This window comes from Segatella copri, from assembly GCF_009495355.1.
Classification (GTDB): domain Bacteria; phylum Bacteroidota; class Bacteroidia; order Bacteroidales; family Bacteroidaceae; genus Prevotella.
Window position 1 is genome coordinate 1 of the sequence record NZ_VZAD01000052.1, and the last position, 54,067, is coordinate 54,067.

A 54,067-nucleotide genomic window follows, 5' to 3' on the forward strand; every position below is an offset into this window, starting at 1 on the left:
TTGAAAGTATCTCTGATGGCAGTATCAACTGTGCCAATGATAATAGTCCTTGATTGTTCATGGTGCAAAGGTATAAATTTTTCTGTAGAATCAAAAAAATTTCCCCTAGATATATCGGGTGAGCCAAAATTTAGTGTAAGTATACTAAAAATAAAATAAAAAAATAAGGTGCTAAAAATCATATAACAAACTGATTTCTAACACCTTATTCTTTGAGCGAGATACGGGAGTCGAACCCGCCTCCCGGGCTTGGGAAGCCTGTGCACTACCGATGTGCTAATCTCGCACAACAGGAATGAGCCACGAGCGGGACTCGAACCCGCGACCCACGCATTACGAATGCGTTGCTCTACCAACTGAGCCATCATGGCTTGCTTTTTTTAAAACAACTGCAAAGGTAATGAAATAATTTCAACCGATGAAATTGTTTTTGCGTATTAACCTATATTAACTTTGTGGATTGAAGGTCAACTCTTCCTTGTTGGGGCTCTTGCCAATGACGATAGTTTCACCCGCAGTCAGCGAATCGCCCAGCAACAGTTCACAAACGCCATCTTCGATGTAGGTTTGGATGGCACGCTTCAAAGGACGGGCACCAAACTGCACGTCGTAACCCTTGACGGCAACAAACTCCTTCGCTTTGTCAGTGATGCGGATGTGGTATCCCATGTCCTCCACACGCTTGAAGAGCGACTTCAGTTCAATATCGATGATCTGCTTGATGGCATCGAGGCCCAACTGGTCAAAGGTGATGATCTCGTCGAGACGATTCAAGAACTCAGGCGAGAACTGCTTGCTCAGGCTCTTCTGTATAATGCTGCGTGCATACTCCTTGTCCTTTTCATCGAGCAGGTTGCCATGAGCACTGCCCGCATTGAAACCCACGCCACGGCCAAACTCCTTGAGTTGGCGCGTTCCCGCATTGGAGGTCATGATGATGACTGTGTTGCGGAAGTCGATGAGACGGCCGTTGCCATCAGTGAGTCTGCCTTCGTCCAAGACCTGCAACAGGAGGTTGAACACCTTGTCGTTGGCCTTCTCTATCTCGTCGAGCAGCACGATGGAATAGGGTTTGCGTCTTACCTTCTCGGTGAGCTGTCCGCCCTCCTCATAGCCTACGTATCCCGGAGGCGCACCTACAAGACGGGAGGTATTGAAACTCTCAGAGTACTCGCTCATATCAACGCGTATCAGGGCGTCGGCAGAGCCAAACATCTGTTCTGCCAACTTCTTGGCGAGATAAGTTTTTCCCACACCAGTAGGTCCCAGGAACATAAAGGCCCCAATGGGATGGTTGGGTTCTTTCAGCCCAACACGGTTGCGCTGTATGGCCTTCACCATAGTGTCGATGGCCTTATCCTGGGCGATGACAGCACTCTTGAGGGTGGCGCCCATCTTGCGCAGACGACTGCTCTCTGCTTCCTCCATGCGTTCAACGGGTACGCCCGTCATACGGCTCACCACCTGCGCCACGTCGATTTCGTCTACAGGCAGGACCTCCTCGCCTTCGCCACGTTCCCACATCAGCTTCATGCTCTCCAGACGATTCTCCATCTGCGCCTGTTGGTCGCGGTAGCTGGCAGCCAATTCAAAATTCTGGTTCGCAACTGCTTTCTGCTTGCATCCCTTCACCTTCACAATATCTTCCTGCAGGTCGAGGATGGGTTGTGGAACAGAGGAATGGCTGTGATGAATGTGTGAACCTACCTCATCGATGATGTCGATAGCTTTGTCGGGGAAGAAACGGTCGGTGACGTAGCGGTCTGCCAATTTGACGCAAGCCTGCAGGGCATCATCGCTGTAGACGACATGATGGTGCTCCTCGTAGCGTTCCTTTACATTGTTGAGTATCTGGAGTGTCTCCTCGGCAGTGGTAGGTTCTACTATGACTTTCTGGAAACGGCGCTCCAAGGCACCGTCCTTCTCTATCGAGTTGCGGTATTCATTGAGGGTAGTGGCGCCGATACACTGTATTACGCCTCTTGCCAAGGCTGGTTTCAGAATGTTGGCTGCATCCATGCTTCCCTGCGCATTCCCTGCTCCCACAATGGTGTGGATCTCGTCGATGAAGACGATGATGTCGGGCGATTCCTCCAACTCACGGATGAGCCCCTTGATACGGTCTTCGAACTGCCCACGAAACTTGGTTCCTGCCACCATGGCAGTCATATCGAGCTCTACTACGCGCTTGTTGAAGAGCAGTCCGGACACCTGTTGTTTGTCAATGAGCTGTGCCAGTCCTTCCACGATGGCGCTCTTGCCCACACCAGGCTCACCTATTAATATAGGGTTGTTCTTCTTGCGTCGTCCCAAGATCTCGATCACGCGCTCTATCTCCTTGCTGCGTCCCACTACAGGGTCGAGCTTACCTTCGGAAGCTGCCTGGGTTAGGTCGTGACTGAAATGGTCGATGATGGGGGTCTTTGACTTCTTCTTGGTATTTACCTGACGTCGATTGGCTGAGGAAGTGTTCTTGCTTGCATTGTCGCGAACATCATCGTCATCGTCGTTGTCGGCGAAGAGACCGTCCTCGTCTTCATCGGGGAAAGAGAATCCGTCATCGTTGCGCAGGGTCTCTGTGCCCTGACGCATGAGGTCTAAGTCTATCTTATAGTTAAAGTCTTCTTCTTTCTTTGTCATATTCGTTTGTATTGATGATGAGTAATGCATAGCAAAGGCTGTGCCACACTTAGCAAGATGTGGATTTTGCTACCCATTTCGTTGCAAAAGTACAAAAAATATTGTAAATAGCAATTATTTTGAGAAAAGTTCTTTACTTTAACATTCAAAAGTAAAAGAGTATCTATCCGTCACCCATAAAGTCATGAGTTGCTTTAATACTATACAAATTGTTTCAGTTAGTTATGAAATACAGAAGACAGCGATATAGTTGCATGAATAAAGGGTGTTTCATCAGCCATGCTTAATGAATGGCAGGACGAAACACCCTTATTCTTAGTTTGCTATATTAATCAGCATCCTCGGCCTTCTTCTTGCGAATGGAACGCTTGCGCTTTGGCTTCTCCTCTTCTGGAGCGCTGATCTTAATACCAGCCAACTCTGGGTCGATGAGAATACGGCCACAATACTCACAAGGAATGATCTTCTTGTGCATCTTGATGTCAAGCTGGCGCTGAGGAGGAATCTTGTTGAAGCAACCACCACAGGCATCACGCTGTACATATACGATACCCAGACCGTTGCGGGCACCCTTGCGGATACGCTTGAAGCTGGCAAGCAGACGAGGTTCGATCTTCTTCTCCAAGTCGAGTGCCTTCTCCTTCAGACGCTCTTCCTCATCACGTGTCTCCGACATGATGTCGTCGAGCTCAGAACGCTTCTCTACCAAACCTTTCTCGCGGTCGGCCTTGTGCTCTTGTGTGTAAGCCAAGTCAGCCTGTCTCTCCTGGATCTTCTGCTGACCCTCCCGAATCTTCTTCTCGCAAAGTTCGATTTCCAACTGCTGGAACTCGATTTCCTTGCTCAAAGTATCATATTCACGGTTGTTGCTTACAGTGTCGAGCTGTGACTGATAGCGCTTCAAGCTTTCCTGTGCCTCCTGGATCTCGCCGTTCTTCTGGCTTACAGCCTTCTGGAACTGCTCAATCTCGTGCTGTATCTTCTCGATACGAGTGTTAAGACCAGCAATCTCGTCTTCCAAGTCCTGAACTTCGAGAGGAAGCTCACCTCTCAATGCGCGGTTCTCGTCGATACCCGACAAGGTAGTCTGCAGCTGGAAGAGGGTTTTCAATTTCTCTTCTACTGTCAAATCTGTAGGATCTTTCTTTGCCATTATATTATAAATTATATGTGTTTAATGTATATTGCTTTCCTGTAACTTCTATAGACAGAGTCCGTATTGTTGTTCAACTTTCTAAAGATAAATGATCGGGTTGGTGTTGATTTCAGAGATCAAGCATTTTACTCCCGGACATTTCTCCTCGATGATACTCTTGAAGATTTCGCTGGTGTACTGCTCGCTCTGGTAATGACCAATGACGCAGATCTGAATCTCCTGCTCATGACCGAAGTATTCATGATAGTGCATTTCGCCTGTGATAAAGGCATCAGCACCAGCCTGTATGGCAGCGTCAAGAAGAAACGAGCCTGCACCACCGCAGAGAGCCACGCGCCTGATAGGACGACGAAGCAACTGATTACATTGCACACTCTCTACTGCGAACTTGTCGCGCAGCAAGAGCACCAGGTCATCGGCAGCCCACCCTTCTGTTTCGGGCACTTCGCCTATCATTCCTTCGCCACCTTTCACGCCATCCACTTCTTTCTCGCCTGCAAAGAACTTCAGGTTCTTCAGCCCCAATTTCTCTGCTATCTTAAAGTTGACTCCACCTGTAGCCACATCCATATTGGTATGCATGCTCACGATGGCAATGTCGTTCTTGATGGCTTTACGCACAGTGCGCTGCACATAGTTCTCGTCCGATATTCTTGCCAGTTTGCGAAATATCAGCGGATGGTGGCTAACGATAAGGTTGCACCCCTTTTCTATCGCTTCTTCCACCACTTGCTCAGTAACGTCAAGACACAATAATGCCCCTGATACTTCCACCGTCTCTGTCAATCCAACTTGCAGGCCGGCATTATCATATCCTTCCTGCAAGGGCAGAGGCGCGTACTGTTCAAGGGCATCTACTACCTTATTTATTTTCATTTGGTTGCAAAGTTAACGATTTCTTCGCAAATATGAAGCGCTCCCCCTTAGAGTTTAACTAATTTTATGAATATCCATAGAAGAATTCATATAAAACCTCGCATTTTAGTAAAAAAAAGGAGGAAAAGAGAGTCTTATTATAGAATTTTTCGTAATTTTGCAAATGATTGTCGATTATCGGCAACACCTGATCATAAAAATAGTAAGAACAAAATAAATCTAAAGCCTATGTATCAGTCATACCCTTGCGATTATTCGCTACCGGCAGAATGGTCACCTCAGAGCGGAATCATGCTTACATGGCCTCATGGAGGTACCGACTGGAAACCTTATCTGCGTCAGATTACCGACACCTATCTGGAACTGTCAGAAATCATCACACGCTATGAGCAGTTGCTTATTGCCACGCCCATTGTTGAGAGTACCCGGCGAATGCTGGCAAGCCGTCTGTCGAAAGAACAGATGGATCGAGTACATCTTTATGATATTGATTCCAATGATACCTGGGCACGTGATCATGGCCCTATCACCTTGGTTTCCAAGAACAGTCACAACGGCCTAATCGTTCCTATTCATCTGCTCGACTTCCGATTCAACGGATGGGGCGAGAAGTTTGCCTGGCAAAAGGACAATGCCATCAACCTGCAGCTCTACTATCAAGGAGCCTTTCAGGCTGCCCTTGAGAACCATACAGGTTTTGTCCTCGAAGGTGGAAGCATAGAGAGCGATGGAAAGGGAACCATCTTTACCACAAGCCAATGCCTGCTGGCGCCTCACCGCAACCAGCCTTTCACCCGGGTGGATATAGAGAAACAGTTGCTCAACTTTTTTCATGCCAAGCGCATAGTTTGGCTCGATCATGGCAATTTGGTTGGCGACGACACCGATGGACACATCGACACCATTGTGCGAGTAGCGCCTCACGACACCTTGCTTTATGTGGGTTGCGATGATGCCTCAGATGAGCAGTATGCTGACTTCCAGGCTTTGGAGAAGCAACTTAAGAGTGTTCTTACCTACGAGGGTTACCCCTATCGCCTGCTTCGCCTGCCTATGCCCGACCCTATCTACGACGATGGCGACAGACTGCCTGCTACTTACGCCAACTTCCTGATTATCAATGGTGCTGTGATTTACCCCACATACAATCAGCCAGAGAAGGATGAGGAAGCACGCCGACAGATACAGTTAGCCTTCCCTGACAGGGAGATTATAGGAGTCGACTCGCGCACCATTATCCGTCAGCATGGCAGCATCCATTGTCTCACCATGCAACTGCCAGAAGGTACCATCAGGGAGACAAAATACAATAATATTCAATACAGATGAAAATAGGAATACTACAGCAGCACAATACAGCCGATGTGGCTGACAACAAAACACGCCTGGCACAGGGCATCATAGACTTGGCTCACCGTGGAGCTGAACTGATAGTTCTGCAAGAACTACACAACTCGCTCTATTTCTGCCAGATAGAGACAGTAGACAACTTCGATTTGGCAGAGCCTGTTCCTGGTCCATCCACCGACTTCTACGGAAAGTTGGCTAGGGACTTGAATGTCGTCATCGTGACATCTCTCTTTGAGCGTCGTGCTCCCGGACTCTATCACAACACTGCAGTTGTCATAGAGCGTGATGGCAGCATCGCCGGCAAATACCGCAAGATGCACATTCCCGATGATCCAGCCTACTATGAGAAGTTCTATTTCACTCCAGGCGACCTGGGGTTCCAGCCCATACAGACTTCAGTGGGTAAGTTGGGTGTATTGGTGTGCTGGGACCAGTGGTACCCGGAAGCAGCCCGCCTGATGGCTCTTCAGGGTGCCGAACTCCTGATCTATCCTACAGCCATCGGCTATGCCAAGTATGATACAGAGGACGAACAGCAGCGCCAGCGCGAGGCTTGGACCACCGTGATGCGAGGTCATGCCGTGGCCAATGGTCTGCCGGTAGTAGCTGTCAACCGCGTAGGCTTCGAGCCCGACCCGAGTGAGCAGACAGGAGGCATTCAGTTCTGGGGCAGCAGTTTCGTGGCTGGTCCGCAGGGCGAGCTCTATTACAGGGCAAGCGACAACGAGGAAGAAAGCCTTGTGGTTGATGTAGACCTCAAGCACAGCGAGGACGTAAGGCGCTGGTGGCCTTTCCTCCGCGACCGTCGCATCGATCATTACGGCAATATCACTCGCCGTTTCATCGACTAAAACACAATCATTAATTTTCAGGATAATGCAGAATTTAGAAGTAATGGTGATGCTTTTCACCATGGTTACATTGGGTTACACCGCCTGTAAGTTGGGGTATATGGGCGACAAGTTCGACAAAAAGCTGTCTTCCATTGTAGTAGACATCACTTGTCCGCTCTTGGTGCTCTCGTCGGTTATGGGCGACGAGATGCCCGACCGCTCGTTGATTCTTCCGCTTGTAGGTGTGGGATTCCTCACCTACATCATTTTGTTGGTGTTTGGTTTTTGGGTTCCCCGATTCATATCCAAGAATCATGACGACCAGGGCATGATAGGTTTTTCCCTGATGTTTGCCAACGTGGGGTTCATCGGTTATCCTATAGTGGCGAGCATCTTCGGTCCGAAGGCTGTCTTCTATGCAGCCTTGCTCAATGTGCCCAATACCTTCTTTATCTTTACTGCGGGTGTGATGCTTGTCAAGGGCGAATACAGCATCCGTCAGTTCAATCCGAAAGTATTGCTCAGTCCGGCTCTCATAGGCGCCTTCATCGCAGCCTTATTGGTAGCTTTTGGCGTGCATACTCCCGAGATGATAGCCCGTCCGATTACGATGGTGGGCAACATTACTGTGCCCGCAGCACTGATGATTATAGGCAGTTCGATGGCACGTCTTCCACTTCGCGAGATTATAGGTTCCGGCAAGGTTTATGCCACCTCCTTCCTCCGACTGGTGATAGTGCCTCTGTCCGTGTATTTTCTGTTCCGTCTATGCGGAGTCAACACGCTCATCAACAACATCAACACGGTAGTAATAGCCATGCCAGTGGCGTCTTTCGGCACAATGTTCTGTATGAAGTACGGCAGAAATCCCTCACTCATGACCGAAGCGACATTCATCACGACCCTGTTCTCCATCATTACCATTCCTCTCATCACCCTGCTTTTTGGAGCATAGAATGAGAGGTTTCCTCCTTCTCTCCTGCCCTTCGCTTGACCGTTTGTCTATGTTTCGGTTACAGAAAATTCTGATTCGCTTATAGAAAGTTCTGTTTCGGTTAGAGAAAGTTTTGCTTCGGTTATAGAAAGTTCTGTTTCGGTTATAGGCTGACTATATAAAAAAAGGTGTGTCATAATCTTATGACACACCTTTTGGGGGTTATCGTTCGTCAAGCGGAGTGTATTCCAACTCACCCAAAATGTTCTTATAAGCAGGACGGATGATGCGACGGCCTTCAAAGTTGAGCTCCTCGATACGGTGGGCTGTCCAACCCACAATACGGGCCATGGCGAATATTGGTGTATAGATCTCCTGTGGCAAACCTATCATCTCATAGATGAATCCACTGTAGAAGTCGAGGTTGGCACAAGCAGGTTTGCTGCCTCCACGATGCTCCTGCAGGCACTTGATACCCTCCTGCTCTATGAGTTTCAGGAATTCATACTCGTCCTCTCTTCCCTTCTCCTTGGCCAATTCGCCAGCCAAACGTTTCAGCTCTACGGCACGAGGATCGCTCAATGTGTAGACCGCATGACCGATACCATAGATAAGACCAGTCTTGTCGTAAGCCTCCTTGTTGAGCATACGGGTGAGATAAACATCCAGTTCCTTCACGTTCTTCCAGTCTCTGATCTGCTCTTTCAGGTGATGGAACATATTGATTACCTTGATGTTGGCACCACCATGAAGCGGACCTTTCAAGCTGCCGATACCGGCGGCAATAGAGCTGTAAGTATCTGTGCGAGTGGAAGAAGTGACACGCACGGTAAAGGTAGAGTTGTTACCACCACCATGCTCTGCCTGGATGATGAGCAGCAGGTCGAGCATTCGTGCATCGAGCTCCGAATAGTTCTCGTGCTTCATCATATAGAGAAAGTTCTCTGCGATGGAGAGGTTCTCGCGAGGATGACGGATATGCAGACTGCGGCCCTGTACCGAGTGGCGGTAGATGTTGTAGGCATAGGCGATAATGGTTGGGAACTTGGCTATCAACTCTATGCTCTGACGCATCAGGTTGTCGCGGCTGATGTCATCAGGATTAGGATCGAATGTGTACATCTCAAGCACGCATCGCGCCAGTATGTTCATGATGTTGCTGCCCTCCAATTCGATAATATGCGTGATGGTGCGGTGGTCGAGCGGCATGTTGTCGTTGAGCAGTTCCTTAAAAGCTTCCAACTCCTCCTTGTCAGGCAACTGACCTGAAAGCAACAGGAAAGCCACTTCCTCGAAACCGAAGCGTTTCTCCTTCAGCAGAGGACTCACCAGGTCGTCGAGCTCATAGCCACGGTAATAGAGTTTACCCTCTGTAGGTGTCAGCTTTCCGTTTGCATCTCGCTCGTAACCCACTACATTACCAATATTGGTCAAACCGACGAGAACACCCGAGCCATCGTCATTTCGAAGACCACGCTTCACATTGAACTTAGTGAAAGCCTCCTTGTCAATCTTGCATGAGTTTTTTACCTCATCGCTCAGTTTATATATTAAATATTCCTTGTTCATTTTTATTGATGTTTAATGGGTAATGTTTAGTGTAATCGCAAAACACTATTTCTTGGCCGCAAAATTCAAAGCCGAACCTGCCTTGAACCAAGCTATCTGCGTATCGTTGTAGGTATGTTCTACCTGGAAACTGTCCTCGCTGCCATCCTGATGCTTCAGAGTTACCGTCAGCTTGCTGCCTGGGGCAAACTCCTTCAGACCGGTGAGCGAAATACGGTCGTCTTCCTGTACCTTATTATAATCATCCTTGTTGCAGAATGTAAGCGCCAGCATACCCTGCTTCTTCAGGTTGGTTTCGTGAATGCGGGCGAAGCTCTTGGCGAGGATCACCTTCACATTGAGGAAACGAGGCTCCATGGCTGCATGCTCACGCGAAGAACCCTCGCCATAGTTGTCTTCTGCCACCACGATACTGCTGATACCCTGAGCCTTATAAGCCTTGGCTGCGGTGGAAACCTCCACGTACTTGCCGTCCAACTGGTTTTTCACCTTGTTGCTCTCACCGTTGAAGGCGTTGACGGCTCCCATCAGGAGGTTGTCGGAGATGTTCTGCAGATGACCGCGGAACTTCAGCCAGGGACCAGCCATAGAGATATGGTCGGTGGTACACTTACCTTCAGTCTTGATGAGCAACGGCATATCGGTCAGATCCTTTCCGTCCCAGGCTGCAAATGGAGCCAGCTTCTGCAAGCGGTTGCTGTCTGGTGAGATCACTACCTCCACATTAGCGTTGTCTTCGCTTGGTGCGATGAATCCCTTGTCCTCTACGGCAAATCCCTTAGGAGGGAATGTGTAGCCTGTTGGGGCATCCAATTTCACGCTGTTGCCTTCCTTGTCCAACAAGGTGTCTGTGGCAGGATTGAAGTCCAGTCTGCCGGCAATGGTCAGCGCCACTGTCAGCTCTGGGCTGCCGATGAAGGCGTAAGTATTGGGGTTGCCGTCAGCACGGCGGCGGAAGTTTCTGTTGAATGAAGTGACGATGGCGTTCTTACGTGTATTGTCGTCAGTATGACGCTTCCATTGTCCGATGCAAGGACCGCAGGCGTTGGTCATAATCAAGGCACCGATCTTCTTGAAGTCGTCGAGGATGCCGTCGCGCTCTGCCGTGTAACGAATCTGCTCCGAACCTGGATTGATAATCAGCTGTCCCTTCACTTCGATGCCTTTCTCGTAAGCCTGGCGTGCCACACTGGCTGCACGTGCAAGATCCTGATAGGATGAGTTGGTGCAACTGCCTACCAGTCCAACCTCTACCACCATAGGATAATCGTTGGCAGGACCCTTCGCCTTCATGTGCGAGATAGGTGTAGCAGCATCGGGAGTAAACGGACCATTGAGGTGTGGCTCCACCTTGGAAAGGTCGATCTCTACTATCTGGTCGTAGAAAGCCGAAGGATTAGCCATCACCTCATCATCGGCGCGGAGTTCTGCCGCATTCTGCTGGGCGAGAACAGCAATCTCCTCACGGCCCGTCTTGCGCAGGTATTCGTCGGCGTTCTCGTCGAAGGGGAAGATGGAGCAAGTGGCTCCCAGTTCTGCTCCCATATTACAGATGGTGGCCTTGCCTGTAGTCGAGATGCTGTCGAGACCTTCGCCGAAGTATTCAAGGATAGCATTTGTGCCGCCCTTGACGGTCAGAATGCCGAGAATTTCGAGGATCACGTCTTTAGGAGTTGCCCATCCAGAGAGTTTGCCCTTAAGATGAACACCAATAAGACGAGGCATCTTGAGTTCCCATGGCTGTCCGGTCAGCACGTCTACCGCATCTGCACCGCCCACACCTACTGCTACCATACCGAGACCTCCGGCATTGGGCGTATGCGAGTCGGTTCCTACCATCATACCACCAGGGAAAGCATAATTCTCGAGCACCACCTGATGGATGATTCCAGCTCCTGGACCCCAGAATCCAATATGATATTTCTGTGAGACTGACTTCAGAAAGTCGTACACCTCCTTGTTGGTCTTGCAAGCCTCAGGGAGGTCGGCAGTAGCGCCTACATCGGCACGAATCAAGTGGTCACAATGAACCGAAGCGGGTACGGCCACTTTGTCCTTACCGGCATTCATGAACTGCAAGAGAGCCATCTGGGCTGTAGCGTCCTGCATCGCCACACGATTGGGACGGAAGTCTACATACTCTATACCTCTTTTATATGGTCGCAACTGAGTGGGATCATATAGGTGAGCAAAGAGCACCTTCTCAGCATAAGTGAGAGGTCGTTTGACTGTAGCCTTGGCTTGTTTTACACTATCTGAATACGAAGCATAAAAGCTTCTCAGCATTTCAATGTCCAGTATCATCGTTATTCACTTTTAAATAAAAAATTCACTACTTTTAGAAATCTGTTTGCAAATATACTAATTAATTTGCAATTAGTCGTACAAAATGCAGAAAAATTATCATTTTGATATTATTTTTCTGCATTTATTATGATTTAGCTGTATATTTATGCTGTTTTAGCGTTCTGTTACGCGACAAACTCTGATTCCTGTCTGTACCGGATGCTTGCTCATATAAGTGCGGAGCAGCATGGGTTCGTCGATCACACGATTATGTATGCTGCTGGCATTGAGCAGATGCAGACCGTCTGCATGCCACGACGCCAGTCCGATGTGAGTGGTGTCAAGTCCTTTCTTGTTGGTGATGATGACAATGATGTCGCCGTCGTGAATCACCGACCTGAAGAGTTGGTTGTTCGCAATCTTGCTTTTCGGGATGTATCTGTAGCTTTTACCTGTAATGCTTCGTTCCATGGCCTTGATGCCTGCCATCCACTCGGGATGAGCAGTGAGCATCTTGTAGTTGGAGGAATGTGTGCTCATCCAGTTGACAGCCACTTTCTGAACAGCTGTGAAGGGAGGATTGGGATGTATGTCGGTAACGATGCCATCCTTCTCGTTGTCGTTGATCCACACCGTGAAATAATGCTGACGTTTGGTGTACTCCACCTTTCCGCCAATATACCTCACGTGTTTTAGATGCTCGCAATATTGCGCAAAGGAGGTTTGTCCCTTCTGGGCGCATAGGGTCAGTGCTGTCACCATCTCCACATAGGTGGTGCAGTCGAGCTGGCGAGTATTGATAACCAACTGCTCTTCCTTTGTGCGGTCGAGGGTTCCTGCCACATAAGGCACACCGACAAACTTCTTGCCAAACCAAAGCATCCAGCTCTTGGGCTTCTGTTTGAGCGACTTCGCCTCCTGCAGCAGGCTCACTATCTTCATACTGTCCTGACGGTTGTAAGCCGAAACGTGACATACCAACAGGCAAGCCAACAAAAGAATCATCGTTTTTTTCATAATGCTATTCATTTTATGTATCAAAAGACGAACCTAACGTTTTCTGCCAAAGTTGACTCCCACATAGAGGTTGAGCTCTCCGAAGGAGTTGTTGGTTGAGAAACGGTCCTTCTTATAATTATAGGTATGCAGGATGGCGCTTGCACCGGCATACCAGTGGGTGTTGTTCCATACCAAGGCAAAACGGCCAATGCCGTCGAGGTTGAAGTTGCGGAAACTGAACTCACGGGTTTTCTTGTTCTCCTCGCGCTCCACATCTGCCATCGACTGGTTGTAGGCCAAAGCCAGGGAAAGGGAAGCATTGAAGAGAAAGTCCTTGGCGAAGACCCAGTTGTATGCATAGCCACAACTGCCCGATACGTCGGTATACTTCACCGTACCAAAACGCAGTTTGTTGTCGATGTCGCCACCGTACTCTTCACCCATCTTGTCGACCACCACATCTTCCAGTTTCTCCCAGTCAACCTCCAGCGTATGGCGGGTGTAACCTATGCCTGCCAACCAGCTACCGGCGCTTCTTCGCTGAACGGTACTCTGCGCATAAGCTGCTGGATAAGAGAATTTTCTGTGGTTGAAGATATAGTAAAGATTAAAACCTTTTACACTCGATTTCACGCCGTCGAAGTCTACTCCCTTGACGGGCGATGTGTCTATCCCGTCGCCTAAATAGAAGCTCTTGATGTGATAGTCGTTTCCTGTCTGTCGCCAGAACAGGTCGATGCCCAGCAGGCTGCTGTAAAGGCTCATAGAGAACCCCTTCTTGGGTGAGTGGGAAGAACCAAAGCCGATATTCTTCAGATCGATGGCGTAGCCTAAGAACACCCATCTCCAGCCAATATAAGGACCTAAGCGGTAGGTGATGTCGGGAGCAAACGAGATGCTCTGTCCTTCCTTGCTCGAGAGTGTGTAGCGTTCGTAGGTGTTGGTGTTCTGCAGCATCACCGTATAGTTATAATGCTGCGACTCGATATAGTTCTCGTCGGTGTTGTTGAACTCACGGAACAGTTTGGTGAAGATATCGCCCACTCTGTGGAAAAAAGTCTTCTTGTGGCGGGCATAAGTAAGACTGTCCGAGGAATGCGGCTTGAACATCGTAGCATTGAACAAGGTTCCCAGCAAAGTGGAATCTGCCGTCTCCTCGGCACCCCAGGCAGGAGAGCCGAAGCCAAGGCAGAAAACGATGAGGGTGTAAACAAACTTGTTCTTCATTGCTTTATATTTTACAGGTCATGCTGATGCAGCAGTCTGCCGGAACTCTCAGTCGTGGGGCCTGGGCTGACTGCAGGCGACATGGTTTAGTTCTTCCACAATATGCGGTCGAGCACCCAGTTGGTAGGAGTGGCTGCCACACAAGTGCTTTCGCAGGTGCCGATTCCCTGAAGGTCTTCTATCACTGTCTTGATGATAGGCAACTGTACATACGAAGGGTTGGGCACTACGATGCTTGTCTTGCCTGCACTCGTAACAAGCAGGATGGGATCGTAGTCGAAAACCGAGAACGACAGCGACCCCTTGTCGCCAACGATCTCTATGCGGTCTTCCTTGGCACTCTCGTGTCCCACAAAGCACCAGCTTCCACTGCCGGGAATACCGCTCTCGAAGTAGAAACAAGCCGAGATGGTGTCCTCTGCTTCATACAGATGGGCACGGTTGGCGGGATAGCCGTGGGCACGGGTGATGACTCCGAAGATATCCTGCAGGAGGTCTATCTGATGTGGAGCCAGGTCGTAGAAATAGCCACCTCCCGAAATGTCGGGCTGCAGTCGCCAGGGCATTTCCTTGCCCGAAGTATAGTCGAGGTCGCGTGGCGGCACCGAGAATCTCACCTGTACGTTGAGCACATTGCCTATGCCTCCCTGCTCCACTATCTGTTTCACCTTGCGGAAGTATGGCAGATAGCGACGATAGTAAGCCACAAAGCAGGGCACTCCCGTCTGTTCGCTCACTCGGTTGATGCGGATGCAGTCGTTATAGCTGGCAGCCAGAGGTTTCTCCACATACACCGGCTTGCCTGCCCTCATCGCCATGATGGCAAAGGTGGCGTGCGACGATGGTGGCGTGGCGATGTAAATGGCATTCACGTCGGGATCGTCTATCAACTCCTGGGCATCCGTGTACCATTTACGTATATGGTGGCGCTCGGCATAACTGCGGGCTTTGTCCTCACTACGGCTCATGACAGCCACTACCTTCGAGCCCTCCACCTCGTTGAAGGCTGGACCCGATTTCTTCTCGGTCACTTCTCCGCAACCGATAAATCCCCAATTTATCTGTTTGATGCTACCCATAATATCTTTGACTACTCTGTCTTCTCGCAACTTCATCGCTTACGAGAGTTCTATACTTTATTATATATTACTCACCTTTCGCTGGATTCTGAAGTTTCTGAAGTAGAACTCTTTAGTTTTACAGACTTATTCAGCTTCCTCTAAACTCTTGTTGATTTGGTCGATGTAGTCGAGCACGTCGTCGCGACCCAACTTCTTCTCGCTGCTGGTGATGAAGTAAGGAGGCAGTTCCACCCAACGGTCTTCCAGCGCGTGCATCCACTTCTCGGCATTCATGCGGGCCTTTACTGGGCCCAACTTGTCGGCCTTGGTGAAGACGATGCAGAAGGGCACGCCACTCTCGCCCAACCAGTCTACGAACTCACGGTCAATCTTCTGCTGGTCGTGGCGCACGTCGATAAGTACAAAGACGTTAGCCAACTGTGGACGCTGCAGAATATAGCTGGAAATCATCTGCTCCAACTGTTTCTGTACGGTCTTCGAACGCTTGGCGAAGCCATAGCCCGGCAGGTCGACCAGATACCACTCGTTGTTGATGATGAAATGGTTGATAAGCAGGGTTTTTCCCGGTGTGGCCGATGTCTTGGCGAGTCCCTTGTGGTTGCAGAGCATGTTGATGAGGCTCGACTTTCCCACGTTACTTCTGCCGATGAAGGCATACTCCGTCTTGTTGTCCTTAGGACACATGCTCACACGTGGAGCAGATATGGTGAATTCTGATTTCTTTATTTCCATATTGTTGTTATTTCTATTTTTTATTCTGTTCTTTCGTTCTCCACTTTCGCTTACTCTCCCGCTACCCTTCTATCTCGGCGAGTTCGAGCCAGCGCATTTCCTTCTCGTCGATCTCGTCCTTGATTTCTGGCAGACGCTTGCTCTTCTCCGTCAGTTCTTCCACCGAGAGTTGTCCGCTGCAGAGAGCTTCCTCCAGGGTTTTCTGCTCGTTTTCGAGCTGTTCCAGTTCCTTGGTCAGCTGCTCGTACTCGCGCTTCTCCTTATAGGTCATCTTTCTTTTGCCCTCTTTCTTCTGGGTTGCCGAAGGCTGTTCTTTGGCTGTAGGCTTGGTGGCTTTCTTCTCGGCTCCCTCGCCCTCGGTCTTGGGTTGAAGTCGGCACCATTCACGATACTGGGTATAGTTGCCAGGGAAATCCTGTATCTCGCCTTCGCCCTTGAAGACCAGCAGATGATCCACCACCTTATCCATGAAATATCGGTCGTGGCTCACCACAATCACGCATCCGGCAAAGTCTTGCAGATATTCCTCCAGCACCTGCAGCGTCTGTATGTCGAGGTCGTTGGTAGGCTCGTCGAGCACCAAGAAGTTGGGGTTGCGCATCAGCACGGTACAGAGGTAGAGCTTGCGTTTCTCGCCTCCGCTCAACTTGTACACGTAGTTGTGCTGTTCCTCGGGCGTGAAGAGGAAGAACTGCAGAAACTGCGAGGCGGTCATGTGTCGGCCGCCGCCCAGGTCGATGTAGTCCGCTATCTCTGTGATGACGTCTATCACCTTCTGGTCTTCCCTGAACTTCAGACCTTCCTGCGAGAAGTAGCCGAAGCGCACCGTCTCGCCGATGTCAAACTGTCCGCTGTCAGGTTTCACCTCGCCCAGCAGCATCTTGATGAAGGTGGACTTTCCCGTTCCGTTATTACCCACGATGCCCATCTTTTCGAAGCGGGCAAAGTTGTAATAGAAGTCGCGCAAAATGACTTTCTTCTCGCCGCGGTCGTCGAAGGCCTTGCTGACATACTGGCATTCGAAAATCTTCGAGCCGATGTAAACGGTAGAAGCTTTCAACCTTACCTGTCGGTCCTCAATGCGCTGTTTTGCCACTTTCTCAAGCTCGTAAAAGGCATCCTCTCTGTATTTCGCCTTATGTCCACGGGCTTGTGGCTGACGGCGCATCCATTCCAGCTCCCGGCGATAAAGGTTCTTCGAGTGCTGAATCTCAGCCCGAAGGTTGTCCATGCGCTCCTGTCGTTTCTCCAAGTAGTAGGCGTAGTTGCCGCGATAGGTATAGATGCCCTGATCGTCGAGCTCCAGTATCACGTTGCACACCTTGTCGAGGAAGAATCGGTCGTGGGTCACCATAAAGATGGTCTTGTTGCCCCTGTTCAGATAGCCTTCCAGCCATTCTATCATTTCCAGGTCGAGATGGTTGGTAGGCTCGTCGAGCATCAGGAAGTCGGGCTCGGTAATCAGCACGTTGGCAAGCGCCACACGCTTCTGCTGTCCACCGCTCAACTGTCCCAAGGGCTGCTCCAGGTTGGTGATGTGCAACTGTGTGAGTATCTGTCGCGCTTTGAGCACCTTCTCGGGATCGCCCTCGTGGTTGAAACAGGCATCGAGTACACTCTCCTCGGGATCAAACTGGGGCGACTGTTCCAGAAAGCCCAGTTTCAAGTCACGCCGGTAGATGATAGATCCTGACTCATAGCCTTCCTTGTCCATCAGTACCGACATAAGAGTTGACTTTCCCGTGCCGTTGCGTGCAACGAGTCCCACCTTTTGTCCTTCAGCGATGGAAAACGAAATATTCTCGAAAAGAACCTGAGCACCAAATCGTTTGGTGAGGTTCTGAACATCCAAATAGGGTATCTGCGTAGCCATTTATTAATTTTTTGTGCAAAGATAAGGAAAAAATTTGGCAGAAACGAATTTTTTAATTATCTTTGCACTCGATTTCAATTCTTATAGGCGTTTCCCCACTCTTCGAAACGCTTATCATCAATCAAAACATCATATACTATTTTTATAATATAATGTATAGCATAGACGAATTAAATGCAAAAAATGTCGCTCAACTGAAAGACATTGCAAAAGAGATAGGTGCTAAAATCAAGTCTAATGACAACAAAAAGACGATTGTTTACGCCATTCTCGACACCCAGGCCGAGCAGCCCGTCCAGAATGCTGCAGCTCCCAAGAGAAAGAGAGTGAGGATAGCAAAGACGGAAGACAAGGTGTACTCCGTGAAGGGCAAGGACGGTGAAAACTACGACGTGATGAAGAACCAGGTGAAAGGACCTGTGTCCACCGATACTCCTTTGTTCAAGGAACCCTTACAGCAGGATGAGCCCATAGCCGAAACCGAAGCAACTCAGACCGCTGCCGGTCAGGATGCTCCAGAAGCCGAAGTGCCAGCCGTTACTTCTGTCGAAACAGCGCAGAGCGATGTAGAGCCAGCCATGCTGAAACCTATAGCCAAGCACAGAGGACGTAAGAGCAAGGCTGAACTTGAGGCCATTGCAGCTGCCAAGGTGGCTGCCTTGAAGGAAAGAAACAAGATGCAGAGTGAACAGGAAGCCAACAGCCCTTCTGAAGACACAACCTCGGAGGATAATACGGAAAAACAAAACTCGGTTGACGATACCAACCTCATTCCCGAACAGGATTTTTCTAATGCTGCCGACAACGGCGAGAGTGACGCTGCAGCCCTGGCTGCACAGTTGCAGGCCAAGTTGAATGCACAAAACGAGAAGGCTGGCGAACAGACTGTTGCACAGGATGCCACAGGCATTTGGGAGGGCGACCCTGGCGACGGCACCGACTTTATCCCTGTAGTCGACCTTCCTATCGAAGACCAGGCTGCCATGCCCACCTTCGACATCTTCGATCGTCCTACCACTCCTGCAGCCACTGCAGCTCCTGTCCCTCAGCCAGTACAACAGAAAAAAGCAGAATCAACATTCGACTTTACCAACATCATCACATCCAATGGTGTACTCGAGGTCATGCCCGACGGCTATGGTTTCCTGCGCAGCAGCGACTACAACTACCTCTCTTCACCCGACGATGTGTATGTGCCCAACAATGTCATCAAGCGCTATGGTCTGAAGACCGGTGACGTGGTACAATGCCGTGTGCGTCCTCCTCACGAGGGCGAGAAGTACTTCCCTATCACCGACATCGAGATGATCAACGGTAGAAAGCCATCCGAGGTGCGCGACCGCATACCTTTCGAGCATCTCACACCTCTCTTCCCCGACGAGAAGTTCACACTCTGTGGCGACCGTGCCACCACTAACCTCAGCACTCGTGTTGTCGATCTCTTCTCGCCTATCGGTAAGGGTCAGCGTGCACTCATCGTGGCTCAGCCAAAGACGGGTAAGACCATCCTGATGAAGGATATCGCCAACGCCATCGCTGCCAATCATCCCGAGGCCTACCTCATGATGTTGCTCATCGACGAGCGCCCTGAGGAGGTTACCGACATGGCTCGCACCGTCAACGCAGAGGTCATCGCCTCTACCTTCGACGAGCCTGCCGAGCGTCATGTCAAGATAGCCGGAATCGTATTGGAGAAAGCCAAGCGCATGGTGGAGTGCGGTCACGACGTCGTCATCTTCCTCGACTCCATCACCCGTCTGGCTCGTGCCTACAACACCGTGGCGCCAGCCTCAGGCAAGGTTCTTACAGGTGGTGTCGACGCCAATGCCCTGCAGAAACCTAAGCGTTTCTTCGGAGCTGCCCGTAACATCGAGGGAGGCGGCTCGCTCACCATCATCGCCACTGCCCTCATCGATACAGGCAGCAAGATGGACGAGGTGATCTTCGAGGAGTTCAAGGGAACGGGCAACATGGAGCTTCAGCTCGACCGTTCTCTCAGCAACAAGCGCATCTTCCCTGCTGTCAACCTCGTGGCTTCTTCTACTCGTCGCGACGACCTGTTGCAGGACAAGACCACCCTCGACCGTATGTGGATTCTGCGTAAGTATATTTCCGACATGAATCCTGTGGAGGCGATGAACACCATCCACAAGAGCATGGAGCATACCCGCAACAACGACGAGTTCCTGCTCTCCATGAATTCGTAAGCAGAAAGACTTTTTGCAAATAACAATTATAATAAAAGGAGTTGTCCCCATCAGGACGACTCCTTTTTTGTTGAAGATCCTTTTTATGCTCAGGAGAATGGCCTATATGCCAACCATGAAGCATAAGACTTTTTTTTTGACATTTCGGAAGTTGTGTTCAAAACTTAAAACTGCTTTAAAGATAATAATTGCGTTCGATTTTCGTATAATTCAAATAATAATAGTAAATTTGCAGATGAAAATATAAATATCGAAGATAATGATTCTTGATTTAGATCTATTAAGCATACTGACTTTAGAGCGAACCCGTAAGGAAAATAAAACTATATATCGATAAAGCAGCATTCTTATACATCTAAAAGTGTAACAAAAGAAACATATATATGTAATAAATGGGATGACTAAAAACTACTATTGTTATCTTTTCCTTCTTCATAGCCATCATAAAGAAAAAGTGTCCGCGATGTCAGACGTGTGACATTACGGACACTTTTTCCATCGGGTTACATTATATCTTTATCAATAGACGATACAATTGGAAATAAAAGAATGTTTTTCGGTAGCGAAACCGTAAATTTTGTGTTATTATATTAGAAGTATCACAAAAGTACAATGGAAATAAATGAGTTTATATATAATGTTAGGCACTTGCGAAAGGATTTGCTTCTACAGGCAAGGCGTTATTTCGACAACACCGAAGATGCAGAAGATGCTGTTCAGGAAACTCTTGCGAAACTATGGGTGGCAAAGAACAATATTTTCGATGCAGGAAAAATGAGAAATATGGCTTCTGTTGTCTGTAGAAATGTTTCGCTGAATATGTTGCGGAAAGCCAAATGCACGTTATCCTTAGAAGACGCAGGGGTAATAGCTGTGCATGACAATCCACAAATAAAAATGGAGGAGTCAGAAGACTTATGCAAACTGGAGAGGAGCATTCATGCGCTAAGTGATAAACAGCGGGCGATACTCAGAATGAGAAATGTGGAAAATATTTCATACGCTGATATAGCAAAGATAATAGGGACATCGGAGTCTTCCGTCCGTGGCATGATAAGTAAAGCAAGGAAGGAACTATTAAGAAATATGAAAGGAATAGAATTATGAAACAGACAAGGGAATATATAAAAGAACTGCTTGACAAGTTTTTGGAAGGACAAACAACTGAAGCAGAAGAACAGATACTGTCCAAGTATTTCTGTGAAGCCAATAACATTTCGCCAGCGTGGCAGAAATATAAACAGTTGTTTATGAGCTTCAAGACAGACGCTTATGATTTCAGTAAAGAAGAAATTGATGCTCTGTTGGTTCCCAACCAGTTGAAGAAGCCATCTGTCATACCTCTGTGGACTTTGGTCTCTGCAGTAAGTGCGGCAGTAGTACTGCTACTGCTTGTCTGGCATCCTTGGATAGGCGATAAAGTCAATGAGATATCGCCGATTGCCAAAAACAATTCGGTAGATGTAGCAGAAACAAAAAAACGTGTTGATGAAGTGAAGACACATGGAGAACCAGACGTGCAGATAACACAAAAAACGTATCTTCTTTCTGAAACGAAATCACCTGTTAGCAAAACGCCCAAGGAGAAATGCCGTAAGCATTTAGTATCAGAGCCTTTAAAGGTACAAGAAACATCAGCCTCAGAAATGATAGACATCGTTTATACTTTGGCAGATTTAAGTCCTGATGATGTAAACATCAATGTATCTCCAGTTTGCAATGGTTTTGCAGTAAATGCCACGGACGGAAATTCGTATATAATGAAACTTAGCGCCGAGGGGACACTTTCGTTAGAACAAACATCTCAATTAATAAATATATAAATTACAAAGTAAAAATGAAAAAGACAATTTTATTTCTGCTCGTTGCACTGCTGAACTTTGCAACAATGAGCGCACAGGAAGTCAAAAAGACAATCTATGTGATTGATGGTAAGAAGGTGGAGAACTTCGATGGTTCACAACTCAAAGGCAAGACTATCGCAAACTATACGATAGACTCTGAACATAACATTCACGCCATTTTCACCTCTGACTATAATACAAATGGTCGCAAAATCGGCAATGTGAAAATAATCTCTAACTCAATAAAGGAAGAGGTCAAAGAGAGTGAACCTGGCAAATCAACCTCTGAGTCTATCCATGTTGATTCAAAAGATGAAGTGGTATTTGTGTTGAATGGTAATGTCGTACCTTATTCAAGTGTAAAGGAAGTTCCGTCTTCTAAAATTGTTTCGATGAATGTCATCAAGAACAAGAAAGATCCGGATTATATCAAATATGCGAAGAATGCAAAACTGCCACCCAAGTGCATTATCCTGGTAACAACAAAGTAATCTCAGTTTTGTGTGAATTATCACGAAACTATAGGTGTGAAGGCGAATTATACTACAATGGAAAGAACTGTAGTATATATTTGCCTTCTTTTACTTGTTGAATAAGCGCATTGAAAGTGTTACCGTATCATTTTTAGCTATCATACATAACAATAATAATATTGTCTCGCCGTTATATAAGAAAAACACAAGTAATGACCAAGCATAAGATAAAAAATGCTTTTATCTTATTTATCCCCTATCACCAAACGCTATTTATCCTTTCTTTTTATACACAAAAGTGTAATTCTTAAGCCGCACTCTTGAGAAATACACTTTTGTGTCAAAGGCTTTTTCCTTTAAAGCAATACTTTTGCAGCAGAAAAATAAAAAAACAAGCAAAACTGTAGCAATATGAAGGAAAAAGTAATTTTGACCACAGCGTTGTGCCTCTCGGCTATGACTCCGATGATGGCGCAGAATATCACCGGTAAGGTGATGGATATGAAGGGCGAGCCTTTGGCGTTTGCCAATGTAGTTTTATTGAATAGAACAGACTCGGCTTTCATCAAGGGCGCTGTGAGTGGAGAGGATGGCAGCTTTGTCATCGACTCTTCCTGCAACGGCGGAATCATCAAGGTGACATCCGTAGGCTATAAGACCGTCTGCAAGGATTGCACTGGTGAGAATGTGGGCATTATCAAGATGGAAGAAGACAGCAAGATGCTCGGCGAAGTTGTCGTGAAGTCATCCCTGCCTAAGACAATCCTGAAGAATGGCGGAATGACGACAACCGTTGTCGGCTCCGTACTTGAGAAGGCAGGAACCATGGAGAACCTGCTCGACCGCATCCCTAACGTGTCTGCCCAGAATGGCAGCATCAAGGTATTCGGTCGCGGTGAGCCTGTTATCTATATCAATGGACGACAGATGAGAGACAAGAGCGAACTGGACCGTTTGCATTCCGACAACATCAAGTCGGTGGAAGTCATCACTAACCCTGGTGCCCGTTATGCAGCCAGCACCAAGGCTGTCATCCGTATTACAACGAAGAAGATACAAGGCGAGGGATTCGGATTTGACGCTACAACAGAAGGATCGTACGACGAGAAAAAGAACATTGGAGGATATGGCAGGCTGAATATGTATTACCGTAAGAACGGATTAGAGCTGGGCGCATACGCCTTTGGGGCAAAGCAATACCAGCCAAACAATCAAGACTTACAGCAGAAGACTTATCTTGACAAGACCTGGAACCAGAAGAGTGAAAACAGACAAGTAAGTATAGTAGAAGCCATGAACTTCCGTCTGGATGCCAGCTACCAGTTGGATGCCAACAACTCTATAGGTGCCAACTTTGGCTTTCTGAGAAATCCGAAACAGACCTGCGAAGCCAATATGATTACTGCTATATGGCAAGACGATGAACAAACGGAAAGCTCTGACAGCCACGGTAGTTTCTTCGAGCAGAAGAGCACTCTTTCAAGCAATGTTTACTATGTAGGAAAGATTGGCAAACTCGGCATCGACTTCAATACCGACTGGCTTTGGTCGAAGAATAACGAGGACGTTGTTACAAAAGAGCAATATCAGGAAGTGGGGATGGACGCGCAGAGCCAGACGGTTCATAGCCTTACTGACAAGAAATATCGTTTGTTGGCTTCCAAGTTGGTGCTTTCCTATCCTTTGTTGGGCGGTGAGTTATCTTTGGGTGGTGAATATTCCAACACGCATCGCACATCCAAGTATCAGGTTGTGCCAACCAACTTCGTGTCGGATGATGACAGCCGTATAACAGAAAGCATGGCTTCTTCATTCTTGGCATATTCAAGGGATTTCGGAAACGTGAGCATGGAGGCAGGACTGAGATACGAGTACATCGACTTCAACTACTATGAATACGGCAAGTATGTGCCTGGGCAAAGCAAGTCGTATGGCAATTGGTTCCCATCGCTCAGCTTGTCGATGCCTGTAGGCAAGGTACAGATGCAGTTGAGCTATGCTACCGACATCGACCGCCCTCCCTATCATGACTTGCGCAGCGGCATACAGTATGACAACCGCTACACGTATGAAACGGGAAATCCATTCTTAGTGTCTGAGATAAGCAAAAATCTTAACTATGAATTGGCTTACAAGTGGTTGACTTTCAATATGACCTACAGCCATACTTCGCATACGATGATGTCGAATATGGAGACTTACAAAGACAATCCTGCAATAGGACTGCTTAAGCCTGTGAATGGAAAGGCATATAATCATGTAGAAGCATCCGTCAACTTATGCCCTTCGTTTGGCATTTGGCATCCTACATTTACGGCATCTGTGGCAAAGCAGTGGCTTGATATGGATGCACATGATGGCAAAATATCCAACAATCCGATGGCAGTATTCAACTTTAATAACACCTTCGACACCAAGTTGGCAATGTTAACGTGGATGATGTCGTATACCACTAAAGGATATGATAGAAATATATGTTTGTATAAACCAAGATTTTGTACCAATGTATCTGTATATAAGTCTTTCTTGAAAGACCGTTTGTCGTTCCAGCTCTTTGTCTATGATTTGTTTAGAACTGACATGAGCCACATGATTGCTCATTTTGGCAAAATGAAGGACATGATTGTTGATATACAGTCAAAAAGCAAAGTGTCGCTTACTGTACGGTATAAGTTCAACACTACAAGAAGCAAGTATAAGGGTACGGGTGCAGGAGAAAGCCAGAAGAACAGAATGTAATCTGTCTGCAGCATCCGATAATGGTGTAATGACAATAAATCTCTCTATAAATGAACAACCCAATAAAATTGTTGATTAGTGGTGCAGACTTGGGAGGCTTGATAGCCTCCTGTGCCTTGCGCCATGACTTCCATAAAAGCTCTCGGCAGGAAGCTAGATTTCAAATCTATCGCATAGAAAATGATACGCTGACGATGAAAGATGTGGATGCATGCGACTTGTCGGGCATCCGATATGCGGTGAATGCAACCTTGCATGACAACGAAGCCTCGTTTGCTTTCGATGAGAAATGCAAGGAGCAGGGCATCCCCGTTATCCATGCCGTCAATCTTGGCAAGGCTGCCTTTCTCGCTGTAGAGAAACCGAAAGGCTATCCATTCAGCGAAGTAGTGAAAAAAGGAACGGATGATTTCCGTTGCTCACTGGGCAAGTATATCTCGCAGTACGGTATGTTCTGGCAGATGCCTGTGCCTTGGGTGGATGAAGCCATCAGGCATTATTCTGAGGAGTCTTTCCCGCTACTGGGCATCGGGGCATATATTGCCGCCGGCTATTGTGCCAACATTCTCGCAAACCTTGCGGAAGGCAAGGAGGTGAAATACTTCCCCAAGTTCTATCTCTCGCCATTGTTGGAAGAGATATGATTGCGATTATATCATCTGATAGTTCGTGGCATGAAACAGCGCCTCGGCAATGTTCTTCACGCCAAGCTTAGCGAAAAGGTTGCGCTTGCAAGCCTTTATCGTATCCACCGACTTGCATAGTCGATCGGCAATATCATTCATCGTGTAACCTTGGGCAGACAATCTCAAAACATCTCTCTCAGTCTCGCTCAAGGTTATGCCTTCTTTCTTTTCCCACTTGTGGCGCAATGTGGAATATTCATAATAGCCGCGCTCACCATTCTTCTGCATGATGATATGTCCCGGTTCATCGGTTGCCGCCAACGATACGGTGCAGAGGGCAAGCCAGATTCTTCCATCATCAGAAAGAAGTATCGGAGTGAGGTGATGATGAATCAATCGGCTATGCCTGCCATTGGTAAGATGAAAGTCGCACGAGATGGTATAGTCCAGACGGTCGCCCACAGGCAATTCATTGAAAAGATCAAAACCTTTCTTGTTCACTTCGAGCAGCATCTGCAGGTCGGCATCCGGAACATGGTCTATATACATCTGATAGCCTGCGTCCATCAACTGCTCCGGTTTCAATCCGCAGAGATAAGCGAGGTTATCTGACGCATAGATGAAGTCCTGATGAAAATAGTCGATGATATAGACACACTGGTAGGTGCTGCGGGCAAAAGCTTTTGCCGCATTCACCAATAATTCTATCTTGTCGTAATCTTCTCTGTTGATATGATTCACCTCATTGGAATGGAGAAAGAAATCGTCTTTTTCTTTATTCATAAGCTATTCTGAATATTCGTCCGCAAAAGTACAAGATTTTATTTGATTACAACTCTATGGTATTGTTTTATTACAGATAATTAACTCAACTTTCGTACACGCGAAAGTTGAGTGACCATACTTTCAGAAATTGAATCTTCCAGGAATAAAATTTTCCTAATACTTTTTGTCATTTCAAATAAAAGCCGTAACTTTGCGATGTGCTTGAAAGAAAAGGCAAAGAATTGCCATTCTTCATATATGGTACAAACAAAAAGTCTAACCCTTTAAATTTAGAAAACCATGCTAAATAAGAAAGTAGAAGAGGCGCTCAACGCCCAGATTAATGCAGAGATGTGGTCAGCTTACCTATATTTGTCTATGGCGGCATATTGCCATGCCAACGGCAACCCTGGTATGGGTAACTGGTTCCAGGTTCAGTTTCAGGAGGAGCAAGACCATGCCAAGATTATGTTCAATTACATCATCCAGCGTGGCGGTCACGTGGAATTGAAGGCTATTGATGCCGTTCCTACCACATGGGAGAATCCATTGGATGTCTTTGAGTCAACCTTGGCACACGAGCAGAAGGTTACCTCCCTCATCAACAACCTCTTCGCTCTCACTACCCAGGAGAATGACTATGCCACACAGAGCATGCTCAAGTGGTTTGTAGATGAGCAGGTGGAGGAAGAAGAGAACGCCCAGAACATCATCGACAACCTTCGCATGATTAAGGACAACGGCTATGGTCTATACATGCTCGACAAGGAGCTTGGCGCAAGAGTCTATACCCAGGCAGCGCCATTGGCCAACAAGGCGTAAAATGAGAATATAATCAAGATCCTTTTAGAACTGATAGTTAGATAGTGTAACTCGCTCTAAATAGGACTTTGATTGAATATCAAGAAGTTGGGCGTTTGCCTATATTTATAGGTAACAATATGGAAACGAGCGGACTACTGCTCGTTTCTGTATTTTGCAATATGCAAAGAACGCCTTAATTCGAGGACAAAGATTCGATAATTTTCTAAATATCCAATGAATTACGATGAGAATTTTATGGCAATTGCACAAACACCTGCATTGCATGGAGTCATGTTGATGTATAATTGTTATTTATCTCATTTTAAAGAACATCGTAGAATTACATTCTATCCTTCTGGCTTTGACCTGCTCCTGTACCCTTATACTTGCTTCTCGTAGTATTGAACTTATAGCGGACTGTCAGTGAGATTTTACTTGTTGAGAACTCATCGAAGATGGTTTCCTTCAGTTTGCCGTATTTACCTATGATGTGACTGTCGTTCGTGCCAAACACGTCGTTGACATAAAGCTGGAAAGTCAGGCAGTCCTTCAGAAAGCTTTTGTATATTGACACGTCGGTGTTGAACATCGGCTTGTAGATATAAAGGTTCTCCTCATATCCCTTTGTGATGTAAGTCATCATAACGGAGAACATCGCCCATTTCGTATCGAAGGTGTTGTTGAGCTTTAGCTCAGCTACAGGTTTGTTAAGATTATGTCCGTCCCTTGTCTCCAACTTGAACCATTGCTTCTCAACCATAGCTGACAGCATAGGATGCCAGATGCCAAAGGCAGGCTGCAAGTTGAGCATAGAAGACACATTGTTGTAAGATTTGCCATTTATCATCCTCATCAATCCGATGGTGGCATTGTCCTTATACATCTCTACTGTCTGATATATCGGATCGGATACATGTTCATAAGTCAAGTTGAAAGTCAACCATTTATAGGCGAGGTCGTAACTGATATCTCTTGAAATCTCTGAGACAAGAAACGGATTACCGGTTTCGTATGTATAATGATTGCTATATTGCACACCGCTTCTTAATACCCAGTAGTTAGGACGATCGATGTCGGCTGCATAGCTCAGCTGCATCTGTACATTGCCGATTGGCATAGAAAGGCTGAGAGATGGAAACCAATTGCCGTAATTCTTGCTTTGCTCCGCCATATACTTACCATCGTCATAATACTTGAAGTCTACATTCTCGTATCGCAATCCAGCTTCCATGTTCAGCTTGCCAAAGTCACGACTATAGATAACGAACGCAGAAGATATGCCTTCTTTAATGCGGTCTCTTACATTGTCGGAAAGAGTGTTTGGTATGATGGCGTAGTTGGTGTTACGATTGGTGAACGAATACTCGCCTCCTACCGACAAGTCACCACCCAAAAGCGGATAAGAGAGCACCATTTTGGAAGCTATCAGGCGGTTGTACTTTGAAGTGGTACTGTTTACAAGTTGGTTTTGTATTTCAGAGTTTACCTCCTGATAATGCTCATCTATATTGTTTTTATTGTTTCCTTTAGACCAAAACCAGTCGGTATTGAAGTCAATACCCAATTTCCCTACCTTGCCTACATAATATATATTGCTTGACAAGTTGCTATTCTGTCCAAACTCCGATCTAATAGAAGTGTTGGTCTCCGTCAATACTTCATCTCTCAGCACAGAGCCTTCCGTCTTTCCGTCTGTTATCAGCTTTGGATTGCGCAAGAAACTAAAGTTTGCTCCCAACGAATTGTTGTCGTCAAACTGATAACTGACATTCAAGCGAGAACTAAAAGTTTCGGTTTTGTTCTTCCAACGTGTTTTATCCTGCTGATTCCATATCTTGTCGAGATATGTCATTTGCTGTAAGTCTTTCTCGTCTGGCGATGATTGTTTTGCGCCATAGGCATAAGCGCCAAGCTCCAATCCGTTCTTTCGGTAATACATATTCAGCCTGCCATATCCTCCCATGTTCTTTTTCTCGTCATACGATCCTTCTGTTGTAGCGTCAAATCCGAATCCATCGCCTTGTATCTTCTTTGTGGTGATACGTATAACAGCCTTAGTGCTTGCAGCATAACGAGCACCTGGGTTGGATATTACTTCAACCGACCTGATGTTGTCCGAACTTAAACGGTCGAGTTCGCTTCTGTCTCTCATCTGTCGTCCGTTGATATAGATGATAGGCTCGCCACGTCCAAACACCTTGATATTGCCATTTTGTGCAGATACGTTAGGTATGCGGTCGAGTAGATGCTCCATTGTTCCTGCCTTTTCAAGGACAGAACCAACAATAGTAGTCATCATTCCCCCATTCTTCAAAATGGTCTTTGGCAAAGATGATTTTATCACGACTTCATCGAGCATCTTGCTGTCTTCTTCCATCTTGATAACTCCCACATTCACACCTTTGCAGTCCTTGAAGATAGTCTTATAGCCTACAGAAGTTACCTTGAGGATTCCACCGCTACAAGATGAGTCGATAGAAAAACACCCATTCTCTCCACTCACAGCCCCATTGACGAATGTTGAATCTTGACGGTTTAGTAGCACTACATTTGCAAATGCCAAAGGCTCTCCCTTGGCATCTACAATCTTTCCTGAAATGTTTTGCGCCATCATCTGGGACATTGTTGAGAGACACACAACTATTGTAAAGAAAAACTTTCTCATAATACTACTTTTTAATCAAACATACTTTTTCGTAAATGTGGTCAAACATTTATACTAACGTAAGTAAACTGCAATTATTTGCCTCATTTTGTATTCCTGGTGCAAAGATATAAAGACTTTTTTTTACCGAGTAATTTTTCGGAAATATTTAAATTGCATTAAACTACGTTGTACGTGATTATACTTTGCATAATAACGCTAAAACGACATTTTCACTTACTTTTTTTTACGGTTTACCTGCATCTTTATTCTATTTGATTCATTAATAAGTTGTCTTGCTACACTATCTTTATAGAATGCAATCTCAATCATTTTGTGGTAGTGATAGACGGAATCTTCATACACATCAACTTGGGTTCTTAATTTATCAATTATGTCTTCGTCTCGTTGGACATCGAAAAGCATTTTTCTGTTTGCCAAGATGAGAAAGTTATAGATGATGTAAGAAATCGTGTTGCTGCCTACGAGGATTCTATACGCCATCATCATGAAATGGTTGAAATGGCTACTTATAAAATTTCAAAGATTATAAGCCCCGAATTTTCTACCACTGCTTCATTTTCTGTTTTTTGGAATTAGCGTTATTGATTCAAGTTTGGCAACATTGGCCGAGATAGGTTTGATAGTCAGCCTTACATCGTACTGTTCAGGGAGTAGCTTTACATTTGGGTATTGGTTGAGATTGTAACTTCTCCTAAATGGAGTTTCGTTATAACGGAAACATACCTCAACTATTCTACTTGTTGAATATCCCCTCAGCTGAGTTGTCAATGTTGTCGGTTTGATAGACCCCGCTTTTACATTCCAATAGACAAAAAGCACAAGAAAAGTAGAAAGACCGCCAACAGTAGCAAATTTCAAATACTTGCCATATTGGGATTTTCGGGAAATGATAAAACAACCGACAGCAACAAGCCATACGACAATCATCAAGAAATCATATACACGGTTGGAGATAAGGAACCCTCTTGAAAGCCATAAAACTGCACCCATAAGCGCGATAATCGCCAATAAAAAATAGTCAATCGACCGTGAACGTATCGACTGATATATCCATTTGCCTATGCCATAAGCAATAGCGATTCCGACTATATAGCGCAGCATGATTTCCATACTCATTTTCCATATTTCTTTTTCAGATATTCACGCAGTTTGGGAGAATCCTTGCCTTCATATATTCGGTTGCGGTCGAACACCGTCCAACTGTCGCCGTCCGGGAATGTCATCTTCTCAAAACTTCCAGGGTCAGCACCTTGAATGATGGAGTCGTTCCAAAACACATGTTTGTCATCTTTCCCATAGTTGAAATCTCCCCCGAAACCTCCCTCGGACACAGGCTGGAAAGTTTTGGGATTTGCCCCGACAACTAATTGGGAACTCCACCAGACATGCGATTTATCCTTGTACCAGTTGTCGGAAATATGCTCGAAAGTCGCGACATCGGCTTTAGGAAGGATATTAAAATGGGAATCGTAGATATTCGTTCCGTCGGAATACATCAAACGGCCTACTTCGGTGAGTTTGGAATAATCTTTTATTTGGGTTGGAATCCCTTTATTGTAAGCCCTGTGCTTGTCTTGCCCTATATAGAAGTCCACTTCCTTGAACGTCGCAGGGTCAGCACCGGGAACCTCCTTGTCCATGAAAAACACTTTGTGCTTGTCAGCGGCATAGTCTCCTGATTGGTCCGGAGTCTTTGCTTCAATCGGGTGGAAAGTCTCGTAATCGATATCTGTAATCACACCTCCTGCAAGGTAGTATCCATTGTATTTGTCTTTTGCCCAATGAGTTTCCCAAGAATCTGAACTGCCTAAGATTTTGAATGTCGATTTATCTCTTACGTTCAGTGCTTTCCCATCCCAATAAAAATCGTTGGCATCTTCTGCAAAATAGTAGGAATGCACTTTGAATGTTGCCGGATGCGCCTTTTCTATCAATTTACCGGAAACATATACATGCGTATTGTCTGCTGCATACGATTTGGTAAGCACACGGAACGAGCCGCCATCGGCACCATTGATAATATCGCCCTCGTAGAATGCGTGTTTCTTGTCTCGACCATAATCATCATTCAGTATTTCAAAAGTCTTTGGGTCTGCATCAACATGACTTGAAGTATAACCGCTTCCTTCATTCCACGTATTCCATGTTACCTCCTTACCATCGTTTTTATATCCGACAGAACATGAAACTAGGGTCATCAATACCAAAAGTATTGATGTAATGAATATAGATTTCTTAGGAGTTTGCGAACCTAACTTACTTTGTGCTGTTGCTCCGAATGCTATAAGCAGGGAGCAAAATATTAACATAAATCCCTTCATAGCTACATTATAATTTGCAAATATTATATGAAACCTTTGTCCCGAAGTCGAAGATTATTTTCAAACCAGAAGAAAGGTCTTTCTCAATACCCTTTACCTCGCAATAATAACGATGTTGTGCAAACGCATTGCCAACATTACAAATAAGGCATAAAGCCAATAAATATTTCATAATAGTCTTACTCATTTCTTTCTTGTTTTATAGTCCTTGTGATACTTTGCTATACACTTGTTGGAAAACTCTTTCATTGATGGCATTCTGGAAGCTCTTGTTGTCAAGTTGTTCTTTCATCTGTATAACTGCATCCTTTGTCGGTTCAAGCAGCACGTCAATGCGGCGCAACACCAACATAGGCAGAATGACCTTCTTGTAATCGCCTTTGTTGAATGCGTTCACAAGTACATCATTGGCTATGTTCCAGATGAACGAGAACAAAAAGTTATATTGTGACTGTTCCATTATGTCTTGTCTTTTATTTAGTACTACGTTCTTTCGCGTCTGAGATAAGTTCCTTCATATCCACAGACAATATCTGTGCAATTTCAAGAAGCGTTGTAAGGTTGGGTTGGGTACGATTGCACACATAGGCATTGACCGTACTAAAACTCTTGCCCATTTTCTTGGAAAGCCAAGTTTGGCTTATTCCTTTCTCCTCTAAAACTGCCTTTATGCGATTTAACTTCATATGTTTATTGCATTTTACCATACAAAAATAATAATTTATTGCGATAATCTATTATAAAAAGCAAAAATTTAGCATTTTAATATAAGATGATTTTAGCCGAAGATACCACAAATCCGACTTTTTATACTTATTTTAGAGGCTTTATAGCTCTGTTTATAGGTTTTGGCTTAAAAGTAAAGTTGTAATTTTCTAAAGAGATAGGCAAACGCCCAACTTCTTGATTTTCAATCAAAGTCCAATTTAGAGCGAGTTATGCCTTATAACCCAAAGAAAAAGGTCGCTTAATACTGGTGAAATCTTTCTCTTATACTATATAAAAGTTCTGTTTAGCCTATAAAAGTTCTATTCAAAGGCTTTGAATGTCCGTTCAGAGTCTTTGAATGTCCGTTCAGAGCCTTTGAATGTACGTTCAGAGCCTTTGAATGTACGTTCAAAGCCTTTGAACGGAGATTTCAATGTGATTTAATGATTTTTGTTTGTGGTTTAACGATTTTAGTTGACCACTCTAAGTATTATTGACAATACGAGTAGACTCGGTTATGCCTTATTTATAATTCACATTGACTTACTTAATTTTTAGTCATCTTTACAGTTGACTACTTATGTCTATAGTCGCAAATAATACCTCAATGCTCCCAACGAACGGGTGGTCTCGGGATGCGAGAGGATGATAAACTCTCGAAGCAGGCGCTCGGGATGAAAACTGGTCTGCTCGAAATAAGGCTGCGAACTGGTGCTTGCCTGAAAGACTCGCCCCGTCTTCATCGCCTTCAGCTGGCTGTAGCCGGGATATTCCTGCAGCAACTCGGCACGCGAGAGAGGATGGTCGCCCCAATACTTTGTCGCCCAGACATCCACCTTGTCAGCCTTTGCCAAAATCTGCTCAGGACTCATGGGAAGACTGCCGCTATGGGTATCGTCGGCAAAGAGATAACGGGCATGAGCATCCTGCAGCAAGGTGCCTATGGTGCTGCGTCCGCCAGAAACATACCACACACTTCCCGTCTTGCGCTCGGTAAGGATGGAATAGCCTAAGGGCAATTTGGCTGCAAAGGCTTTCAAATGGAGATAAGATTTCTCTATGCCGTTAAAAAGACTGGTAGCCTTTTCGGAACCGTAGAGCAAGCCGTAAAACTTAATCCACTCAGAACGGCCCAAGGGCGAGGTCTCCATATAGTCGGCAGCCTCGATGATAGGTATTTGCAAGGCCGATAGTTTGCCGTAACCGCCGCTGTTCTCGAAGGGCGAGAGAAGCAGGGCATCGGGACGGAGCGACATGATGCGCTCGATATCTGGCTGCATGCTGGAACCGCAGTTGGATATGTAGGGACGAGACTTGTGTGAAGTACGCCTCTGAACATCGGGAATAAGGATGTACTCGAGGTCGCAGACACCCGCGATGGCTTGCTGACGGCCCAGCTCGTAGAGCAGCTGACAATGGGCTGAAGTGGTGATGATGCTCTTCGTCAGGGGTGTGCGCAGGATGTCGCAGGGTGTTGTTCCTGTTATTGCTGTCTTCTGGTCGGCCAGTTTCTTAGCCACCTCGTCGCCTTCTGCCCCCTTGGGAACGAGTAGATAGCGATGAAGCTCCCCACCCTGTTTCCAGGGATTGAGCACCACAGCCTCAGTATAACCCTTGTGGCGAATGAGTTGTAAGTACTTGGCATAGTCGAGTTGGATGGTGTCGCCCGAAGCCTGAGCTGTAGCAGTTCGGTTTCCGCACGAGTTGAACAACAGCATAAAGCCAGAGAGCCATACCAGCACACAGAGCGCCAGCATATTATAATGTTGATAATACCTTTTTGTAATTGACATGATTTTTTTTATAATGGAAGTTCAAGAAGTTAATCAAACTCAAGTTTCACATATGGTTCAAGTATGGGCTGAAGGCCCAGAAGTTCCTGAAGTTCCAGAAGCAGCACGCCCTGAAAGGGAAGAAGCTCTTAGCCCAGGGCATCGCCCTGGGTAATTACGGCAGCAAACCTGTCGCCCTGTAAGGGCAAAAGCTTTAAAATACCGGACAATATACAAAGCTTTTGCCCTTACAGGGCGCCTTGCTGATTGTCATTGTACCCAGGGCGATGCCCTGGGCTAAGAGCTTCTGCCCTTTCAGGGCGTGTGGGGCAAAACTTGCGAAACTTCAGTTAATCAACAACTACTTGAAAAATCAGAATACCACTTTCTTGCCCTTGTGGATGTAGATTTTGCCGCGTTCCACACGTTCCACCCTTTGTCCTGTAAGAGTATAGTAGGCAGCATCGCCCTGCATCTGGTGATCAGGAACCGTGGGGAGCTGGATGCCTGAAGAAGGACGTTTGCGAGGCGTGATGATGTAGGGATTGTCGTCGTAGCCTTCCACGAGATGTAGGTCTACCACGGAACTGACCTCTGTAGAAGTCTCTCCTAACCATCCGCAATACTGGAAGATGCCCGTCTTTACACGGATGAAATCAATATGGTCAAGAACTACTTGATTGCCCTCATCATCTACCGCCCAGTTGATATCGAAGGAAGAATAGAGTGAATCGGTGGCGGGACAAGCATCCGCATAGCCATAGGCATCCTTGGCATAACGATACTGCACCCAATAGGTACCCTTTCCACTGGTATCGATGGCATTGTTGGGCAACTTACCACCCTTAAAAGTCAGTTCATCCTTACCTTCCCAAAGAGGCCAATACGACTGACGATGATAAACATTCTTGCAATGATAGCCGGTAGAATCACGGCGTTCACCATTCTTGTCTGTCCACGAACATTCCCATTTGATATAATTATCGTGGGAGGGGCCGAACTGCGAATGTTCACCGCTTTCCGCCGTAGGCTTGTGATAAGTGATTTCGAAGTCATGGATTTCGGAGGTATAGTATTCCGAGCCTGCAAGCTCATACCATTTTGCCGACTCCAAGTTCTTGCCGACTCCCACATATACGATACCTGGTTCGATGGAACCACCAATCGTAGCTGCACCATAAATTGGGTCAGCGTTAGCGTAGAATCCATTGCCCAATACAAGGAAGTCTGAACCCGGCTTGTTTTCGATGGCATGATCGAACTTCACTGTGATATATCCGCCGAAGGTACCAAGATGAACAAGCGCATCACTGTTCAACTGTTCCTCACATCTCTGATTGACCTCCTCTTGGGTAGTGTTCTCATCAGCAGAAGGCAATGTATTAACAAATTGCCCTGGAGCAGGATGATATTCCAAGACTTTCACTTGCTGAGTCTGTGCCTGTCCACAAAGGCCAAGCACAGACAAGACAGAAGTCAATATAACTTGTTTTATACTTAAAACCATAAATTATTTATAGATTTCAATATCATCGATTACAAGATATGCAGGAGCAGCAAAGCCATAACCATTGTCTTGATCCTTAGAGAACTCATAGTTAATTTTCAAGGTATTGATTTTACCAAGAGAAGACAAGTCAACATAAGCCCAATCGGTCAAAGCTTTCTTACCATCCTGAATACGATACTTCACCATACCCTGAGAGATACCGGCAGCATCGAAGCCCTCGAATGTTACATCGATAAAGGTGTCATCAGTAGCTGACTGGTTGAAGCTATCGCCTTGTGTCAAAGAATGGAGGAAATAAGAGTTGTTGGTAATCCACAAACCCTTGACTTGGCGAGCAACACCATCCTGGAAGTCAAATACAGGACGAGAATCTGTTGCGAACTGGCTTCCATCGCTATAACCATATGTTACAATGAAGTTATCACCAGAGTGAGCAGGAGTTTCTGTAGGCAGAGAAAGCTGCGTATTGGGGCCACCATTTGCAATATCACAATGATAATTAGAAACAGCAGCTCCACCTGACCAATAAGCCCAACTACCATATGCATTATTCAACTTCGAGTGCAAAGATGTCACTTCGTCTGTCCACTCATAGACACCTTCGTCTTTAGAAAAGCCACCGCCATCAGCTCCATAAAGTAATGGACCACCATATTCAGGTGTATCAATCAAAGCACTCCACTTGCTGCCCTCGAAGTCAATCGTACAATAAGGTGCCTCCTTGACAAGCCCCATCACGCTATACTGGGCAGTACGCTCATTGAAGACAACGAGCACTGAATCCTGCTGATAACCACTCTCGATAGTATAGAACTTAGTGCTTCCCTTAGTTGCAGTACCAGACACTGCGATAGGAGCATTAGCATCCCCCTCTGGACCGAAATAGAGGTCGGAACCTGTATTGGTGGTTGCCAGGAACTTGAAAGTATCATCAGCCTTCGGCATCAGTTTACCAGCCCACATATAGTCAGCGATAAGGCTCATGCCCTTGAACTGGAAAGTAGTTGCCTTACCAAAAAGGCTAACGCCCTTTAAGTTAGACTTATATACAGGAGCCTGAGCAGGCTGAGTTGGTTCATCATCGGTAACTGTGATGGTAGTGCTCTCCAAAGGGAAAGAATATTTCTGACCATTTGACTCAACTGTGAATGAAGTTTGCGCAGAGGCAACCAATGGCATTGCCATCAACAATGAAACAAATATCTTTTTCATACTTTTCTAATTCTTTTACTTGATTACTTTTCTTGTTTTACCATTACTCTTGATGATATAGATTTTGCCCGGTACAATATGTGAGGCTTTTGTACCATCTATATTGTAGATTTCCTCGACATTCTTGCCTTCAACAACTACGTTATCTTTGATTCCAGTAGGAGTGAAATCATGGCTTTCAGCTGTGATTTTCTCAACATCAGCACAGTCAGCCAAAACAAGTTGCTTGTTGTCAGCCATAGAGAGTACACATAGCTTTCCATCCTCGGTCTGAATCTTTGGTCGATCGGTGAAAGCCACATACTTGCTACCACCTGATTTAAGAGTCACGCATACCGCATTAAGCGTAGGTTTCTCTTCACCAGAGGCGAAAGCAGAAAGAGCAATGAAAGGCATTGCCATCATAAGTAAATACTTTCTCATAAATGAATTGTTTTTATGTTAATACTATGCCCTTACAGAGGGCGATTTTTCTTTATTTTAAAGTCACCTCAGAATCCCCAACATTTCATTAAAAATGTAATTTATGGCAAAGCCAAGAAGTGGGCGGGATTCAAGCCATCCAAGTAATACCTGTTGAGTAGCTTGCCTTGTCGGTCGAACTCATATACATAGGCATTGGTGGCATAACTTCTCGCATCCGACACATAGAGATGTCCCGAAAATGGAGAGATGTAGATACCATAAGGCGACTGCATCTGCCGGATGACTTCCTCTGCACCAGCATATTCTGCCAGTCCCTCTTCCACTTGCATGGAAGGCAAGCTAATGGTATGTATAGAGTATTGATATTCACCAGTATTATAGGAAAAGGCAGAACCTATGGTATAAAACTTTCCATCATACGTGCAGTTGTAGGTAGCTGGGAAATCAAATATTTTGAACTCCTCACTCTCCATGTTGAGCACTACAGACTTCGGTTCCACATCGTAGTAATCTCCACAAGAGTTGATGCAGATAAACTGTCCGCATTGCGACATCTTACCATAGAGATTGATGCAACCCGTGTCAATGCGCTTGAGTTCCTTCATCGTCTGGGCATCTATCACCGAAATGGTAGATTCATATTCATGCCCCTCTTGGAAAGAATACCCTCCGGTATTAGCTACGAAAAGACGCCCCTTGTAATAGGCAATGCCCTCCGGCTCATAACCCACATGGCAGGTATCCACGATTTCCTTCGTTCTCACATCCACCTTCGCCACATAACCATGGTTGGCATACGAGGTACAATAGAGGTAGTCGCCATCTGTAGCCAACTTGCGATTGTTCGGGATGTCTTCGGTGGCAGCTATTGCCCTTCCATCAGGATAGATATACTGGATGATGTTCGACCAGTTCACAGAGATGGCTATCAAGGTATCGTTTACCTGAATGATGTCATTGCCTGTGTCACCCAGACGATGCTTTGGATTTTGCTTCTGATACCACTTGTTGACGAGCGTTCCCTGATCGAGATAAGAGATGCAGGAGTTGTCCATGCCCCATAATCCCTCACAGAGTATCAAGAGCTTGTCCTCCGTCTTCGTAGGTGTAGAGATGACGACTTCATCGTTCACCTCCATACGGCAGCCCGAAAGTAAGATAACCAGCATCACTAGACAAATACCCCATCTGCCTCTGTGTTCTTGCCAGCCTTTATTTTTTATCAATTGAATCTTCATTCCAATCTTGAATTATTTGCAAGAGAATTATCTTTCCCTTCGGCCGATGACCGTTGGTTCTTCACTCTTGGTTCTTCACTTTTAAAGTTCAAACTTCACCGTACATTTCCAGTTTCTTCCTGGCATCGGATAGCGTTTCACCACCTCATGCCGAGAATCGGTCAGATTGTTGCATTCAAGGGTCGTTTGCAACACATACTTCCCTATCTTGAATCGCTTGTTCAACTTCAAGTCTATCGTGTACCAATCGCCCAACAGGTCGTCGGCATTATTGGACACCAACGCAAAGCGCTCACCTGTATAAAGGAATGAGGTGCAGAGCGAATAGGAATCATATCCCAAGTCAAGAATGACCGAACCCGAATGCATCGGTGAGTACGGAATGTAATTCTTGTACTCAGGATCGGAAGGCATCGTATAGTCCTTGTCTATCTGATAGGTATAGTTGGCATTAGCCGCCAATGAGAACTTGCCCCAGTCCTGATTATACCCACCAGAGAAAGATGCACCATACGACTTCACCTTGCCAAAGTTGACCATCGACCATCTGAACTGGCATTTCATCGGGATGGCAACAATCTTGTCGCTTATCTCGTTGTAATAGGCGTCAAGGGCCAGGTGCAGATGTTTGCCGCGATAGTCGACTCCCGCATCCCATTGCGAGGTGTATTCGGGCTGCAACTGGGTGTTGCCCACCAAGGTATAGTACAGGTCGTTGAGCGTGGGCACACGGAAGATGCGCTTGTGGAAAGCCCTGAGGATCCACCCGCCCTTTTTATACGAGAGCAGGAACATGGGCGTGAGCTTCTGCATGGCGTCAGCCTGTGCCACGGTATGATCCTGCACATGGGTGTAGAGCAGCGCCACATTGGCCTCCCATCCCTTGTACGAACCGATGAGCGAGAGGAGCGACTTGGAGTCGATGCGATAAACGTAGTTGAAGCGATAGACATCGCAGTCGAGGTCGGACCATCGCAGGTCTGTACTCGCTGTCAGCGAGAGATAGGTACTGTTGTAAGAGCCAGCCACAGAGGCGTATAAGTCCTGTTGGGTGTAGTGATTGTTGCAGTACATAGCGGCAGCATTGGTCGATGGGTCCTGCAGATAATGCAGATAGTCGAACGCATACTTCATGTTGGCCTTCAGACCGAAACGGCTCCACAATTTCTTGTACGAAGCCTGTGCGAAGAAATTCTGATCCCATTGCCGGTCTGTGGAATCCCATTGGTCGGAGAGTCGCCTGACGACAGGACCTGGCAAGCCCCTTTCGGAGTTATAATAATAGGTGTGGACCGACAGTCCCCGATAGAAGCCTGCTGCCTCAAGCCGGTAGAAGGTGATGTCGGAATTGTGACGGCGCCCTATCGTGTCTTCCGAAGCCGACTGGAACCGGAACTTATAGTCGCCGTCGCTGTGCTGATATTCGCCATCTACAAAGAGCCAGTTCTTCAAGGCGAAATAGAGCTTGGCTTTCTGCAGTCCAAACGATCCCAGTCCGTACTCGCCCGTCAGCATAGTGCGGTCGGGACGACGGGTCTGCATATAGACCGTAGCAGCCGAGGCGTACTCGGAAGCCGACTGCAGACGCTCGTTCCTGTTGGCGTTGTATAGCGACACAGACTCCATGTTGGACAAAGAGTACTTGCCCAAATCCACCTGTCCGTTCTGTGCGTTGGTGATACGAATGCCGTCGAGATACACGCCGACATGCTGCGATCCGAGCGACCGCACGTTGACGGTCTTCAGTCCGCCCAGTCCACCATAGTCTTTGATCTGCACGCCCGAGAAATACTTCAGGGCATCGGCCACGGAGGTGGTAGACAGGTTCTGCAGCATCTCGCCCTGGAGGGTCTGACTGGGTGTAAGGTAATGAGGGCGCTCGCCCACACACACCACCTCGTCGAGCGAGAGCGTGTCGCGATGAATCGTACCTACATTCTGCGCATGACAGGGCATCACACAGAGGCACAATAATCCTTTGCAGATTTTCTTCATCTTATCCTAAAAAACTTAATGGTTCTCCATCCCAAAACCTAACCCACGAGGCGGGATAGAATCATAGACAGAAAGCGTAAATACTTATAGTATGCTGATTGATACATACAGTGAGCACACACATTGTCTCTCTATGGCAACGGCAGGTCTTCTGGCTCGCGTCGTCAAACTCGTTCAAGCGGTCTTCCCGAAAAAATGTCAGTGACCATCATGCTTGCCCAATAAGACGCATACAGCAGCGGGACTGCTCAGGCTTCTCACCTGATTCCCTTTTCATCGCAACACCTCCTATTGCCTCAGCGGAACGAAGATAGTTGCGAACCAATTGCGGGTGCAAAGGTAAATAAAAAATATGAACCCGCCAAGGTTTCTTGTTTATTTTTGTTAAAAACTTTCAAGCATAATAAACCATTTACCCGAATTGTCATCTTTTTTAAGTGTAAGTCGCGAGGGGACAAGAAATCTCAGGAGTTAAGGAGTTAAGAAGTTAAGACAAATGCTTCAGTGGACTTAAGATTAAGCTCTAAACATTATACATCAAGGCTATTGGCTTTAACTTCTAACGACCGAAGGGAGTGATAACTTCTTTAACTTCTATAACTTCTGAATTTGCGAAAGTTCAATAGATATCAATAAATAATATATATTAAGGATGAGAAAAGTAAAAACAATCACAAAGGCAATCGTAGGCTTGATGATAGCCTCAATGCCCTTCTCGGCAGAGGCACGTCAATGGAGTCTGAAAGACTGCATCGACTACGCCCTGGCCAACAACATCTCGTTGCAGAAAACACGTTTGCAGGCACAGAGTGCCCACGAGGACTATCTGCAGTCGAAGGCAGCCTTGTTGCCATCGCTCAGCGCTTCTACCAACCAGAATGTCAACTACACGCCATGGGTAGCCAACGGCATCTCTGGTGACGGATACTCCAAGGCTTCCATCGACAAGGTGTACTACAACGGCACGTACAGCGTGATGGGCAACTACACCCTTTACGACGGCGGCAAGCGACAGGCGCAGGTGAAGCTCAACAAACTGGCGGGCGAGGCTGCACAACTCGATTCTGCCACACAGGCTGCCAAACTGCAGGAGCAGATAGCCCAGCTCTACGTCCAGATACTCTACTCCACCGAGGCCATCAACGTGAACCAGGAGAGCTATCAGTCGAGCTTGGAGAACGAGAACCGTGGCAAGGAGATGGTGAAGATCGGCAAGATGTCGAAAGCCGACTTGGCTCAGCTCACCGCTCAGAGAGCACAAGATGAATACAACATTGTGGAGGCAAAGAACAATGTGAGAAACTACAAGCGACAACTCAAGGAACTGTTGCAGATAACCGACGAAGAGGCTTTCGACGTAGTAATGCCCAACACGGCCGAGGCGATGGCGCTGGCTGAGATTCCTGCCCTGCAAAGTGTTTACACGGCTGCTCTCGACCGTCGACCCGAGATGAAGGTTTATCAGAACCAGTTGGCACAGAACGACCTGGACGTGAAGATAGCCAAGGCTGGCAAACTGCCAACCATCGGTTTGAATGCAGGATTGTCTACGAGTACAACTTCCATGAATACAAACAGTTGGGGTTCACAGATAAAGAACAACTTCAATGTGGGCGGTGGTTTCAGCGTGAGCATTCCGCTCTTCGACAACCGACAGACAAAGACAGCTGTCAACAAGGCTTGCATCCAGCAACAACAGATTCTTCTCGACATGAAGAACGAGCAGACACAGCTCTACTCCACCATCGAGAACTACTGGCTGCAGGCCAACACCAACCAGAGCCAATACCAGGCTGCCAAAGTGAGCCGCGAGAGCGCACAGGAAAGCTACAACCTGCTGAGCGAGCAGTTCCGCTTAGGTCTGAAGAACATCGTGGAACTTCGCACGGGCAAGGACAACCTGTTGCGTGCCCAGCAGAACGAGTTGCAGGCAAAATACCTCGCTATCCTCAACCTCGACATGCTGAAGTTCTATCAGCAAGGAAGAATCTTGTAAAGGTAAAAAGGTAAAAGAGTAAAAAGGTAAAAAGGTAAAAAAGTAAAAAAGTAAAAAAGTAAAAACATTCAATATGAAAAAGCTGAAGATAAGCAAAGTTTGGATTGCCATGACAGTCGTGGTAATCATAGCCGTGGCTGCCTGGGCACTCTCAGGCGGAAAGGAAAAGGAAGAAATCAACTTCAAACAGGAGAAGGTGAGTCTGCAGACCCTGCAGAACAGCGTGACTGCCACTGGTACCATCGAGGCGGTGACAAGTGTCACCGTGGGTACACAGGTATCAGGTATTGTCAACAAACTCTACGTTGACTACAACAGCCAGGTGAAGAAGGGCCAGGTCATCGCCGAACTCGACAAGACCAATCTGCTGAGCGAGCTCAACACCGCCAAGGCCAACATGGCAAGCGCCCAGAGTCAGCTCAACTACCAGAGCGCCAACATGAAGCGCTATCAGACCCTCTACCAGAAAGGACTCGTCAGCGCCGACGACTATGAGAACGCCCTCCTCACCTATCGACAGGCCAAGGAGGAGGTGGCCACAGCCAAGGAGCAGGTGCAACGTGCGCAGACCAACTTAGGCTACGCCACCATCACCTCGCCTATCGACGGAACCGTTATCTCGAAGAGTGTGGAGGAAGGTCAGACCGTGGCTGCCAGTTTCAACACTCCTGAGCTCTTCACCATCGCCAAAGACCTGACCAACATGCAGGTAGTAGCCGACGTGGACGAGGCTGACATAGGTGCTGTGAAGGAGGGCGACCGCGTTACCTTCACCGTCGACGCTTATCCCGACGACACCTTCGAGGGTACGGTGAAGCAGGTGCGTCTGCAGGCCACGACAACCAACAACGTGGTAACCTACGAGGTGGTGATCAGCGCACAGAATGCCGATCTGAAACTGAAACCGGGACTCACCGCCAATGTCACCATCTACACGCAGGAACGTACTGGCGTACTGGCTGTAGCCAACAAGGCGCTGCGCTTCACACCTACCAAGGAAACCGTAGGCAAAGACATGAAGATAGTTGACTGCAAGGGCAAGAACAAGGTGTGGACCCTCGACGGCAAAACCCTTACCGCTCACCCAGTGAGCATCGGTCAGACCGACGGAATGCATACAGAGATAACAAAGGGACTGAAGGCCGGTCAGCAGATTGTGACCGAAATCGTGGTGAACACACCCGAGGACGACAGCGACGACCAGCAGCAAAGCCAGGGACTGATTAGCGGACCGGGTCCAAGGGGAAAGAAGAAGTAAGGGTTTGCTGTCACTTCTCAACCCAGCTAAAGTTTATTCTGAACCCAGCGAAAGTTCAATAAAAGTACAATCATCATGTCAGAAAACATAGAAAACAAAGCCAGCCAAGACCAGAAGAAGGTCGTGATAGAGCTCGACAACGTAAGGCGCGACTTCCTCGTAGGCGACGAGACGGTTCATGCCCTCAAGGGCGTGAGCTTCAAGATCTACGAGGGCGAGTTTGTCACCATCATGGGTAAGTCGGGATCGGGCAAGTCTACCCTGCTCAACCAGTTGGGTTGTCTCGACACCCCATCGAGTGGCGAATACTACCTCGACGGCGTGTCGGTACGCACCATGTCGCGTTCGGAGCGTGCCGTGCTGCGCAACCGCAAGATAGGTTTTATCTTTCAGAACTATAACCTCCTGCCCAAGACCACGAGCGTGGAGAATGTGGAACTGCCCTTGATGTACAACCCCTCGGTAACAGCCGAGGAGCGCAAGCAGAGGGCGATAGAGGCGCTGAAGGCCGTAGGACTGGGCGAACGTCTCTATCACAAGAGCAACCAGATGTCGGGTGGACAGATGCAGCGTGTGGCCATAGCCCGCGCCCTGGTCAACAACCCAGCCGTCATCCTTGCCGATGAGGCAACGGGCAACCTCGACACACGTACAAGTTTCGAGATTCTCGTGCTCTTCCAGAAGCTCTACGCTGAGGGACGTACCATCATCTTCGTGACCCACAACCCCGATATTGCCAACTATTCGAGCCGTAACATCGAGTTGCGCGACGGTCACATCATCAGCGACGAGTACAATCCGCACATCCTCTCTGCCGCAGAGGGTCTCGCTGCCCTGCCGGCGAATACGGATGAGTAATTTTTCAATATTAATGATTTAAAATGCGATGAATTATCAGAATCTATTCAAGATAGCCATCAGGGCGATCGCAGCCAACAAGATGCGGTCGTTTCTCACGGCTTTGGGAATCATTATAGGTATTGCTGCCGTCATCACCATGCTCGCTATCGGACAGGGCAGCAAGGCAAGCATCAAGGCCAACATCGCCGAGATGGGAAGCAATATGATCATGATTTCGCCGGGTGCCGACATGAGGGGCGGTGTGAGACAGGACGCCTCTGCCATGGAGACCCTCAAACAGGCTGACTATCAGACTATCAAGGACGAGTGCAACTACATCTCTGCCATCTCGCCTACCGTCAACAGCAGCGGTCAATGGATCAACGGCAACAACAATACGCAAAGTTCCATCTACGGTGTGAACCAAGACTACCTGAGCATCCGACAGCTCAAGGTGGCCGACGGTGAGATGTTTACCGACAACGACATCAAGGCGGCTGCCAAGGTGTGCATCCTGGGACAGACTGTGGTGGATTATCTCTTCCCCGACGGCAGCGACCCCGTGGGCAAGGTGGTGCGATTCAACAGCATCCCATTCCGTGTGGTGGGTGTGCTGAAGAAGAAGGGCTACAACTCCATGGGCATGGACCAGGACGACCTGGTGCTGGCGCCCTACACCACCGTGATGAAACGCATCCTGGCCCAAACCTACTTAGGCGGCATCGTCTGCTCGGCGATTACCGAGGAAGCTTCGCAACCGGCTCAAGACCAGATAACGGAGATCCTGCGACGCAACCATAAGCTCAAGGACGCCACCGATACGACCGAGGCAGACGAGGACGATTTCAACATCCGTTCGCAGGAGGAGATTTCGAGCATGATGAACTCCACCATGTCGACCATCACCATCCTTCTTGGTTCTGTGGCAGGCATCTCGCTCCTCGTGGGCGGTATCGGCATCATGAACATCATGTATGTGAGTGTGACGGAGCGCACCCGTGAGATTGGTCTGCGCATGAGCGTGGGAGCACGTGGTGTCGACATCCTCAACCAGTTCCTCATCGAGGCCATCCTGCTGAGTGTGACGGGCGGTGTGATAGGTGTGCTGTTGGGAGTCAGTCTGTCGGTAGGACTGCAACAGTTCCTGCACGTAGCCACGCAGATAGAGCCCTGGAGCATCATCATGAGCTTTGCTGTTTGTACCTTCACAGGTGTCTTCTTCGGCTGGTATCCTGCCAAGAAAGCTGCCCGCCTCGACCCTATCGAAGCCATCAGATACGAATAAAAATCTCTCGCTATTCTGCACAATAATTTCCCAATTGGGACGTTATTGTAGCAGAAAAGAACAAAAAACCACTATAAAACATGATACTAAACTGTGTCGTTATTGACGATGACCCAGAGGCTCTGAACCAGATAACGAGCCACATCAAGCGTACACCAACCCTACAACTTATTGGTGCTTATACCAGTGCGCGGGAGGCTGTAAGAGACGTGAGGAACGGACATGTCGACGTGCTCTACCTTGCCATACAGATGCCCGAACTGAGCGGCATTGAGTTTGCCCGTCTCGTGCCCGAGAGTTGCCGTCTGGTCTTCACCACGGCCTACAAGGAGTATGCCTTCGACGGTATCAAGGCTGGAGCTGCCGACTATCTGCTCAAACCCATCAGTTTCGAAGACTTTCAGGAGTCGTACAAGCGAGTGAGGGCTACCTTTGACGAATACCAGTTGCAGGACCCGATAGAGCGCGACCGCTGTTTAGTAGCCAGGGTTGAGAATAAGTTTGTCCGCATCGACCTCGACGATATTCTCTACATCGAGAGCATGAACGACTATGTGCGTTTCCATCTCACACAGGGCCGTAAGGTCACGACCTTCTCCAACCTCAAGCGACTGGAGAGCCGTCTGCCCCGCCAGCAGTTCAAGCGCATCCATCGTTCTTTCATCGCCAACCTCTGCCGCATGGACTCCATCGGTCACATGCGCATCTTTTATGGCGAGACCAGCATCCCTATCTCTGATTCCTACAAGGATGCCGTCTACCAGTTCGTCAACTCGCATTTAGCATAAGGGAAGGAGATTCTTTGGGGGAAATTTGATGAGAAGATTAAAAGTTTAGTGAATTATCGTTCTCTTTGGTTACAGGAATTTATTGTAAAACCAAGTTGTCTGAACTATTTTAGCAAGAAAACTCTGTAAAAACTTGGACCATAATAAATAATATTGTATATTTGTGGCAAAAATGAAAAGACAATGAAGACAACAAACGATTATATTACTATACTTCGCAAATACCTCAGCACCAAAGCGGATGCTTATGGCATTACAAAGATTGGTATCTTTGGGTCTGTGGCAAGAAATGAACAGACAGAAGACAGCGACGTTGATGTTTGTGTCGAAATGAAAAAGCCGGACTTATTTATATTAGTTCACATCAAAGAAGAACTGCAAGAACTTTTTGGTAAGCCAGTAGATATTGTTAGATTACGCAACAATATGAACCCAATGCTTTTAAAGCAAATTAAAAGAGACGGAATCTATGCATGACGAAGAACTCTTATACTATTCACTCAAACGAATAGCTTCAACTATAGAAAGAATCATCAACAACTCCAAATCTATTGATGATTCGCAATATTATGTCTGTACTCCTGCTGGTATGGAACGTCTTGAAAGTACCTGCATGTTGCTTCTCGCAATAGGCGAAAGTATAAAGGGAATTGATAAGATGACCCAAAAACAACTTCTTCCTAATTACCCTGATGTAGATTGGAAAGGAGCTATGGGTATCCGTGATATTATTGCTCACCACTATTTTGACATAGATGAATCTATTGTCTATGATGTAGTCAAAAACAAACTCCCGGGAATGTTAGAAACAATTAATAAGATTATAGAAGAAATATAAAACATATGTCTTAACTCCCGAAGGAGATTCCCCCAGAAAAGCCTTTCCTTTCAGAAAGGAAAAATTTCTTCGGGAGAGTGAACGAAAGTTGTGGCGCCATGATCCACGAGGAATTCTTTGTCACGGAAACCCCATAACACGCTGATACAAGGCATTTTGCAGTTGCGGGCAGTCATGATGTCGACGTCGCTGTCGCCAATGTACACTGCGCCAACCCTGTCGGCATCCAACTGGCGCAGGGCTTCCTCTACCGTGTCGGGCGCAGGCTTCTTCCTGATGTTCTCACGCTCTCCTATCGCCACATCCACCAGGTCGCCAAAGAAATGACGGCAGAGCGCTTGCGTGGCAGCATAGAACTTGTTGCTCACCACAGCCACTTTCTTGTTTCTCTCCTTCAGTCTGCTCAACAGATCCATGATGCCGGGATAAGGCTTGGTGGTGTCGAGGTTGTGCTCCATATAATGCTTTCTGAAGTCGGCATAGGTCTTGTCGAAGAGCGGATTGCTGTCGCCCTGAGGAATGGCACGCTCCATGAGCTTGCGCACGCCGTTGCCCACAAATCTCCTGACGTCGTCGACAGAGTGCTCCTCCATACCGTTGGTGCGAAGGGCGTAGTTGCAGCTCGCAGCCAGGTCGTCGAGTGTGGAGAGCAACGTGCCGTCCAGGTCGAAGACATACGTATCATATTCCCTTATTCCTTCTTTATAATCCTTTGTTTCCATCATTTTTCTGTTATTGAACTTTGCAAAGTTACGTCAATCTTATCGAAATAATAAGGAATTAACCTATTTTTACCTATACTTGAATAATATAAGCCCAATAATTTTGTCAATTCCACGAATAAATGTACTTTTGCAGCGAAATTCATGCACAAAAACAAAACACAAAAATGAAGAAAAAACAAAGCAAGACCGCTTACAAATTTTATTTCTATGGCGCCTTGGTGTGCCTCGTGGCGGTAATCGTCATTACTTATATCTATGGCTTTTCCTCATTCTCGAAAAGCGAGAAGACAGAATATGTCTATATTGACGAAGACGACAATATAGACTCCGTTTATCATAAGCTCGCGCCGATAGCCCGCGCCATCCCGATGCAGGCTTTCCGCACCCTTACCCATCACTCCGAATACGCCGAGCATATTCGCACGGGTCGCTATGCCATCCATCCCGGTGACGGTTCGCTCAAGACATGGCGCCACCTGAAGAACGGACTCCAGGAACCCGTCAACCTGACCGTTCCATCGGTCCGGACACTCGACAAACTCGCAGCTGAGTTGGGACGCAAGCTGATGCTCGACAGCGCTACCATCAGCCATGCCCTTACCGACGAGGCCACCTGCGAGAAGTATGGCTACGACACGGCCACCATCGCCTGTATGTTTATCCCCAACACCTACGACATCTACTGGAACGTGTCGCTCGACAAACTGCTCAGTCGCATGAAGAAGGAGTCGGATAAGTTCTGGAACTTTGAGCGCACACAGAAAGCGAAGAACATGAACCTCACCCCGCAGCAGGTCATCACCCTGGCAAGTATCGTGGACGAGGAGACTGCCAACGACGGTGAGAAACCGATGATTGCGGGCATGTACTACAACCGTCTGATGCTTCGCAATGCCGAATATCCTGAGGGAATGCCTCTTCAGGCCGATCCTACCATCAAGTTCGCCTGGAAGCGTTTCGACCTGAAGCGCATCTACAACAACTTGCTCAGCATCCGCAGCCCCTACAACACCTATCGCAACCCAGGACTGCCTCCAGGGCCTATCCGCATCCCTACTGTTGCCGGCATTGATGCCGTGCTCAACCACATCCATCACGACTATCTCTACATGTGTGCGAAGGAGGACTTCAGCGGCACCCACAACTTTGCCCGCACTTACTCCGAGCACCTCGACAACGCAGCCAAATACTCAAAGGCACTCAACGAGAGAGGAATCAAATAAATAATCCCCCACTCACATCTCTTAACAAGCTTTCAAAGACACAGCAGCCTCTTACATCCGCAAGATGAGCGATGGCATCATTGAGAGCACGTTCCCCACCATAGGGCATTCTCTATGCGGGTCGACAAAAAAAAGGCAGTTGCAAGCACCATAGCCTGCAACTGCCTTTCGTATTTTGTAAAATTAATAACTTACTTTAGTTCCATATTACTCACCGAGATGCATCTTTTTGTTGATTACTACAATCTCAGCAAATGTGATAGCTAAAACTACCAATGTCATTCCAAAAATCATCATAATTGTTACCCTTTCTTTACTTTAATTATCGTTATTCAATCTTTTCAAGTGCAAAGGTAATACCTTTTTGTGTTCGCACACAACATTTCTGTCTTTTTCTTCTTAAAAGGCATGAAAAATTGATTTCTGTCAATTACTTCCCCTCTGAAATGCCAAAATGACACGTGTCACTCCTCCCTGTTCTGCCTCTCTGACAATATCATCCGAATCAATTCCTCATTGGCCTCATTGTCAATACTTGCATCCTTCACTTCGGTGGCATAATCAAGCATATTGGAACACTCGCCAGTGATATCCACTCCCATCACTCTCTCGTGAGCATAGACGATACGCAGAACAGCCTGCAGCTCCATAAGGGTCATGTTGCCATTGCTCCAGTTGGTGACGGCATCATCAGTCCTCAGCACATCCTTGTCGATAGAGATATATACGGGTTCATGTATCAGCTTACCAGCCTTGGAGGGCCAAGCCTGATGATGGTCGATTTCCGACTCACTGTAGAACAGCACCTTGCTCCTGAGTGCAGCCGGTATTTGAGACATGAGTTCGTCGGATACGCCAACGAGGATGATGTGTCTCACAAAAGGATTGGACTTTAAGACATCCGTCACCCAACCGCCACACGAAACCAAGCCTTCCCATTGAGGCTGTTGCATATCCGGGTGATGATCAAAGACTATCAGAGAGAAAGGTTCCTGCAGCCGTGACACCCAGTATTCGGTAAGATAATGGAAATCTCCTGAGTCCAGGAAATGAATGGCTTTAGAAGGGTATGGGGCCAACCTGCGATGAAGTTTCTCCCTGCCTTCCTCATCGCAATAGCAGTCCACTCCTTTCAGGTCCTTACAATCTACACAGATGATATTACGACTTGAAGCAAACGCCTCAAAATCATATACTCCCGAAAAATCCAAAACTATAATAGGTAACTTGTTCACAATTATAATATGATTAACTGATGATTATTGTTATCTAAACTTCGGAGCAAAGAAACCTTTCAGTCTTGCGAATCTATCATCTACATCTCCGCTTTCAGCTGCTGTATCATTTGTGCCGACAGCCCAGTTATTTCCATAACAGTCGCTTCATCCATACCCTTTGTCAGCATCTTCTTGGCAATCTCAAGACTTTTCTTTTCCATTCCTTTTTCCATTCCTTCAGCAATACCTTCACGTTTGGCGGTGTCTACGGAATTCTTGATGTCGCGATACGCTATCTTACTGGCCTCGTACTCCCTCAATTCCTGCGGAGTAAACTTGGCAATCTCGGCTTCCTCGAAGAGGCGGTCGAAGACCTTGTCGCATAACTCCTTAGGGCGCTGGGTAAGCTTGTAGAGATTCTTCAGCGCATAGAGCCACTTGTCGTAAAGCGTCTCCAGTTCCTCCAGCGATTTGTTAAACTTGGCTATTTCTACATAGATGAACTCCAGCTTGTCGTAAAACACTTTATGAGTGGCGGTATCGCACAGCTGTACACTATGGCGGATTTTTTCCTTTTCGAAGGCTTCCTCGTTCATGTCGAAGTTGAGCAGGGCAACGGTATATACGTAGTTGAGTTTAAAGTCCCAATCCTTCCCCTTTGGTGCCTGCTCACGGATAGGGAATGTGGAATAGAACAGGGAGCGGTCCTTGAAATATGTCTGATAGGCATTCTGCATTTCTACGATGAACTTCTCGCCGTTTTCGCCCTCGCAATATACGTCGAAGATGGCTTTGCGGTCGGTGTAGACGTCTCCCACATGCTCAGGGTTGAGATACGAAACGTCCTTCACAACCTGTTTGCCATCAAACAAGCTGTTGAGAAAACAAATCAGCAAATCCTTGTTTATTGCTGTTCCAAAAATTCGCTTGAAGCCGAAGTCGGTCAGCAAGCTGATATATCTTTCTTCTACCTGTCTCATACGCATTTCTTTTTATTCCTTTGCAGGGATACGTTTTGATTCCTTTGTCTTGATAAGTTTTATTCTTTTGCAAAGATACTCTGAAATTTAGTAACTTCCAAATATTTAGGCTGTTTTTTAGCTAAAATGAGTAAGCATGCTGGTTAATATCAATCATACAGGAGGGCGTGCTGCTTGAATTCATTTGCCCTGGGCTTTGAGGGGTCGTAAACCTGGCGCCCTGAACCAACGGTCACCGGCGCATAGCGGAATTGAAAATCCCTACGCTCATCGCCGATTTCTGCACCTAATACGCTCCGCATCCGAACAAGACGGTCATCTACTACTATGATGCCACAGCCCCTGGCTCTAACTATGCCGTGAACGACCAGGACTTTCATTGGGTGGTTGTCCATGAGTTTGAGCGCCACGGCTGGCAGGTCATTGACGTGTACCTCGGCAACCCGATGCGCCACGATGATATATCGGCTGCGAGAAGTTCCCACAGCACGATTTGTATCCAATTGCTATTGGTGGAGTGAGATAAGCAATATTTTACGTTAATAAGTCTTTAAACATTTGGAATTTCTGCAAATAAATGCTATTTTTGTAAATCAAATAATAATTTATACCTAATAAAACGAGAATGAATATGAAGAAGATTTTAACAATGCTATTTGCCTTGTTGTTTGCATTTACAATGCAAGCACAGAATATCAAGTTAACACTGAACAATGGTCAAACAGTGAGTGGAAACACTAAATCTTTGTTTATGTACGACAATGGAAGTGAAATCCGTGTTAAAGATAAAAAGAATGGTGAGCATAAAGATTACAAATCGTCTGAGATAAAAGAAGTAAAGTATTTCGACGAGAAAGGAAAAGAATGGATTACATTCGTTCCTCTGATGGCGCAAAAAACTATGCCGAGCGTTTGGGTCAAAAGTCCAAAACCATACAAAGAACCTGTATTTATGATTCCTTTATATGAGGGAAAGAGAGCTACTGCATATATGCATCCAATTACCACCCAGACCAATACCAAGAATTTACAAATAACTGGAGGTGGCTGCATTTATTATTTTAAGGTTAAGGGTGAGGATGTCGCCAGAGCTTTTTGGATGTCATCTGCCATTGGTGTGAAAGCAATGTTGAAAATTGTCTTCAAAGACTTTCCTGAAATGAAGCCTATTATTAAGGAGCTTGATACAGACAAGTTTTATGAAGATCCGACTATGCTCATAAAGAAGTTTGACGAGGCGAAATAATGTACGTTACAAATTTCTTTAGAGAAATATAATGAAGCGGAATAAAATAATTGCTACATCACTCCTTGAATGAGAAAAAACAGTACCTTTGCGAACAAGAATTCAAAACAAATTATAGATATGAACAAGCTTTTAATTATGCTATTTTCATTGCTTAGTGTTGTGATATTAAGCAGTTGCGATGAAGTGAAAGACTCGCCCCTTTTGTTTAAGGCTACTTCAAACACTAATCCTGAATATATAAGTGTCCGCTATTATCCCGAAGAAATAGGTTATACTCTTTACCCTAAGGAATCGAAATACTTCATCTATTCGTACACTTATATTGATGGTGATTTAGAGCTGACATGCACTAACTGCGACAATATTAACTATTCATTAGATTGCAGTTTTGGAATAGTAAAAAACAATAAAGGGAAAAATATCTCTGCCACCGAGGAAGAGGTTGGTATCTCTGTGAAAAATATCGATAATAAGACACTTCGCATTCACTTTGCCAAGTTGAAGGATGAAGATTTGCCGTTGGGCTTCTTAGGCGCACGAGCCACTATAAAAGTATATGGTCGAGTAGGAGGAAAAGATGTAACCACAAATATTTCGGTTTATCGCTCAAATCTTCGTAAGCAACCAGATGATGACATTAGTAAAAAGTAAAGACATCAAAGACTATGAAACTTCAATGAAGTGAAATCCCTCCTAATCACCCTTTCAATAAAGCCTTTATCTTGGCAACGCAGGATGAAGGCTTTTCTTTGTGTGTCGGGCATGACACTAACCTAACTGGTTTAACTCCAGTCGCAGGTATT

At 46.6% G+C, this 54,067-nt stretch carries 44 protein-coding genes, 2 tRNA genes, 2 pseudogenes and 1 riboswitch; of the genes and pseudogenes, 21 read left to right on the forward strand and 27 right to left on the reverse strand.

Features of this window, described 5'->3' with window-relative positions:
- Positions 1-215: 215 nt before the first annotated feature.
- The 5 genes and pseudogenes from F7D20_RS05930 to F7D20_RS05950 all read right to left on the reverse strand — a co-directional run bounded on the left by F7D20_RS05930 (position 216) and on the right by F7D20_RS05950 (position 4,672).
- A tRNA-Gly gene (locus F7D20_RS05930) sits at positions 216-286 on the reverse strand.
- 12 nt (positions 287-298) lie between these two features.
- Positions 299-371: transfer RNA gene (locus F7D20_RS05935), tRNA-Thr, on the reverse strand.
- 76 nt (positions 372-447) lie between these two features.
- Positions 448-2,433: pseudogene (locus F7D20_RS05940) on the reverse strand (ATP-dependent Clp protease ATP-binding subunit); the annotation flags it as partial.
- 535 nt (positions 2,434-2,968) lie between these two features.
- A complete protein-coding gene (locus F7D20_RS05945) occupies positions 2,969-3,793 on the reverse strand; it encodes a zinc ribbon domain-containing protein (RefSeq protein ID WP_158463254.1) in 825 nt (274 codons plus the stop codon).
- An 81-nt stretch (positions 3,794-3,874) separates the two neighbouring features.
- The gene (locus F7D20_RS05950) at positions 3,875-4,672 is read right to left on the reverse strand and encodes a Nif3-like dinuclear metal center hexameric protein (RefSeq protein WP_158463255.1); all 798 of its coding nucleotides are present in this window, start codon (positions 4,670-4,672) and stop codon (positions 3,875-3,877) included.
- 228 nt (positions 4,673-4,900) lie between these two features.
- Here F7D20_RS05950 and F7D20_RS05955 point away from each other — a divergent pair, with 228 nt between their 5' ends.
- Genes F7D20_RS05955 through F7D20_RS05965 form a run of 3 tightly spaced genes read left to right on the forward strand, consistent with a single transcriptional unit; the run spans position 4,901 to position 7,810 of the window.
- Positions 4,901-6,001, forward strand: a complete 1,101-nt coding sequence (locus tag F7D20_RS05955; RefSeq protein WP_158463256.1) for an agmatine deiminase family protein — start codon at positions 4,901-4,903, stop codon at positions 5,999-6,001.
- Entirely contained in the window at positions 5,998-6,873 is an 876-nt protein-coding gene (locus F7D20_RS05960) for a carbon-nitrogen hydrolase (protein WP_022251889.1), read from the forward strand. Before F7D20_RS05955 ends, F7D20_RS05960 begins: the two co-directional genes overlap by 4 nt.
- Before the next feature lie 25 nt (positions 6,874-6,898).
- A complete protein-coding gene (locus F7D20_RS05965; RefSeq protein WP_158463257.1) occupies positions 6,899-7,810 on the forward strand; it encodes an AEC family transporter in 912 nt (303 codons plus the stop codon).
- 201 nt (positions 7,811-8,011) lie between these two features.
- Here F7D20_RS05965 and F7D20_RS05970 read toward each other — a convergent pair whose 3' ends face one another.
- The 7 genes from F7D20_RS05970 to abc-f all read right to left on the reverse strand — a co-directional run bounded on the left by F7D20_RS05970 (position 8,012) and on the right by abc-f (position 17,557).
- On the reverse strand, positions 8,012-9,358 hold the full coding sequence (locus F7D20_RS05970) for a citrate/2-methylcitrate synthase (RefSeq protein ID WP_158463258.1): 1,347 nt from the start codon (positions 9,356-9,358) through the stop codon (positions 8,012-8,014).
- 45 nt (positions 9,359-9,403) lie between these two features.
- Positions 9,404-11,662, reverse strand: a complete 2,259-nt coding sequence (locus F7D20_RS05975) for an aconitate hydratase (protein ID WP_158463259.1) — start codon at positions 11,660-11,662, stop codon at positions 9,404-9,406.
- Between the two features lie 156 nt (positions 11,663-11,818).
- The gene (locus tag F7D20_RS05980) at positions 11,819-12,661 is read right to left on the reverse strand and encodes an N-acetylmuramoyl-L-alanine amidase-like domain-containing protein (protein WP_228114117.1); all 843 of its coding nucleotides are present in this window, start codon (positions 12,659-12,661) and stop codon (positions 11,819-11,821) included.
- A 33-nt stretch (positions 12,662-12,694) separates the two neighbouring features.
- Positions 12,695-13,870, reverse strand: a complete 1,176-nt coding sequence (locus F7D20_RS05985) for a DUF4421 domain-containing protein (RefSeq protein WP_228114118.1) — start codon at positions 13,868-13,870, stop codon at positions 12,695-12,697.
- An 86-nt stretch (positions 13,871-13,956) separates the two neighbouring features.
- Complete coding sequence (locus tag F7D20_RS05990) at positions 13,957-14,940, reverse strand: Gfo/Idh/MocA family protein (protein WP_293471941.1); 984 nt, start codon at positions 14,938-14,940, stop codon at positions 13,957-13,959.
- Positions 14,941-15,075: 135 nt separating this feature from the next.
- The gene (gene yihA / locus F7D20_RS05995) at positions 15,076-15,684 is read right to left on the reverse strand and encodes a ribosome biogenesis GTP-binding protein YihA/YsxC (protein WP_158463262.1); all 609 of its coding nucleotides are present in this window, start codon (positions 15,682-15,684) and stop codon (positions 15,076-15,078) included.
- Between the two features lie 61 nt (positions 15,685-15,745).
- Complete coding sequence (gene abc-f, locus F7D20_RS06000) at positions 15,746-17,557, reverse strand: ribosomal protection-like ABC-F family protein (RefSeq protein WP_158463263.1); 1,812 nt, start codon at positions 17,555-17,557, stop codon at positions 15,746-15,748.
- Positions 17,558-17,709: 152 nt separating this feature from the next.
- Between abc-f and rho the strand changes: the two genes are divergently transcribed.
- The 6 genes from rho (at position 17,710) to F7D20_RS06030 (ending at position 25,464) form a co-directional block, all read left to right on the forward strand.
- Positions 17,710-19,764, forward strand: a complete 2,055-nt coding sequence (gene rho, locus F7D20_RS06005; RefSeq protein WP_158463264.1) for a transcription termination factor Rho — start codon at positions 17,710-17,712, stop codon at positions 19,762-19,764.
- A gap of 612 nt (positions 19,765-20,376) precedes the next feature.
- On the forward strand, positions 20,377-20,871 hold the full coding sequence (locus tag F7D20_RS06010) for an RNA polymerase sigma factor (protein WP_158463265.1): 495 nt from the start codon (positions 20,377-20,379) through the stop codon (positions 20,869-20,871).
- A complete protein-coding gene (locus tag F7D20_RS06015; RefSeq protein WP_158463266.1) occupies positions 20,868-21,587 on the forward strand; it encodes a hypothetical protein in 720 nt (239 codons plus the stop codon). Before F7D20_RS06010 ends, F7D20_RS06015 begins: the two co-directional genes overlap by 4 nt.
- A 14-nt stretch (positions 21,588-21,601) precedes the next feature.
- On the forward strand, positions 21,602-22,099 hold the full coding sequence (locus F7D20_RS06020; RefSeq protein ID WP_158463267.1) for a hypothetical protein: 498 nt from the start codon (positions 21,602-21,604) through the stop codon (positions 22,097-22,099).
- 393 nt (positions 22,100-22,492) lie between these two features.
- The gene (locus F7D20_RS06025; RefSeq protein ID WP_158463268.1) at positions 22,493-24,820 is read left to right on the forward strand and encodes a TonB-dependent receptor domain-containing protein; all 2,328 of its coding nucleotides are present in this window, start codon (positions 22,493-22,495) and stop codon (positions 24,818-24,820) included.
- A gap of 50 nt (positions 24,821-24,870) precedes the next feature.
- The gene (locus tag F7D20_RS06030; RefSeq protein WP_158463269.1) at positions 24,871-25,464 is read left to right on the forward strand and encodes a hypothetical protein; all 594 of its coding nucleotides are present in this window, start codon (positions 24,871-24,873) and stop codon (positions 25,462-25,464) included.
- 6 nt (positions 25,465-25,470) lie between these two features.
- On the opposite strand, the gene F7D20_RS06035 is transcribed toward F7D20_RS06030, so the two are convergent.
- Complete coding sequence (locus tag F7D20_RS06035) at positions 25,471-26,229, reverse strand: helix-turn-helix transcriptional regulator (RefSeq protein ID WP_158463270.1); 759 nt, start codon at positions 26,227-26,229, stop codon at positions 25,471-25,473.
- A gap of 282 nt (positions 26,230-26,511) precedes the next feature.
- Here F7D20_RS06035 and F7D20_RS06040 point away from each other — a divergent pair, with 282 nt between their 5' ends.
- Positions 26,512-27,033, forward strand: a complete 522-nt coding sequence (locus tag F7D20_RS06040) for a ferritin (protein WP_134843744.1) — start codon at positions 26,512-26,514, stop codon at positions 27,031-27,033.
- A gap of 322 nt (positions 27,034-27,355) precedes the next feature.
- Here the strand turns inward: F7D20_RS06040 and F7D20_RS06045 are convergent, their stop codons facing one another.
- Positions 27,356-29,629: a TonB-dependent receptor domain-containing protein gene (locus F7D20_RS06045; protein WP_194253506.1), complete on the reverse strand. Its 2,274-nt coding sequence runs from the start codon at positions 29,627-29,629 to the stop codon at positions 27,356-27,358.
- A 444-nt stretch (positions 29,630-30,073) separates the two neighbouring features.
- Between F7D20_RS06045 and F7D20_RS13060 the strand changes: the two are divergent.
- Positions 30,074-30,259: pseudogene (locus tag F7D20_RS13060) on the forward strand (hypothetical protein); the annotation flags it as partial.
- Here the strand turns inward: F7D20_RS13060 and F7D20_RS06055 are convergent.
- From F7D20_RS06055 to F7D20_RS06100, 10 genes are all read right to left on the reverse strand, one after another.
- Positions 30,236-30,799, reverse strand: coding sequence for a hypothetical protein (locus F7D20_RS06055; RefSeq protein WP_158463272.1), 564 nt, complete (start codon positions 30,797-30,799; stop codon positions 30,236-30,238). The pseudogene F7D20_RS13060 and the gene F7D20_RS06055 overlap by 24 nt on opposite strands.
- Positions 30,796-31,881, reverse strand: a complete 1,086-nt coding sequence (locus F7D20_RS06060) for a DKNYY domain-containing protein (protein WP_194253507.1) — start codon at positions 31,879-31,881, stop codon at positions 30,796-30,798. Before F7D20_RS06060 ends, F7D20_RS06055 begins: the two co-directional genes overlap by 4 nt.
- Before the next feature lie 322 nt (positions 31,882-32,203).
- Entirely contained in the window at positions 32,204-32,464 is a 261-nt protein-coding gene (locus tag F7D20_RS06065; protein ID WP_334641319.1) for a type I restriction-modification system subunit M N-terminal domain-containing protein, read from the reverse strand.
- A 13-nt stretch (positions 32,465-32,477) separates the two neighbouring features.
- Positions 32,478-32,690: a helix-turn-helix domain-containing protein gene (locus tag F7D20_RS06070; protein WP_117720283.1), complete on the reverse strand. Its 213-nt coding sequence runs from the start codon at positions 32,688-32,690 to the stop codon at positions 32,478-32,480.
- 606 nt (positions 32,691-33,296) lie between these two features.
- Entirely contained in the window at positions 33,297-34,505 is a 1,209-nt protein-coding gene (locus tag F7D20_RS06075) for an ABC transporter substrate-binding protein (protein WP_228114119.1), read from the reverse strand.
- A gap of 352 nt (positions 34,506-34,857) precedes the next feature.
- Positions 34,858-35,991, reverse strand: a complete 1,134-nt coding sequence (locus tag F7D20_RS06080) for a PKD domain-containing protein (protein WP_158463274.1) — start codon at positions 35,989-35,991, stop codon at positions 34,858-34,860.
- Positions 35,992-35,994: 3 nt separating this feature from the next.
- Positions 35,995-37,206, reverse strand: coding sequence for a DUF4465 domain-containing protein (locus F7D20_RS06085; RefSeq protein WP_158463275.1), 1,212 nt, complete (start codon positions 37,204-37,206; stop codon positions 35,995-35,997).
- Between the two features lie 15 nt (positions 37,207-37,221).
- Complete coding sequence (locus F7D20_RS06090) at positions 37,222-37,629, reverse strand: hypothetical protein (RefSeq protein WP_158463276.1); 408 nt, start codon at positions 37,627-37,629, stop codon at positions 37,222-37,224.
- A gap of 101 nt (positions 37,630-37,730) precedes the next feature.
- The gene (locus tag F7D20_RS06095) at positions 37,731-38,870 is read right to left on the reverse strand and encodes a YncE family protein (RefSeq protein ID WP_194253508.1); all 1,140 of its coding nucleotides are present in this window, start codon (positions 38,868-38,870) and stop codon (positions 37,731-37,733) included.
- A gap of 81 nt (positions 38,871-38,951) precedes the next feature.
- Positions 38,952-40,865, reverse strand: coding sequence for a TonB-dependent receptor plug domain-containing protein (locus F7D20_RS06100; RefSeq protein WP_158463278.1), 1,914 nt, complete (start codon positions 40,863-40,865; stop codon positions 38,952-38,954).
- Positions 40,866-40,989: 124 nt separating this feature from the next.
- Positions 40,990-41,201: riboswitch (cobalamin riboswitch) on the reverse strand.
- 316 nt (positions 41,202-41,517) lie between these two features.
- Here F7D20_RS06100 and F7D20_RS06105 point away from each other — a divergent pair.
- The 7 genes from F7D20_RS06105 (at position 41,518) to F7D20_RS06135 (ending at position 47,870) form a co-directional block, all read left to right on the forward strand.
- On the forward strand, positions 41,518-42,861 hold the full coding sequence (locus tag F7D20_RS06105) for a TolC family protein (protein WP_228114120.1): 1,344 nt from the start codon (positions 41,518-41,520) through the stop codon (positions 42,859-42,861).
- Positions 42,862-42,934: 73 nt separating this feature from the next.
- Positions 42,935-44,119, forward strand: a complete 1,185-nt coding sequence (locus F7D20_RS06110) for an efflux RND transporter periplasmic adaptor subunit (protein ID WP_158463279.1) — start codon at positions 42,935-42,937, stop codon at positions 44,117-44,119.
- A gap of 75 nt (positions 44,120-44,194) precedes the next feature.
- Complete coding sequence (locus F7D20_RS06115; RefSeq protein ID WP_158463280.1) at positions 44,195-44,977, forward strand: ABC transporter ATP-binding protein; 783 nt, start codon at positions 44,195-44,197, stop codon at positions 44,975-44,977.
- A 28-nt stretch (positions 44,978-45,005) separates the two neighbouring features.
- A complete protein-coding gene (locus F7D20_RS06120; RefSeq protein ID WP_158463281.1) occupies positions 45,006-46,244 on the forward strand; it encodes an ABC transporter permease in 1,239 nt (412 codons plus the stop codon).
- Positions 46,245-46,324: 80 nt separating this feature from the next.
- Positions 46,325-47,032 carry a LytR/AlgR family response regulator transcription factor gene (locus tag F7D20_RS06125; RefSeq protein WP_158463282.1) on the forward strand — a complete coding sequence of 236 codons (708 nt, stop codon included), beginning with the start codon at positions 46,325-46,327 and terminating at the stop codon, positions 47,030-47,032.
- Between the two features lie 183 nt (positions 47,033-47,215).
- Positions 47,216-47,509 (forward strand): nucleotidyltransferase family protein, encoded by a 294-nt coding sequence (locus tag F7D20_RS06130; RefSeq protein WP_158463283.1) that lies wholly within the window; start codon positions 47,216-47,218, stop codon positions 47,507-47,509.
- Positions 47,502-47,870, forward strand: coding sequence for a HepT-like ribonuclease domain-containing protein (locus tag F7D20_RS06135; protein WP_158463284.1), 369 nt, complete (start codon positions 47,502-47,504; stop codon positions 47,868-47,870). Before F7D20_RS06130 ends, F7D20_RS06135 begins: the two co-directional genes overlap by 8 nt.
- Positions 47,871-47,920: 50 nt before the next feature.
- Here the strand turns inward: F7D20_RS06135 and F7D20_RS06140 are convergent, their stop codons facing one another.
- Positions 47,921-48,565, reverse strand: a complete 645-nt coding sequence (locus F7D20_RS06140) for an HAD family hydrolase (RefSeq protein WP_367383914.1) — start codon at positions 48,563-48,565, stop codon at positions 47,921-47,923.
- Between the two features lie 194 nt (positions 48,566-48,759).
- Between F7D20_RS06140 and mltG the strand changes: the two genes are divergently transcribed.
- Positions 48,760-49,818 carry an endolytic transglycosylase MltG gene (gene mltG / locus F7D20_RS06145; protein WP_158463285.1) on the forward strand — a complete coding sequence of 353 codons (1,059 nt, stop codon included), beginning with the start codon at positions 48,760-48,762 and terminating at the stop codon, positions 49,816-49,818.
- Positions 49,819-50,282: 464 nt separating this feature from the next.
- On the opposite strand, the gene F7D20_RS06150 is transcribed toward mltG, so the two are convergent.
- Positions 50,283-51,053 carry an arginase family protein gene (locus F7D20_RS06150; RefSeq protein WP_367383913.1) on the reverse strand — a complete coding sequence of 257 codons (771 nt, stop codon included), beginning with the start codon at positions 51,051-51,053 and terminating at the stop codon, positions 50,283-50,285.
- Positions 51,054-51,133: 80 nt separating this feature from the next.
- Positions 51,134-52,015, reverse strand: a complete 882-nt coding sequence (locus tag F7D20_RS06155; protein WP_437182655.1) for an Rpn family recombination-promoting nuclease/putative transposase — start codon at positions 52,013-52,015, stop codon at positions 51,134-51,136.
- Positions 52,016-52,646: 631 nt separating this feature from the next.
- Here F7D20_RS06155 and F7D20_RS06160 point away from each other — a divergent pair.
- Positions 52,647-53,261, forward strand: coding sequence for a hypothetical protein (locus tag F7D20_RS06160; protein ID WP_158463287.1), 615 nt, complete (start codon positions 52,647-52,649; stop codon positions 53,259-53,261).
- Positions 53,262-53,381: 120 nt separating this feature from the next.
- Positions 53,382-53,915: a hypothetical protein gene (locus F7D20_RS06165; RefSeq protein WP_158463288.1), complete on the forward strand. Its 534-nt coding sequence runs from the start codon at positions 53,382-53,384 to the stop codon at positions 53,913-53,915.
- The last annotated feature ends 152 nt before the right edge of the window (positions 53,916-54,067 follow it).

Coding starts and splice junctions, on each gene's coding strand:
- F7D20_RS05975 (WP_158463259.1), bottom strand. CDS start 11,662: ATGATACTGGACATTGAAATGCTGAGAAGCTTTTATGCTTCGTATTCA.
- F7D20_RS06010 (WP_158463265.1), top strand. CDS start 20,377: ATGGAAATAAATGAGTTTATATATAATGTTAGGCACTTGCGAAAGGAT.
- F7D20_RS05970 (WP_158463258.1), bottom strand. CDS start 9,358: ATGAACAAGGAATATTTAATATATAAACTGAGCGATGAGGTAAAAAAC.
- rho (WP_158463264.1), top strand. CDS start 17,710: ATGTATAGCATAGACGAATTAAATGCAAAAAATGTCGCTCAACTGAAA.
- F7D20_RS05980 (WP_228114117.1), bottom strand. CDS start 12,661: ATGAAAAAAACGATGATTCTTTTGTTGGCTTGCCTGTTGGTATGTCAC.
- F7D20_RS06015 (WP_158463266.1), top strand. CDS start 20,868: ATGAAACAGACAAGGGAATATATAAAAGAACTGCTTGACAAGTTTTTG.
- F7D20_RS06095 (WP_194253508.1), bottom strand. CDS start 38,870: ATGAAGATTCAATTGATAAAAAATAAAGGCTGGCAAGAACACAGAGGC.
- F7D20_RS06045 (WP_194253506.1), bottom strand. CDS start 29,629: ATGATGGCGCAAAACATTTCAGGAAAGATTGTAGATGCCAAGGGAGAG.
- F7D20_RS06055 (WP_158463272.1), bottom strand. CDS start 30,799: ATGAGTATGGAAATCATGCTGCGCTATATAGTCGGAATCGCTATTGCT.
- yihA (WP_158463262.1), bottom strand. CDS start 15,684: ATGGAAATAAAGAAATCAGAATTCACCATATCTGCTCCACGTGTGAGC.
- F7D20_RS06040 (WP_134843744.1), top strand. CDS start 26,512: ATGCTAAATAAGAAAGTAGAAGAGGCGCTCAACGCCCAGATTAATGCA.
- mltG (WP_158463285.1), top strand. CDS start 48,760: ATGAAGAAAAAACAAAGCAAGACCGCTTACAAATTTTATTTCTATGGC.
- F7D20_RS06125 (WP_158463282.1), top strand. CDS start 46,325: ATGATACTAAACTGTGTCGTTATTGACGATGACCCAGAGGCTCTGAAC.
- F7D20_RS06155 (WP_437182655.1), bottom strand. CDS start 52,015: ATGAGACAGGTAGAAGAAAGATATATCAGCTTGCTGACCGACTTCGGC.
- F7D20_RS06130 (WP_158463283.1), top strand. CDS start 47,216: ATGAAGACAACAAACGATTATATTACTATACTTCGCAAATACCTCAGC.
- F7D20_RS06065 (WP_334641319.1), bottom strand. CDS start 32,464: ATGGAACAGTCACAATATAACTTTTTGTTCTCGTTCATCTGGAACATA.
- F7D20_RS05960 (WP_022251889.1), top strand. CDS start 5,998: ATGAAAATAGGAATACTACAGCAGCACAATACAGCCGATGTGGCTGAC.
- F7D20_RS06160 (WP_158463287.1), top strand. CDS start 52,647: ATGAAGAAGATTTTAACAATGCTATTTGCCTTGTTGTTTGCATTTACA.
- F7D20_RS06090 (WP_158463276.1), bottom strand. CDS start 37,629: ATGAGAAAGTATTTACTTATGATGGCAATGCCTTTCATTGCTCTTTCT.
- F7D20_RS06035 (WP_158463270.1), bottom strand. CDS start 26,229: ATGAATAAAGAAAAAGACGATTTCTTTCTCCATTCCAATGAGGTGAAT.
- F7D20_RS06030 (WP_158463269.1), top strand. CDS start 24,871: ATGAACAACCCAATAAAATTGTTGATTAGTGGTGCAGACTTGGGAGGC.
- F7D20_RS06100 (WP_158463278.1), bottom strand. CDS start 40,865: ATGAAGAAAATCTGCAAAGGATTATTGTGCCTCTGTGTGATGCCCTGT.
- F7D20_RS06135 (WP_158463284.1), top strand. CDS start 47,502: ATGCATGACGAAGAACTCTTATACTATTCACTCAAACGAATAGCTTCA.
- F7D20_RS06060 (WP_194253507.1), bottom strand. CDS start 31,881: ATGACCCTAGTTTCATGTTCTGTCGGATATAAAAACGATGGTAAGGAG.
- F7D20_RS06075 (WP_228114119.1), bottom strand. CDS start 34,505: ATGTCAATTACAAAAAGGTATTATCAACATTATAATATGCTGGCGCTC.
- abc-f (WP_158463263.1), bottom strand. CDS start 17,557: ATGGCTACGCAGATACCCTATTTGGATGTTCAGAACCTCACCAAACGA.
- F7D20_RS06020 (WP_158463267.1), top strand. CDS start 21,602: ATGAAAAAGACAATTTTATTTCTGCTCGTTGCACTGCTGAACTTTGCA.
- F7D20_RS05945 (WP_158463254.1), bottom strand. CDS start 3,793: ATGGCAAAGAAAGATCCTACAGATTTGACAGTAGAAGAGAAATTGAAA.
- F7D20_RS05965 (WP_158463257.1), top strand. CDS start 6,899: ATGCAGAATTTAGAAGTAATGGTGATGCTTTTCACCATGGTTACATTG.
- F7D20_RS06025 (WP_158463268.1), top strand. CDS start 22,493: ATGAAGGAAAAAGTAATTTTGACCACAGCGTTGTGCCTCTCGGCTATG.
- F7D20_RS06120 (WP_158463281.1), top strand. CDS start 45,006: ATGAATTATCAGAATCTATTCAAGATAGCCATCAGGGCGATCGCAGCC.
- F7D20_RS06115 (WP_158463280.1), top strand. CDS start 44,195: ATGTCAGAAAACATAGAAAACAAAGCCAGCCAAGACCAGAAGAAGGTC.
- F7D20_RS06080 (WP_158463274.1), bottom strand. CDS start 35,991: ATGGTTTTAAGTATAAAACAAGTTATATTGACTTCTGTCTTGTCTGTG.
- F7D20_RS05955 (WP_158463256.1), top strand. CDS start 4,901: ATGTATCAGTCATACCCTTGCGATTATTCGCTACCGGCAGAATGGTCA.
- F7D20_RS06165 (WP_158463288.1), top strand. CDS start 53,382: ATGAACAAGCTTTTAATTATGCTATTTTCATTGCTTAGTGTTGTGATA.
- F7D20_RS06110 (WP_158463279.1), top strand. CDS start 42,935: ATGAAAAAGCTGAAGATAAGCAAAGTTTGGATTGCCATGACAGTCGTG.
- F7D20_RS06085 (WP_158463275.1), bottom strand. CDS start 37,206: ATGAAAAAGATATTTGTTTCATTGTTGATGGCAATGCCATTGGTTGCC.
- F7D20_RS05950 (WP_158463255.1), bottom strand. CDS start 4,672: ATGAAAATAAATAAGGTAGTAGATGCCCTTGAACAGTACGCGCCTCTG.
- F7D20_RS06105 (WP_228114120.1), top strand. CDS start 41,518: ATGAGAAAAGTAAAAACAATCACAAAGGCAATCGTAGGCTTGATGATA.
- F7D20_RS05985 (WP_228114118.1), bottom strand. CDS start 13,870: ATGAAGAACAAGTTTGTTTACACCCTCATCGTTTTCTGCCTTGGCTTC.
- F7D20_RS06070 (WP_117720283.1), bottom strand. CDS start 32,690: ATGAAGTTAAATCGCATAAAGGCAGTTTTAGAGGAGAAAGGAATAAGC.